29 protein-coding genes and 6 tRNA genes (1 of these 35 cut by a window edge) are annotated in these 46320 nt (G+C 49.6%); 16 read left to right on the top strand and 19 right to left on the bottom strand.

Annotation, left to right across the window (positions count from 1 at the left end):
- From INF28_RS06165 to INF28_RS06185, 5 genes are all read right to left on the bottom strand, one after another.
- Positions 1-6669 carry the 5' portion of an S-layer homology domain-containing protein gene (locus tag INF28_RS06165; RefSeq protein WP_226392623.1) on the bottom strand. 1113 nt of this gene lie to the left of the window's left edge, so 6669 of the gene's 7782 nt are visible here — the first part of the coding sequence; its start codon is at positions 6667-6669; its stop codon lies beyond the left edge, outside the window.
- A 123-nt stretch (positions 6670-6792) separates the two neighbouring features.
- Positions 6793-10470 carry an immunoglobulin-like domain-containing protein gene (locus INF28_RS06170; RefSeq protein ID WP_226392594.1) on the bottom strand — a complete coding sequence of 1226 codons (3678 nt, stop codon included), beginning with the start codon at positions 10468-10470 and terminating at the stop codon, positions 6793-6795.
- Between the two features lie 195 nt (positions 10471-10665).
- Positions 10666-14331, bottom strand: a complete 3666-nt coding sequence (locus tag INF28_RS06175; RefSeq protein ID WP_226392595.1) for a polysaccharide lyase family 8 super-sandwich domain-containing protein — start codon at positions 14329-14331, stop codon at positions 10666-10668.
- A 40-nt stretch (positions 14332-14371) separates the two neighbouring features.
- A complete protein-coding gene (locus INF28_RS06180; RefSeq protein WP_226392596.1) occupies positions 14372-15556 on the bottom strand; it encodes a glycoside hydrolase family 88 protein in 1185 nt (394 codons plus the stop codon).
- Positions 15557-15779: 223 nt separating this feature from the next.
- Entirely contained in the window at positions 15780-18143 is a 2364-nt protein-coding gene (locus INF28_RS06185; protein ID WP_226392597.1) for a helix-turn-helix domain-containing protein, read from the bottom strand.
- A 355-nt stretch (positions 18144-18498) separates the two neighbouring features.
- Between INF28_RS06185 and INF28_RS06190 the strand changes: the two genes are divergently transcribed.
- The 4 genes from INF28_RS06190 to INF28_RS06205 all read left to right on the top strand — a co-directional run bounded on the left by INF28_RS06190 (position 18499) and on the right by INF28_RS06205 (position 23097).
- Positions 18499-20112 carry an extracellular solute-binding protein gene (locus tag INF28_RS06190; RefSeq protein ID WP_226392598.1) on the top strand — a complete coding sequence of 538 codons (1614 nt, stop codon included), beginning with the start codon at positions 18499-18501 and terminating at the stop codon, positions 20110-20112.
- 11 nt (positions 20113-20123) lie between these two features.
- Positions 20124-21050 (top strand): ABC transporter permease, encoded by a 927-nt coding sequence (locus INF28_RS06195; protein WP_226392599.1) that lies wholly within the window; start codon positions 20124-20126, stop codon positions 21048-21050.
- Positions 21051-21066: 16 nt separating this feature from the next.
- A complete protein-coding gene (locus INF28_RS06200) occupies positions 21067-21951 on the top strand; it encodes a carbohydrate ABC transporter permease (protein WP_226392600.1) in 885 nt (294 codons plus the stop codon).
- A gap of 138 nt (positions 21952-22089) precedes the next feature.
- Positions 22090-23097 (top strand): glycoside hydrolase family 130 protein, encoded by a 1008-nt coding sequence (locus INF28_RS06205; protein ID WP_226392601.1) that lies wholly within the window; start codon positions 22090-22092, stop codon positions 23095-23097.
- Positions 23098-23199: 102 nt separating this feature from the next.
- On the opposite strand, the gene INF28_RS06210 is transcribed toward INF28_RS06205, so the two are convergent.
- The 3 genes from INF28_RS06210 to INF28_RS06220 all read right to left on the bottom strand — a co-directional run bounded on the left by INF28_RS06210 (position 23200) and on the right by INF28_RS06220 (position 30620).
- Entirely contained in the window at positions 23200-26322 is a 3123-nt protein-coding gene (locus INF28_RS06210) for an S-layer homology domain-containing protein (RefSeq protein WP_226392602.1), read from the bottom strand.
- 196 nt (positions 26323-26518) lie between these two features.
- A complete protein-coding gene (locus tag INF28_RS06215) occupies positions 26519-27694 on the bottom strand; it encodes an aldo/keto reductase (RefSeq protein ID WP_226392603.1) in 1176 nt (391 codons plus the stop codon).
- Positions 27672-30620, bottom strand: coding sequence for an alpha-mannosidase (locus INF28_RS06220; RefSeq protein ID WP_226392604.1), 2949 nt, complete (start codon positions 30618-30620; stop codon positions 27672-27674). The genes INF28_RS06215 and INF28_RS06220 overlap by 23 nt, the downstream gene beginning before the upstream one ends.
- Positions 30621-30863: 243 nt before the next feature.
- Here INF28_RS06220 and INF28_RS06225 point away from each other — a divergent pair, with 243 nt between their 5' ends.
- The 3 genes from INF28_RS06225 (at position 30864) to INF28_RS06235 (ending at position 34835) form a co-directional block, all read left to right on the top strand.
- Positions 30864-32903: a subtype A tannase gene (locus tag INF28_RS06225; RefSeq protein WP_226392624.1), complete on the top strand. Its 2040-nt coding sequence runs from the start codon at positions 30864-30866 to the stop codon at positions 32901-32903.
- Positions 32904-33080: 177 nt separating this feature from the next.
- Positions 33081-34163, top strand: a complete 1083-nt coding sequence (gene ytvI / locus INF28_RS06230; protein ID WP_226392605.1) for a sporulation integral membrane protein YtvI — start codon at positions 33081-33083, stop codon at positions 34161-34163.
- Positions 34164-34178: 15 nt separating this feature from the next.
- The gene (locus INF28_RS06235) at positions 34179-34835 is read left to right on the top strand and encodes an HAD family hydrolase (RefSeq protein ID WP_226392606.1); all 657 of its coding nucleotides are present in this window, start codon (positions 34179-34181) and stop codon (positions 34833-34835) included.
- Positions 34836-34875: 40 nt separating this feature from the next.
- On the opposite strand, the gene INF28_RS06240 is transcribed toward INF28_RS06235, so the two are convergent.
- From INF28_RS06240 to INF28_RS06285, 10 genes are all read right to left on the bottom strand, one after another.
- The gene (locus tag INF28_RS06240; protein WP_226392607.1) at positions 34876-35388 is read right to left on the bottom strand and encodes an acyl-CoA thioesterase; all 513 of its coding nucleotides are present in this window, start codon (positions 35386-35388) and stop codon (positions 34876-34878) included.
- Complete coding sequence (locus INF28_RS06245; protein WP_226392608.1) at positions 35385-36074, bottom strand: 4Fe-4S double cluster binding domain-containing protein; 690 nt, start codon at positions 36072-36074, stop codon at positions 35385-35387. The genes INF28_RS06240 and INF28_RS06245 overlap by 4 nt, the downstream gene beginning before the upstream one ends.
- 5 nt (positions 36075-36079) lie before the next feature.
- Positions 36080-36841 carry a DNA repair protein RecO gene (recO, locus tag INF28_RS06250; RefSeq protein WP_226392609.1) on the bottom strand — a complete coding sequence of 254 codons (762 nt, stop codon included), beginning with the start codon at positions 36839-36841 and terminating at the stop codon, positions 36080-36082.
- Entirely contained in the window at positions 36798-37025 is a 228-nt protein-coding gene (locus INF28_RS06255; RefSeq protein WP_226392610.1) for a hypothetical protein, read from the bottom strand. Before INF28_RS06255 ends, recO begins: the two co-directional genes overlap by 44 nt.
- Positions 37026-37138: 113 nt before the next feature.
- Positions 37139-38023, bottom strand: a complete 885-nt coding sequence (gene era / locus INF28_RS06260) for a GTPase Era (RefSeq protein WP_226392611.1) — start codon at positions 38021-38023, stop codon at positions 37139-37141.
- Complete coding sequence (locus INF28_RS06265; RefSeq protein WP_226392625.1) at positions 38020-38490, bottom strand: diacylglycerol kinase family protein; 471 nt, start codon at positions 38488-38490, stop codon at positions 38020-38022. The genes era and INF28_RS06265 overlap by 4 nt, the downstream gene beginning before the upstream one ends.
- Entirely contained in the window at positions 38487-38972 is a 486-nt protein-coding gene (gene ybeY / locus INF28_RS06270; RefSeq protein ID WP_226392612.1) for an rRNA maturation RNase YbeY, read from the bottom strand. Before ybeY ends, INF28_RS06265 begins: the two co-directional genes overlap by 4 nt.
- The gene (locus INF28_RS06275; RefSeq protein WP_226392613.1) at positions 38969-39985 is read right to left on the bottom strand and encodes a PhoH family protein; all 1017 of its coding nucleotides are present in this window, start codon (positions 39983-39985) and stop codon (positions 38969-38971) included. Before INF28_RS06275 ends, ybeY begins: the two co-directional genes overlap by 4 nt.
- Before the next feature lie 96 nt (positions 39986-40081).
- The gene (gene yqfD, locus INF28_RS06280; RefSeq protein WP_226392614.1) at positions 40082-41302 is read right to left on the bottom strand and encodes a sporulation protein YqfD; all 1221 of its coding nucleotides are present in this window, start codon (positions 41300-41302) and stop codon (positions 40082-40084) included.
- Between the two features lie 13 nt (positions 41303-41315).
- Positions 41316-41639 carry a YabP/YqfC family sporulation protein gene (locus INF28_RS06285; RefSeq protein WP_226392615.1) on the bottom strand — a complete coding sequence of 108 codons (324 nt, stop codon included), beginning with the start codon at positions 41637-41639 and terminating at the stop codon, positions 41316-41318.
- A 115-nt stretch (positions 41640-41754) separates the two neighbouring features.
- Here INF28_RS06285 and INF28_RS06290 point away from each other — a divergent pair, with 115 nt between their 5' ends.
- Positions 41755-42843, top strand: coding sequence for a sporulation protein (locus tag INF28_RS06290; RefSeq protein WP_226392616.1), 1089 nt, complete (start codon positions 41755-41757; stop codon positions 42841-42843).
- Between the two features lie 108 nt (positions 42844-42951).
- Here INF28_RS06290 and INF28_RS06295 read toward each other — a convergent pair whose 3' ends face one another.
- Positions 42952-43752 carry a gluconate 5-dehydrogenase gene (locus tag INF28_RS06295; protein WP_226392617.1) on the bottom strand — a complete coding sequence of 267 codons (801 nt, stop codon included), beginning with the start codon at positions 43750-43752 and terminating at the stop codon, positions 42952-42954.
- Positions 43753-44004: 252 nt separating this feature from the next.
- Between INF28_RS06295 and INF28_RS06300 the strand changes: the two genes are divergently transcribed.
- From INF28_RS06300 to INF28_RS06335, 8 genes are all read left to right on the top strand, one after another.
- Positions 44005-44208, top strand: coding sequence for a cold-shock protein (locus tag INF28_RS06300; protein WP_226392618.1), 204 nt, complete (start codon positions 44005-44007; stop codon positions 44206-44208).
- A gap of 61 nt (positions 44209-44269) precedes the next feature.
- Positions 44270-45193, top strand: coding sequence for an Hsp33 family molecular chaperone HslO (hslO, locus tag INF28_RS06305; RefSeq protein WP_226392619.1), 924 nt, complete (start codon positions 44270-44272; stop codon positions 45191-45193).
- 114 nt (positions 45194-45307) lie between these two features.
- Positions 45308-45383, top strand: a tRNA-Val gene (locus INF28_RS06310).
- 10 nt (positions 45384-45393) lie between these two features.
- Positions 45394-45469, top strand: a tRNA-Val gene (locus INF28_RS06315).
- Between the two features lie 9 nt (positions 45470-45478).
- Positions 45479-45555: transfer RNA gene (locus INF28_RS06320), tRNA-Asp, on the top strand.
- Positions 45556-45600: 45 nt separating this feature from the next.
- Positions 45601-45676, top strand: a tRNA-Phe gene (locus INF28_RS06325).
- Positions 45677-45701: 25 nt separating this feature from the next.
- Positions 45702-45776: transfer RNA gene (locus tag INF28_RS06330), tRNA-Gly, on the top strand.
- A gap of 56 nt (positions 45777-45832) precedes the next feature.
- Positions 45833-45907, top strand: a tRNA-Cys gene (locus tag INF28_RS06335).
- The last annotated feature ends 413 nt before the right edge of the window (positions 45908-46320 follow it).

Consider the following 46320-nt stretch of genomic DNA (forward strand, 5'->3'; position numbering starts at 1 on the left):
CCCATCTTCAGAAATCATCAGTTGATAAGAAGCTACATTATCGCCTACTTCTCCCAATACCACTGTCATGAATGGATAGACGCCATCCAGCTGATACTGGATATAAGGCTTTTCGTCATCGGCCGCACTGGTCCAATAGGTTCCAAAGCCCGGCTTTTTGACGTTATCCTTGCCGCTTCCGGAAGAAACCGCAATCTTTCCATCGGAAATCGGCGTGCCGTAGCTGGCAATGACATTGATGGGATATTCCCGGTTTTGTACCGCTCCGTCTTTTGACGCTGTCAATACCAGAGTCAGCGGAACATCCTCACCGAATTTCTGCGTAATCAGAAGTTTTCCATCCTCAATTTTTGCATTCTCCGTTGCTTCTTTGATGGACCAGCTGAAACTACTTCCATTTTCCACGCCGGTCGGCAACGGTGTTTCTACATCAACAGCCAAAGCGTTTGCCGGCTGAGGTGCAGTGAATACATTGGGATCCGTAAACTGTGTCAGGTCATAGCTGATAAAGTCATCGCCCGTCCAGCCGTCTGTGTTCTTGTACACCTTCACCGTATAATCCTGGGTGGCTACCGGAGCGGTATCCTCTGGGTTGCGATAAATGGACGCTGTAAAGGTGACCTCTCCGCCGTAATAACCATTGGTGATATTCTCTGTATGGTGCTTGCCATCTGTACCAATCAGGGTTTCGTTGTTGCTGATCCAGTCCACACGATAACCGCCGATTTCGGACGGCAGCTGTACGTCATGGGAAACGCTGTCTATGGTATCGCCGCCGGTCAGCGCCTTGCTGAAATCATAATCCCTGAGGGTGGCCTCTACCTCATCATAGAGCTTGCCGCCAACGCCGACAATCCACTGCCGCCAGGATTTTTTATCGGTATTTGCAACATTGGGAACATAGATCTTGAAGTATCTGGCTCCCGCCGGCAAATGGGTCACCGTGGTTTCAATCAAATTGTTGTCCGTATTTCTCTTGGTACCGTTGTATTCCCCTGTCGTTCCAACAATCTCCATGGAGGAATTATTGTAGTCTACTTCTGTCCAGGTATACATATTCGGGCTGAAGCTTCCCTGGGACGACTGGGCTTTGCCGTCATCCAGCGCGTATTCAATTTTTGGCCGGTTGATTTCTGTGGCACTTTTATCGGTATCATTCATCTGGGTCCGCACCACAATTTCAGAAAGCGCCTCTCCCATATCAAATGCGATATAGGCATCGCCTGCGTTGGTGTTGTCCGACCGGCTGAAACCGCCCCATACAGGCCCCAGCGGGTCCGTACCCTTGGTGGCATCGTCTTTGGTGTATTTCAGTGTGAAGTTAACCTTATTTAAGTGTACTACATTCGGCACCTCTGCCGCAGACCAATAGAAGGTACTCTTTTCCCAATCTTCTGTATCGGCATAGGTCAGATCACTGCCCCGGAAATCTGTATAGAAGGTGGCAACCCGTAAAGTGCTGAACTGCACGGCCAAATCATGGGAAACCACCGCTCCGGCGCCGTCTACCACGGTTATAACCAGATCATAGGTTGTCGCCGGCGTCAGGCCCGTTAAAGGAAACGTGGTTTCTTCTGTCGTCCCTTTGTCCGTCCCGTTGACAGAAATGCTGTATTTGCGTCCTGCCATATTTTCAAAAGCAGGCCAGTGTATCGTTACACCGCTTTCGCTCAAATCGGTAAGACTGATTGATGCCTCCACCGGCCAGGGCTCCAAAGTTGCATCGATTACCGTTCTGGCAAGCAGGAAAGAAGTGTACCGTGTTGTCCCGGACTGATCTACCACTGCCTGTACGGTATAATTGATCTCACTGCCCGTAGCAAGACCCGTGATGGTATATTCATTGCCCTCTGTAATTTCACTGACCACTACGCCCTGTGCATCACGGATAATATATTTTTGCACCGTTGCATTGGGTACTGCCGGCAATACCATGGTGACAGAAGTGTCCGTATAATCTTTAAAGGAAACCGTATTACCGCCCCAGATATCTTCTCTTGCATACGCCTGAAGTTCTTTCTCCAGTACCGAAGAACGAAGGTCATCATCATCCTTATTGACCGCCTGTACCCCAAAGGAATAGGTGCTGCCCGGCGTCAAATCGTCAAACCGATAGCTGTGCTCTGTATCAGAGGACAGCCGTGCCACTTCTGCCCCGTTTCTGGTAATCACCCACTCATAATTTGCAGGGGGATCGATCAGTTCAGGCCATGTAAACGCCGCCGTTGTGTCGGTATGCTCTGTCATGGTCAGTTCAGTTGCTTCCCCTGCCCAGTCATAGGCATAATCAAATTCATAATTAATCCGCACCTGCCGCAGCTTGGTACAGTCCACACGAGAGTTGCCAAATACAATCTTCAAATATTCTGTTCCCTCTGGCAAAGCGCCCGCTGAACTCAGCGTCTGGTCATTATTCTGATATCTGCCCGGTATGGTGATCTCCGCCGGGGAGGTGGTGATCCTGCTGAATACCTTATCCGCACCCGCCACATAAAATTCCGGCGTCAGCGGTTTTTGGTTTTGATCCCCTGTATTGCTTTCCGGATAATAATTTCCTGTCCACAGATAAAGGGTGACATCAAAGGAGATCATGTTCGGCTGATGGTAAACAACCACACCTGCTTGCTCCTGATCCGACCGCATCAAGGTATGTGCTGAAGCCGAATCATAAGTAAACGCATTGCTCCGGCCGCCGGCTTCCTCTTCCATCACGGTCAGATCCATCTTCGAAAGCAGATTGTCCGGGAACTTATACTGATCTACCATCTGTCCGGGCTCTGCGGATGTGACGATCGGAAGCTCTACATAGTTTGCAGTCAGGTCGGCATTTGCATCATCCTGAAGATTGACCGCAACCAAAGAATATCGGTATTCCACGCCACGGTCCAAACCTGTTGCCGAATACGTCGTTTTTTCATTGCCTTTGATCACGTCTACCACGCTGTAATCCTGCAGTAAATAATACGTAATGTTTTCCGCATCCGCTCCGGTCACCGGTGTCCACTGGATGGAAACATCATTTCTGCCCACCGAGGTGGCTTGAATATTTCCTAATCCATACACCTCTGCATTAAAGTTCATCTTTACTTTCTTGATGTTGACCTGATCGTACGCTTTGGCATCGGTTGGCCGTGGGAACTGAATCCGAAGATATTTGGTCCCTTCCGGTATGTTATTGGAGATATAGGTATAAATACCATAGGTGTCTCTATCCTCCGGCACATCTTTTTGAGATGCCACGCCGTTGAGCTTTTCATAAGCAGTCCAGCTAGTATAATCCTCGTTATCAGAAATATAGAAAATAGGATCACCGGGGGTTACACCGTTGTAATTCCCCATGATAAACTCAACCGAGAAAGAGGTCATGCCTTCTACATCATAGATAATATAACCGTCTTTGTTTTTTGCGGTTTCATTCACCCGACCCATACCATTGACCATTTCCGGCTCGTCTGCTGTACCAATATTTAAAGTATGCTGTTCAAAGAAAGCATTGTCACCATCGGTAGGCGCACCCAAGCCAGCATACTGCGGCCGGCCTGCCCAATCCGGACGTTCTTCCGGGACTTCTTTGATTGCATCGCCCCAGCCATATTCTATGGTACCTCCCAGCAGGTTGTCTGCGTTGTCAAACGTGAATACGCTGGAAAAAGCGGTACCGGCATCCGGTGCTTCTGTTTTGAAACTGGTGGTCAGCGGCGCTGAAGAAACCACAGAACCGTCCAAAACAGCCTCGATGGACACATCATATGAGGTCCCCTGCAGCAAATCACTATAAGTAATAGAAGTGGTATCCACAGTCTGCTCGTTTTTGCCGCTGCCGCCGGTACGGATCACACGATACGTAATGCCCTCTGCCGATTCATCGATCACCGGCCAGCTTAAGGTTGCCTCTGTTTTGGTCACATCAGATACCGTAATGCTGGCATCTGCATCCCACGCATAAGATGGACTTTCTGTTTCTTCCGCAATCATGTTAAAGATCGCGCCGGCATAACTGACATACCATTTTTTCCCAATTTGTGGAATGGTAATCTTAAAATATGCTGCATTATCCGGCAGAGAATTGCTTGCTTTCAGTTCATACATCACATAGCCGTCTGCGCCTGTGGGCTGTAGATCTGCTTCTGTAATCACATAGTCCTGATCTGCTGTCAAATCAACAAAATTACTTCCGTTTGTGGAATAAGCCAGTTTTACTTCATTTATATTGCCGCCATTAATGGCAATACGTACCAGGTAATCATAAAACGCCTGATAGTTTTTATTGGCAATACCACTAATCGATGCAGTCGAATAAACAAATTCTACAGGAGATAAATCATTGCTGGATCTATATAGGAAGGAACTGTTGTCTCCCAACGTGGCTCCCTTTACCAAATCCAGATTTTTAGATAAGTTCTGATCCATATAGGTTTTCCAAATGGTTGTATCATCTACTGCAAAGCTGGTATGTTCAAATACTTCGGTCTCCTCTGCGCCGTAAATGTCAATCTGACGAATGGCTCCCTGCCAGAATTTTCCGCCGCCAACGATATTGATCCGGATGTATTTGATCTTCTTTTCCTGCAAAACCGTCTTGCTGTCATCGTTAAGCGTAACCGTATATTCTACCCAGGCGTCTGCGTCAGGGTGCGTATACTTACTCGGATCAACCTTGGTTGCGTCATAGTCCGGCTCCAAAAGTTCACCTTTTGTTACGGTTAAGCCACTGCCCACTTCAAACTTCTGCCAATCGGTCTTGTTTTCTGATACTTCCACATTCAGTTTGGGATTATTTAAAGAGGTACCCTTATTCCCCATTTGTCCCCACATGGAAATCTTAAGATCCGAAACAATCCCGTCTACTGTATATCCAATGCTGTAATTCGCGGTGGTATTTTGGTTGGAGCCAGCAAGCACCTTTCCTAAAACAAGATCCGCCGTAGCGGGAATCTTGGATTTCATCTCCATCTGCGCAAATTTATCCCGGTTTGCAATTAATTCGGCATCCATTTGATCCGTAATATCCGCCCGGTCTTCTGCAAAGGAATCGGTCAGCAAAATTCCAGCGGCAGGCTCTTCCGGTTCCGGCTGCGCCGTTTCCTCCAGCGTCTGGAAGCTTCCGGTCAGCGGTGCGGTGGATTTGATCTCACCGTCTACCACTGCGTCAATAGAAACACTGTATGCCGTATTGGCTGTCAGGTCACTGTAGACAATGGCCGGGTCGGAAACGTTCTGCACATCTTCGCCGCTTCCGCCGGTGCGGGTCACCTTGTAGCTTGCCCCATTGATGGCCGGCCAGCTCAGGGACGCCCCGGCCTGGCTGATGTCAGAAATGCTGATTGCCGCACCGCTCTCCCAGTCATAAGACGGCTCCGGCTCCGGTTCGGGCTCAGTCTGTGCCGCATTATAAATTCTCACTTCACGGAAAATACCGGCCCAGGTTCTTGCCCGATTGGTTTCATATTTCCAGTATCTTAACCCATCCTGGGATGCCAGCTTTTCTTTGCCGGTATCTGTCAAGGCGATCTCTACCTCCAGCATGGCTCCGTCGCCTTTAAAGTCGTCAAACTCCTTGACAATGGTGGTGGTAAAGTCTGTCCCCTTGGTCAGCGTCACCGTATTGGAACCGCTTGCATCGGTGCTGAGGATGAACGATCCATTGAAATTGTCCGTTGTCGCGTTGGAGTTCATGCCACACCATGCCGTAATCTCAAAGTCTTTAATATCCGCTGCTGTCTCATACCCAAAGGCAAAGGAACCGCTGTAAGCATCCTGCGAACCTCTCATTGCTTTTCCAATCACATAAGACGGCTTGGTCTCCGATCCTGCCGAGACCACATCCCACATTTTCAGCGGACCGCCCACCGTAAAGGGCGCATATACTTTGGCATCCACCGCTTCGGTCCGGTCTTCTGTGAAGGTATCCTGGATCAAAAGGGAACTGTCCTCCGGCTGCTCTGGTTCTGTCTGTGCCGCTCCGTAAATATCGATCTTGCGGATGGCGCCCTTCCACAGTTTGCCGCCCTTGATAAACTTCACCCGCACGTATTTGGCGTCGCCGTCCAGCGCCGCTATCGCCGCTTTTCCATCATCGCTCAAAGACAGGGTATACTCCACCCAGGCCTCAGATTTCTGATGGGTATAAGTATCTTTGCCCAGTCCGGCCTCTTTCAGCGCCAAAGCGTCATAGTTCGGGTCCATAAACATGGTCGCCTCATCGGTGGAAAGGTACAGTCCGCTTCCCACTTTAAGGTCATTGGTCCAGGTCTGGCCGTCTGCCGAGAACTGCACCGCCGTCACACTGTTACCAAAGGTGGTACCGTTTGTCCCCATCTGCCCGGTCATCAGTATCCTGATGTCGCTGATCGCCTGATCCAGCTTATATCCAAAGCTGATGTTCTCATCCGCCGTATTGGTCCCTGCCAGAACCTGGCACAACACCTTATCCGGTGTATTGATCAAGTCTTTTGACACAAGATCATGCAGTGTCAATTTCTCCGCGCTCTCTAAAAGTGAAGAATCCATTTTTGCGGTGATCGCTTCTGTGCGTTCTGCCCCAAAATCATCGGTCAGCAAAAGTGTTCCTTCTGCAGCACCGACAGTAAATGTCACTCCGGACATCAGTGAAAGAACCATTATGACTGCCACTGCCAATGATACTGTTCGTGAAAAAATTCCTTTCATCACGTTTTCCCTACCTTCCTTATATTGATATATTATATTTTGAAAAGCTATAAGGCTTTAAACTTTTCGTTGTTTTCCGCCCTGTTCGGGCATCTGGTTTTTTTGTTTCTCTTTTTCAGTTCTTTACAGCGTTGGATCCTCAACCAACGCACCGGCTTTAAAATAGGAATACGGCTCGATTTTCTTCTCTTCCAGCAAATCATAGATAAACCGCACCAAAAGCCGTGCGCCGCTGTCACTGAAATGCGTTTTGTCCCGCTCAAAATAGCCGGCAAAGACTGCATCGGATCCCTGGGCCTCTACCAGATCTGCAAACTTCTGTACTGAAGTCATATACAAGTCAATATACGGCACATCCTGCTCCTGCGCAATCTCAATCATAGCTCTGGAGCGCTGATAAAGTGCCAGGTTGTTCCCGGTCAACGTTGCCGCAAGGCTGGACTCGTCAATCACAGCCGTGCCGGCCATCTCTTCCGCAGCGCCCAGCTCACAAACCGGAGTGACAAAAATCATATTCGCACCCTTGCTGCGGGCAAAAGCCACCGCACTGCGCATATTGTCCTTATATTCTTCCATGGTGGTTCCCTTGCTGCTGCTCAGCCGATCATTGTGCCCCAGCTGATAAAAGAGGAAATCGCCTTCTTGAATCTCATCAGCAATCGCATTCAGTCTTCCCGTTTGGATATAGGTCTTGGAACTGATCCCATCTCTTCCATAATTATATAGCGTTGTGTTATCTTTGAGATAGTCCGCCATGATCTCTCCCCAGCCGACCAAAGCCGGCTGACCGGTATAGTTGACGGTGGAATCGCCAATCAGGAAGATATTCCGCTCGGTGCGGGTATCGTCCGGATCACCAATATAACCGCCCTTTTTCAGAAGCGGAACCATCTCCCCTGCACCTGTCCAGGCAAACATTTCTAAATTGGTATCTGATGAGGCCGGCGTGACCTCTATGTCAAAATTCTGCCATGCACTGTCGTTTGCAAGCTGTACCGTCTGTGTCGACACCGCACTGTTGATACCGTCTTGGCTTTGGGTGACCAGCAGATCCAGTGTTTCCGCTTTCTCTCCCGCATTCAGCGCCTGCAGGCGCAGGGTAACGCTCTGATTGGGGGTCAGCTTGCTGACCGCTTTTCCGGCACTGTCCACAGCCGTCATGGGTTTTAGGTACAAACCGTGATAGCCCTCTGTTACCTTCATATTCCGAACGCTGATGTCCGGGGCAGTTGTACTTGCCGCTGTGATGGACAAAGACTGAAAATCCGGCGCCCCTTCGTTTGTAAAGATAATATCGTCAGCGGCGAGTACGCCGTCAATATACAATTCACATTGGAGCAGTTCAAAATCCACATACAGCTTGATGTTCTGCCAGGTATTTAGCTTCAGTTTGGGCAGAAAAACATAATTGTGACTGCTTTTGTTCTTATCCCCTTCCTGGTCGTATGCCCTGTCATACCGAAACTGCATGTTATTGTTATGGCTTAAATTAAAGGTTGCAAGACGTACACCGCTCAGCTGGGAATAGAGATTCACATTCAAATCTCCGCTATTTTCGCTGTTTACCTTGACATCCATCTCAAAGGTAAAATTCTTTGACAATGTGGGGGCTGGCGCTGATTCGTCCAGTGCCGCCGTAAAACTGTCTGTAATGGTTTGCTCTGCCTCCTGGGCCAGCCAGGTTCCAGCTCTTGGCACCCGATATACCTCCAAGGTTCCCCAGGAAACGGTCCCCGCTGTCAAGCCTTGTATCTTTAATTCAATTTGCGCCTGCTCGCCTGTAACGCGATGATCCTCTGTGACAAACAGACGACTCATATTGCTAAGCGCGCTGTTACGGGCCGCCGACATGACAAGGACCCCGTTTTTGTAATACTCCGTTTTATATGCCGTCCATTTTACATAGGTATCTTCAAACCCTGCACTTACAAAACCGTCTTCTAAGAACACGGCGTCCGGGCTGATGACCACTTCCCCCGAAAGGCTGACCGAATCGTTATCCTGAAGGCCCGAAACCGTCTGTCTTTGCGCTTCGGTCAAAGAAACCGCTAACTTTTCGCCCCGCTGTGAAACCGACCGGGGCAGAATCATCTCGTCTGCTGTCAGCAGTTTGGAGACCGCTTCCGAATTCTGCGTTCCAACCGCGCGGACCGCAAAAACATACCGGCCTCCTGCCTCTAAGTTCTCCGCACGATAGGACGTTTCCGCCTGCTGTGCGATTTTTTCGTTGTTCTGATAGATCTCATATTCTACCTGGTTATCACCGGAAACCGCCGGCCAGGTCAGCTCTATGGCATCCGCCGTACTTTTTGCCTGCACCGACGCGTCCTCCGGCCACGCATATGTATAGGCTGTGCTGTCATAGGCGATCCGAATCTCATCAAAGCCAAAGGCCCAGTACTTTCCATTGTCTACTTGCTGACCAAAATAGATTTTGACATACTTAATATCCGGCGGGAGGGTCTCTGAAGTGTACACCGCATGTTTCCAGTTTGGATCTTTAATTCCATCGTATTCAAATTCCTCTCGGGAAAACCTCGTAAACTCCGTATACACATTGCCATCCACAGAAATTTCAATTCTTGGTCTCTTCTCGCCGCCTCTGGCGGTATGTTCCACTGTGTCAAAGGAGAGCGACACCGCCTGCCCCTTTACTTCGTACAGCAGATACTGGGATCCGTCCAGATGGTTGTCATCGCTTACCAACACTACGTTTTCTTTTCCCGCATCATTCATGGTGGTGGTAGTGAGATATTGGCTGTGCTCTGCCATCATATCAAAGTTCTCACACGGATCAATCAATATCCCGGTGATGCCCTGACGCAGAACGGTAACTGCAAACGACTTTTGAAAAGTGGCACTGCCGTCATAGCCGTCGTCATACTCCACATAAGCAGTCAGCGTCACCGCTTGATCCACACTGCCCCGAGTGACCTCGCCCGTCTCGGAAATAACCGACGGATCGCTGGTTTCCCAGCGGATCGGCTTTCCATTTGTTTCTGCTGCCACGGGCAAATGCAGGTTTTGGGTGACCGCATAAACCGGCTCATCCGTAAAGGCAGAAAAAACCAGTTCTTCGTTCAGCTTTTCGCCTTCGGTCAACTCCCCTTTTTCTTCACTGGTAATCCGAATCTCCGCAAAGGCGTTTCTCCACGACTTTCCCTTTCCCACTGCAATCCTAAAATAGTGCATATTGGAAAATTCGACATCACTTACCAGCTTTTCTTTCAAACCGTCGCTCAGTGTAATGGTATAGCGGATCACCGTATCTTTTCCGTCATTGGCTTTTGCGTGGGCATCGTCCACATATCCGCTGGTTTGAAAAATATAATCTGTGTCAGACAGCGTTTTCCACTGCTGACCGTCTGATGAAAGTTCCAAGGTTGTATTGGAGCTTGCGTAGTTAAGTAAGGAGGGATTTTCATAGGTATTCTTGGTGCTGTTTTGCGTTTTAGTAAATCCCTTTACTTGCAAATCCATCATCTTTCCTTCCGTTTGATAGACAATGGCATACGACGGATCACTGCTTTGGTTTGAGACGGTCAGCATGTAATCCAGCACGCCGCCGTCTGTCCCGGTAATCTCCGCCATGGCCGGCACCGCAGTAGTTAGATCGGCATCCATGTTTGCTTTCAGCTGCTCGGCGCTCTGTCCAAAACGCGTCTCGTCAAAAGTATCGGTGAGAACCGTTTGCTCAGCTTCTGCCGCGGCCGCTGTCCGCCCTGCCGATGCCGGCACACCAGCAAACAGCATCACTGCCGCCGCAGCCAGGGCAATCCTTTTTAAAACATTTCTTTTCATGTTTTCTCTGCCTTTCTTGCCTCGGTTTTTTTAGCATTCATCGCTGATCCTATTGTAAACCGCAAATACGCTAAGTGCAATGCACCTTTGTTAATGTTGTTTGCAACGGCTCATCAGTTTAACAAAAGTCAATCACCTTAACAAAAGTCAATTCTTCTAAAAATCTGTTTATTTATGAAAAACTTTCCGATTTTCCTATCTTACCCAAAGCGGCGCCGAAATCGGTCTGATGTCCCTGCCGCCCGACCAAAACAGCACCTGAAACCGGGCATTTTCTAACGCACATTGCGCTGGGACGGTTAGTTCCAGCAGAAATGTTTGACTGGTGCCTGGTAAAACGGTTGTTTCTTCCCCGGTCTGTGCCGAAAGCAACATATCCTCTTCTGTCAGCGCCCCCAGTGCCATGACCGTCTGATCCTCTGTCGTGCGGTTATGATATATCACGCTGACCCGGAAGGTCTGTCCCGGCTGCAAACTGCCGATTTCCACCGGCCTGCCTTCCTCGTCCATAATCTCTATGGTATTGGCCGTGACAATCAGATTGTCCATATAAAATCCGCCGATTTGCTCTCCGATGCCACAGCTATAGTTGTCGATATAGGAAACCCTGGTTCGGGCAGGGATCTCGTTCAGCACGATCTCCTCTCCCTGCTCGCCAGCAATGGTAGCCCGGCGAAAGGTCAGCAAAACACCGTCTGCATACACCTTAAAATAATTTTCCTTGATGTGATATTCCACTTTGATATGGTAGATTTTGTCCGGATCAAACACAAAATCATCAAAGGCGCCCTTGTGGTTCCAGACCGGACCGTTATAGGTCCAAAGCTTGCTGCTGTTTGCGTACACCTGCACAGCAACGGTGCTTCCGGCTTTCAGCACAATCAGATTTTTCCAGCCGGTATCGGGAATCTGAAAGTCCCCTTCCGCAATCACCACATCCTGAAGCGGAATCAGCTTTTTGCTGACCTCCGCACAGGGCACGGTATCCGCTTTTTTCTTATCCACCGTCAAATAAAACCGGCGGCCGTTTTCGTCCTCCACCACATCCGCAAAGCAATCCTCCGGCGGGTCGGTGGTGACCTGCCAGTCGTTCTGATACATCAGCGGGCCGGGGAGATAACTTTCAAAATTATCCGCGATCTCCGCCACGGCCTTTGCTTCCGGCGGTGCAGGGAGGGTAACGGCTATTGCCTGGCTGTATGTCCCGACGCCGTTTTCCGTTCCCGCCGCTACCTTATAATAATACGTCTGCTCCGGCGTTAAAGAGCGGTGCATATACGTATTGTCCGCTCCGTCAAAGCCGGGCACCGGGAGATAGGCCCCGTCCTCCTGGGTGGAATAGACAAGATAATATTTTTCCGCATCACTTTCTCTGTCCCAGCGCACCTGTACCGCAGTGGGCGATAATGCCTGGGCGGACAGTCCCTTTGGCGGATCGGGCGGGTTTTGCGCCGCCTCCCTGCTCAGCACAAGGTGAAAGGTTTTCCCCAAAGCTTCTGCGGTGTCCACCGCAATGGTTGTTTTGCCGCCTTCCTGCATGACGCAGACACCGGGATCCGCCTGCAATACCCCCGCAAACACGCTGTCCAGTGTGAAACGGATAACACCGCCGGTCTGCGCCGGGTCGCTGACGGACAGCCGCAGAAGCAATCCCTCCTCCTGCATCATGACCATGGAGGGGTCATGGCAGGTCAAATTGTCTATCTGCTGGTCGCCGCTCCATATGACAGACGCAAGAATGCCGCTTTCCTTATCCCGCACGGTCTGCTGATATGCGCTGTTTTCCAGAATTTCAAAATCCGGATCCTGGGCATAGGCCGCTGTTTCTGCCGCAGTCTTTCCGGGCAGAATGGCATAGGCATACCCTGCGCCGTCCGGCTGGGCGCCGTGCTCGAAAGCCAGAGAGGCATAATGCCTTGTTTCCTTAATATCCCCATTGCCGGACTGAATGGTCTTCCAGGAATCCGTCCTGGTTTCCTTCCTGGCGGTCAGCGTTCCGCCCTGAGGAAAATAATACCCAATATCTGTGCTGTGGGTCACCGCCGTATCGGCACTGTTTCCCTGCAAATGCGCCCAGGATGGATCGTTATAGGTCTGGCTCCAGCCGGCGCTCTGGCCTGCCGTCTGTCCGTCAACGGTCAGGGTTTTGGCAAGGGAATCCACCTTGCGGTTTTCTACAATGGTTTCTGTCTCGCCGCCTTTTTCCGAAGAAATATCCGCACCCAGACAGAGTATCTCATCATCAAACATAAAATAGGCCTTTTTGGCCCGCAGGTCATAGGCCGCACCGGAATCGGACTGGTACTGCATGGCATTGACGCCGTACATGCCGTCAAATTCTACGCCGCCGGCATAGGGTGCGCCAAAAAGGGCGCTGTCTGCCTGAGTATTTTTGACCACCGTGGTCCCTGCCAGCCGGTATCGGTCCACCGTTGGCCAATAGGCGTCGTTATACGCCTCTAAGTCATCATTATAAAGATAGGTCGCCCCGTCCGCCGTATGCCAGCCCTGCAGGTTTGCCCCGTTAATGCTTTCATAGTTGCGGATCCGGTCAGAAAACATACTTACGCCAAAGGCGTATCCGTCCCGATAGACCACTCCTCGGTCCATGGCGCCAAAATTTTGATACAGATTGGGCGTCTCTCTCCACTGTACCGAATCATCATTTAAAATTTCATACAGGCAGTTGACGGTATAGACAGAGCTCATGCTGTCATAGGGTTTCACCACCGTATTGTTCTCGCACATTCTTTTGACCATGGCCTTATAATTTGCCGCATCCTCTGCCGGCGCAAACTGCACAAGAATTACCAGGCTTTCCAAAAGCCCATAGCCGGTATTGCTTCTGCCGGTAATGTCCCTGCCCCGCACGCCGTCCATCATTCTTCCTTCGTACTGCAGCGGCTCGAAGGATTGGTACACCCAGTCATAAATATGGCTCCAGTTTGGATTGCCGCTGGCAAAAGAACTGTTGCCCACCAGCAAACCAATATCGGCAACGCTGGCAAGGGCTGAGGTTCCGTAACCGCCGTTATACGGATATTGATGATGCTGGATAAACGACCCGTCTTCATAAAAACCGTCATCAGAGACAGAGTATGTAAGCTCTGTATCCATGGCCTTGACCCCTGCTTCCACCAATGCGGTGTCTTTGTCCAATATGCCCGCAATGATATAGGCGGCGCAGTTGTTCAGCCTGTTCGCCCCGGTTGCCGCAGATCCGATCTCCGGCACCTGTTTTTTGAGCGCCTCGATCAGCCCGTGCCGCATTTCTTCCGGCACTTCATCGTACATCAAGGTCAGGGTGTTCACCAGAGTTTTGGGCGCACGAATTTCCCATTCATACCAGTTTTCGCTGGGATTGGCGGGACTCAGGTTCCGGTTGGTGCGGGGAATGTCCTTGTTGTATTTGTATTTCCACATAAAGGCAAGGGAATCCAGGATTTTTTGCTTCAGCTCCGGATCCCCCTGCAAAGCACTGCCCTTGACCCGATACGCCATGGCCATTTTCTCGATCTGCTCCAGCGTCTTGGAGGTTCCCCGGGCAATGCGGGTGTATTCGTCATATGCGTCTCCCATACTTAAATCCGTTCCGTTCCACAGCCTGTCGCTGTTTTGGGAAAGATTTTCGGTCAGCAGACTGTCGGCAATCTGTTTGCCGTCCTTTTCAATATCCGCCACCTTAGCGGTTATGGCATCCCCGCTTTCTTCATAATCACCGCCTGTCAGCCGCTCCAGCCAGCATTGGCGGAGGGTATCCAGTTCATCCGCAGCCGCAGCAGGTCTTGCCGCCGGAAAAATACCCAGAAAAACCACTGCCGCCAAGATCGCCGCCCATATTCTTTTTCTTTGCGAAACCACCAAACCGCCTCCTGCATCTTTATTTTTAAAACGCCGTCTTTTACCAGAACCGGCAGTAATTGCCGTGCAGCCGCCAAAGCGCCTCTATGTAAAAATAATCGCCCCAGATGGTGGGCTGATTCCAGCCCTTGGACGCCTGATAAACGCCCGCCTCCAGCAGACCCATGTTATCCTGCCCTTCTTTGGTTCGGTAGTTTGCGGACAGGGAATCTAAAATTTTGAAAGCTGCCCTTTGGTAGATCTCCTTATCCGGGTCGGTGATGGGTAGTTGTTTTGCCAGCTCCAAAAGCCCGCATACCGCAATGGCGGCAGCGGAGGTATCCCGCTGCGCATCATCTTCGGTATAATAAAAATCCCAGTTGGGCACGTCATCCGAGCACAAATGATTCAAAAAGTAATTGCTCACCGCCTTGGCCGCATCCAGAAAAGCAGGATCCTTGGTATAGCTGTAAGCCAGGGGGAATCCATACACCGCCCAGGCCTGTCCCCGGCTCCAAACGCCGTCCTCGCCGCCTTTGCCCTGAGACTGGAAGGGGTCTGGGACAATGGTCCCATGGATCACATCCGCCACCCCGGTATGCACCACTGCGCCGTTTGGGCGGATGATCGAGTTTACGGTATTTTTGGCGTGGCAGTATGCCGCATCAAACAGCGTTTTGTCCCCGGTCTGCTCTGCCGCCCAAAACAGCAGCGGTATATTGAGCATGCAGTCCACAATAAAAACGCCGGTGAACCGGTCGGTTAAGTCCTCCAGATTGCCGCCTCTTTGAAAAATGCCCGGCACCTTGCGGTACATTTTCATCAGCCGGTACGCCGCCCGGATACCCAGCTGCCGTGCCTCTTCACTGCCGGTCATCTTATAGTCCGCCACGCAGGACAGGATATACAAAAAACCGATGTCGTGATGCTGCAATACATAATCCTTCTCCAGACGTTCCCGAAACAGATCGGTCTGCAGTTTGCCGGCATGGTAAAACACAGCGTCCCTGGCCGTCCCATAAGCCGCCCAAAGCATGCCCGGCCAAAACCCGGTTGTCCACGCCCGGTTATCCACCACCTGATACCTTCCCTCCGGTGCCGTCTCCGACGGGCAGGCATAGGCAAAGGTCCCCATGTTCTCTTTGATCTTTCCGATGCAGTATCTTAACGATGCTTCTGACAGCCCTTTATCCGCCTGATACGGCTGCCGCCATTTTTCTTTGAGTTCCTGCAAAACGATCTTCATTCTATCTTTCTTCCTTTCTGCGACATTTTGACTTTTACAATTATATCGGCCTGTTTTATAAAACGCAATGCACCTTTATTCACGTTGTCTCTGTCTGTTAAACAAAATAAAAAAAGTATATAAAATTAACATTTGTGTATTTTCCCTTTTTTCGGCAGATAAATGGAAAGGAAAAGCAGGCAATGAAAAAAATACCGCACGGCAAGAGCCGTGCGGTCAAAAATCAACCTTCCCCGCCGTATTTATGCCGGTTTCTGTAGTCAATCGGGGTCATAAAATAATATTTTTTGAAAATACGGATAAAACTGGACGCATTGGGATAGCCAACCATCTCAGAAATTTCGTTGACCTTTTTATTGGTACTGACCAAAAGTTCCGCCGCCTTTTTGATCCGAATCTCGATCAGATAATCGGTAAAGGTCTTTTGAGTGTACGCCTTGAAGATCTTGCTCAAATACGGAATACTCAAACCAAAAGTATCAGCAAGCAGGTTGAGCGACATATTGTATTCCGCATAATTGCGGTCCACATATTTCACTATCTTATCAATCAGATCCTCTGAACCGTGCACCTGCTTCTTTTCTGACATCTCCTGGATCATCTCATCCAAAAGCTGTTGGACAAAGTCCTCCATCTCTTCCACCGTGTCCAGCTGGTTGAGTGACAGATGAATGCTTTGGTAGTGGCTGTTGCTCAGCTCGGTTTCCTGTCCGCTGTAGATCAGCATACAGCCCTGCACAATCCGCATACACACCTGCACAATGGCATCAGAGGGGAACTTTTCCGCCTTCATCGTTTGAAATACCTGGTCAAGCAAGCCGTGTATTTTTTCCTGATTCAAGGATTCAAAGGCCCGCAAAAGAGTTTCCACCTCAGGATCCGCCTTCTGCACATTTGCTTCGGTATGACTTTTGATATCCTCCACCGTAATGATACAGTTATTTCCCATAATGGGCTTATATTTCATCAAACTGTCCGCTTCTTTATAGGACTTGACAATATCCTGAAAATTCTGGTAATGATCACCCACTGCCACCGTAATGGTAATCCCATAACAGCGCTGCATAAAACTATTCAAATATTCGGCAAGCTCCAGCGCCCGCAGGGTATTTCCCTGCACATTGCCGGTCTCAAAACTCAGTAAAACAAAGCACATCTGATTGGGAAGCTGGACCGCAAAGCCCTGCCCCTCCTGGTTGGCCAGTTCCTCCGCTTTGTTATACAGCCCCGCCATATACACGTCATAGGGCTCCCAATGGGATTTCACATCCAGAATATCCTTATCATCCAAATCAATCAGCATAACAATGTAATTTTCCGGATACAAATTCACCTTGATCATGCTCAGCTGGGTCTCAAACTTTTTATAGTCCGTGGCCCTGCCGGAAATCAGTTCCGTTACCAGCTGGTATTTGATGAACGGAATACTGCCGTTGATCTGTTTTCGCAGATCCTTTTGCTGTTCCATAGCGTACAAAAATACCCGGCCAAGCTCGTCAAAATCCCGCAGCCTTTTTTTGTCATCGCCGTTTTCTGCATTTTTTACCACAATGTGCATAAACCGATCCACCGGTGCGTACATCCATTTACTGGAAAGCAAAAAGGTCAGAATCATAAACAAACTGACCGCAATTCCAAGAAAAATGTTATAGCCTCGAAATGCCCGCACCGTCCCCACCATATCCGTATACGGCATCACGGAAACCAGTTTCCAATCGGTAGAGGGAAGGGTCACATCCTGCATCAGCATATTCTGTCCGTCTTCCGCCGTAAAAAAGGTGCTGCTTCCCGTTTTTTCTGCCAGCAAATGAATTACGGTCTCTTCGTCATAGGTAAAATAATTTTGGCTGCGAAACAGCACCTTATTGTCCAAATTGATAATCATAAAACTGGATTCCGTCCCGGTCAACGCCTCCTGCACGATCTGATTGAGCAGCATGGTGTTAATATTGACCACAAAATATCCCTGTATCTTGTCCGGTGTAGTGATAAGGGGATAGGTCCGCACCAGAGAAACCACCTCTGCCCTGCTGGTTGGCTGGCTGGGATTTGTGACCATCCTCGCCGAAGTCCATACTTCCCGCTTTTTTTGCAATTGGTCTACCGACTCCATCCATTTGGTATCATAAAAAGTATCGATGCCGAAAACGCCAGATTCGGTCACCACCGTTCTATTCTGGATGGAATACAGATACGCAGAATCGATATTTTTATCGCTCTCCGCCAAAAGGCCAATGGTGTCACTCAACTGCCGTATGGTGTTTTCATCTGCCGCCGCATTGCTGAAATACTGTTCTGTCTCCTGCCGATCCGCAGCCGCGGTAATCATCTTTTCTATATACTCAAGGCGCAGATCTATATTTTGCGACATCTGCGCAAGCAAACCTTTCTGGCTTTCCCGCACCTCCGCCGCAAAATTTTCTTCTTTTATATCAAATGAAAAAAAGATTATCGAAAAAATAATAACCACAAGCAAAACTACATAAAAACCAAGAATCCATTTCTTTCTGACGTTCCAAGGGACTTTTCTCATCTTTGCATCTTTTGATGCCGTTCTTTTTAAGTGCCGCTGTTTTAAAAGCTTCATCCCATCGCCCTTTCCTCATAGGTATCGTTTTCTTCTATATATTATGCCATAAAATGCAAAAAAAAGCGATATGCCTTTGTTATTCTGGATATACTTTTTTTATCTTTCTTATGATTGAAGCATGATTTTATCAAAAGTAAATTGATTTTTTCAAAAATTTATATAAAATATACTTATCAGCCGAAGATCGGAAGGGAATTTTCTTTTTGTGCCCCTAACGCTTTTTTGACTGATCCCTGCGAAACAGAAAATGGATTGACAGGAAGCGGCGCTCCTGTCCGGTGACCATTTCGAGTCGCCGGCATTTCTTTTGCGCCCCCTGTGCGTTTTTATTTTAATTTCAGGAGGAATGATTATGAACAAAAAACATTTGGCAGGCGCATGTACTGCAGCGTTGGCATTGACTTTGGCTTTGTCCGGCTGCGGCAGTCAGCAGGCAAACACCAACACCACCATTACAAAAACCACGGCGGATTCCTATCCCCTTGAGACAGACAGCGACGTTACCCTGAAATACTGGGTAGCCCTCAGTGGCCATGTATCCGCCCTTTCCCAGAGTCTGAACGATACCCCGCTGGCACAGGATCTGATCAAAAAAACCGGCATCAATGTGGAGTTTGTTCATCCGGCCAGTGGCCAGGAAAAAGAACAGTTTAACCTGATGCTGGCATCAAAGGATGTGCCCGACATCATTGAATATGACTGGAAGAACTATTCGGGCGGGCCGGAGAGCGCCATTGAAAAAGGAACCATTATTGATTTGAACAAGGTGATGGAAGCCGGCATCTCCCCCAATCTGCAAAAGCTGTATGAGGAGCATCCCGACTATGCCAAAGCCTCTCAGACCGAAACCGGCAAGAGCTATGTCTATCCGTTTGTGATCGGGGACGACATTCTGCAGACCTATATGGGCCCCATGGTGCGCCAGGATCTGCTGGAAAAATACAATCTGGATCTGCCCGAAACCATTGAGGACTGGGAGCACATGCTGACCGTATTTAAAGAAAACGGCGTCAAATCCCCGCTGACCCTGCGGATGGATACCACCAAATTCGGTGATATGTCCCCCTTCCTGGGTGCAATGGGCGTTGCCGGCACCTTCTATGTTGAAAACGGCGAGGTCAAATTCGGACCGTATACCGAAGAATACCGGGATTTTCTGACACTGATGGCGGACTGGTACAGCAAGGGTTTGCTTGACCCGAACTTTACCGATACGGATACCAAGCGTCTGACCTCTGTCATTGCCACCGGCGAGGCCGCAGCGGCTTTTGGAAGCGCAGGCGGCGACTTTGGACAGTGGATCCCCGCCACACAGGCACAGGACCCCAACGCCCGCTTTGTTCCGGTAAAATATCCGGCGGCCAACAAGGGCGAAACTCCCAAGTTCGGACAGAAGAACTGGCCAAACGGCAGCTATGGTGCGGCCATCTCCGGCAAATCGAAAAATGTCGAACTGGCAGCCAGATTTCTTGACTATGGCTACAGCGAGGAAGGGCATATGACCTATAACTTTGGGCAGGAAGGCGTTTCCTATACCATGCAGGACGGCATTCCTGCCTATACCGACATCATCACCGACGACAGCAAAAACGGCGGAATGGGCATCGGCCCGGCTATGGGACAGTATATCCGTGCCTGCTATAACGGCCCGTTTGTACAGGACAAAAACTATCTGACCCAGTTTTATACCATGCCGGAACAGCTGAAGGCAGTTGAGGTTTGGTCCGACACCGACACTTTGGACTATAAGATGCCCAACGCTCCCATGACCCAGGAAGAGAACAAGGAATATAACGATATTATGAGCGACATTGATTCCTACCGTGAAGAAGTGATGTATAAAACCATCACCGGCAAATCTTCTCTGGATGATTTGGATACCTACTATGCGGAAATGAAAAACCGCGGCATCGAACGTGCGATCGAACTCCAGCAGATCGCATATGACAGATATATGGAAAAATAGGAGGCGTTTTCATGTACGCAGCGAAAAAATACACAAAAAAGGCCATTCGGCAGGACTGGCACCGCAATTGGGCTCTGTATCTGCTGATGATCCCTGTCCTTTTATTCTATCTTTGCTTCTGCTATAAACCAATGTACGGGGCCATCATTGCCTTTAAAGATTATGATCCGGTTATGGGCATCCTGGGCAGTGACTGGGTTGGTCTGAAAAATTTCACTGACTTTTTCCAAAGTTCAGACTTTGTCCGGGTTTTCCGTAACACCATCAAAATCAGCGTACTGAATATTCTATTTGGTTTTCCGGCGCCGATCATTCTGGCGCTTCTCATCAACGAGCTGGAACAAAAAAAGTTTGCCAAAACCGTACAGACCATTACCTATATGCCGCACTTTATCTCCCTGGTCGTTGTATGCGGACTGATCAAGGACTTTGTATCAGACAGCGGTGTCATCACCTCCATTCTGGGCATGTTTGGCTTTCCGCAGGTCAACATGCTTCAGGAACCCGGCATGTTTGTCCCCATCTATATCATCAGCGGTATCTGGCAGGAAATTGGCTGGGGATCCATCATCTATCTGGCGGCGCTGGCCGGCGTAGACCAGCAGCTGTATGAAGCCGCCAGCATTGACGGGGCCGGCCGCCTGCGGCAGACCTTCAGCGTGACCCTTCCCGGGATCATGCCCACCATCGTCACCATGTTTATTTTGAAACTGGGCACCATCATGAATGTGGGCTTTGAAAAAATCATTTTGCTCTATGACCCCATTACATACGAAACAGCGGACGTCATTTCCTCCTATGTGTACCGCAAAGGTATCGTGGACAGTGACTATGGCTTTTCAACAGCGGTCGGTCTTTTTAACTCGGTGATCAACTTTGCACTGATCATTATTTCCAACACCATCAGCCGCAGAGTCAACGACACCAGCTTGTGGTAAGAACGGAGGAATCAATATGGTAATCAAAAAAACACCCCAGCGCAGAATCTTTGAGATTTGCAATATTATTATCATGCTGGCACTGGTTGTGGTAACGCTGTATCCCATGATCTATATCATCTTTGCATCATTCAGCGTTCCCATTGAATTTCTGGCCCATCGAGGACTGCTGTTCCGTCCGCTGGGCTTTGACACCATTGCCTATGAAAAGGCATTTACCCATCCTTTGCTGCTTTCCGGATACGGAAACACCCTGTTTGTGGTGATCGTGGGCGTCTGCGTCAACATTCTGCTGACCTCCATCGCCGCCTATTTCCTCTCCCGGGAAAACGTGCTGTGGCAAAGACCCATTGCCTTTTTTATCATCTTTACCATGTATTTTTCCGGCGGTATCATTCCCATGTACCTGACCGTGACCCAGGACTTCAATTTGCAGGACAGCCTCTGGTCGCTGATCCTTCCGGTGGCCATCAACACCTTTAACTTGATGATCATGCGGACCGGCCTGGCCGCTGTGCCTGCCAGCCTGGAAGAATCCGCCCGGATTGACGGGGCGGGACACTTTACCATTTTGTTCCGCATTGTCCTGCCGCTGGCTATGCCCACCGTGGCGGTCATGATCCTGTATTACGGCGTGTTCCACTGGAATTCCTGGTTCAACGCTTCGCTGTTTATCCTCAGCCCTGACAAGTACCCGCTTCAGCTGGTACTGCGTCAAATCCTGCTGTCCAACGACACCGCCTCCATGACCGGCGGCGTGGACGCAGGCTCCCAGCTGGCGGTCAGCGAAACACTGAAGTATGCGATTATTATTATCGCCACCGTGCCGATCTTATGCGTCTATCCCTTCCTGCAAAGATACTTTGTCAAAGGGGTCATGATCGGCGCAGTCAAGGGCTGATTATCACCCAGTATGAAATGCCGCACAAAACGTTTAAGATACAGTGCGTGCCAAAGATCTTTTGATCCTTGCGTCCCATTGTACACAGCGCTTTGTGCGGCAGTTTTTATTTTGAAAAGCAAAAAGGAGAAAAAAACAATGTATGAACCCATGAAACCCCTTTTGACCAGCAATTCTGCGGTCAAACGCTATGAAAAAAATCCTGTCCTGTCCTCCAAAGACGTCCCCTATCCGTCAGACCTGACCTTTAACGCCGGCGTAGCCAAATGGCAGGACAAGTATATCATGATTTTCCGCAATGATTTTGACTATGTCAGCGGTTCCCTCTTTCGTGGCTGCAATCTTGGCATAGCCTTTAGCCAAGATGGAATGAAGTGGGAAGTATGCGAAAAACCCTTCTTTTCCCTTGATAGGATTAAGGATCCCGAGGTAACCCGGGTCTATGACCCACGCTTGACTGTCATTGGAAATCAGCTTTTTGTCTGCTTTGCCATGGATACCCATCATGGGATCCGGGGTGGCATTGGCAAGATCCGTCCGGATTTCAGCGGTATGGATATCATCAGCCTGAGCGCCCCGGATAACCGCAACATGGTTCTTTTTCCAGAGAAGATAAACGGAATGTATGTCCGGCTGGAACGCCCTTTTACCGTTTATAGCCGGGGCGGGAAGGATCGGTTTGACATTTGGATCTCCAAATCTCCGGATCTGAAGTTTTGGGGAGAAAGCACCCTGCTACTGGGGGTAGAAAATGTTCCCTATTCAAACGACAAAATCGGCCCCGCCGCACCGCCCATTAAAACACCCAAAGGCTGGCTTACGCTGTTTCACGCAGTCGATATTGATACCACCCGCGGTAAACACGGCTGGGAAGACAAATGGCAAAAGCGTTATACTGCTGGCATTATGCTGCTTGACCTTGAAGATCCATCCAAAGTCATTGGTATGTCCAAACAACCCCTGCTTGCCCCGGAGGCAAGCTATGAAGCTCTGGAAGGCTTCCGGGCCAGCGTGATCTTCCCCGGAGGATTTTTGCAGGAAGACGACGGCAGTATAAAAATCTATTATGGCGCCGCGGATACGGTAGAATGTCTGGCGACCGCAAAAATAGAAGATCTGATTGCCCTCTGTACCGAAGCCAAATAAAATTACATAGTCATGACCACCGGCGGTGCCGGTGGTTTTCTCCATATAAAAGTAAGCCGGACGGCCAGAAGGCCGCCCGGCTTGTTTATCATAAAACCCGTTTTAAATCAGGTCTCTTAACCGATAGCACATGACTGCAATCTCCGCACGGGTCGCCGTTGCTTCCGGATTAACCCGATTTTGCTCGTTGCCGATAATGATACCCTTGTCTGTCATGGTCATCATGGCTTCCAGCGCATAATCTGCAATCTGGCTCCGGTCTTCATATTTTTCCAGCGCCGCCTGGTTATATGAAGTGCTGATGATGCCCATCTTCAAGAAGGCACGGTATGCCATGGTAATGATGTCCTGTCGGCTAATGGGATCTTCCGGTCCAAAATGGTTGTAGTCATAGCCGTTGATGATCCCCAGATACCGGGCACGGCCAATGGCTGAAGCGTAATAGGAATCCTCCGGTACATCCTCAAACAGATAGTTGCTGGAGGTGTTAAAGCCCAGCATACGGTCAAGCATCAACACAAAGTCACCGCGCTTGATAGAATCCGCCGGACTGAAGGTATAGGCAGAAGTACCTTTGATAACGCCTGCCGCACTCAGGGCGTCTACCGCTGCCGCAGCCCAATCATAACCCTGCATATCATGGAAATTAATGGGATCACCATCTTCACTGGAGCTTCCCGGAACGAAAACTCCGCCCCAGAAGCCGTTGTTATTGTTGTTATTGCCGTAAATGGGTCCCGCCGTTGATACACGGTCAGTCCAGACAGAGGACGCTCCACTGGCTTTTGATGCCTTGTATACCCCTTCTGCGGCATATCTCGTATAGAAATAATACTGGGTATTGGATTTCAGGCTGGTAAACCGTGTGCTTCTCTGCCATTCAATCTGGCCATCCGCACGCTCAATACCATATTCTACCACAGCGTCGTCATAATCGCTTTTTACCGTCCGAAGCGTTACGCTGGTGGTTGTCACCGTGTCTGCCCGGGGGGCGTCCGGCGCCTGCGTATATTTACTGTCAAGCCCTTCTACAACCGTAATCCCCTGGCTGTATTTCATGGCGCCAGCTTTGACGGCCTGTACCTTAAGCACTTTGTTTTCATCTGCTTCTACAGGCTGATATGATGCCTGATTCGCTCCTTCAATGGGTTCAAATCCAGCATCCGTACTGCGATACCATTGGTATTCCACTTCAACAGTAGTCTCCTGTGCTTCCTGGGTTTCTTCTACCGTGGTAACCACTGATACTGTCTCAGACTCCGTCTCGGGTTCTGGCGTTACTGTTGGCTCTGTCTCAGTTGTTGCCTCCGATTCCGGAAGTTTTAAAGAAGCCGTTAACTTCTTGCCAATGACTGCATAGTCCCCCTCAACGCCGTCTGCCTTGCCCTGATAAGTACCTTCCAATACAATTTCCTCATCAAAGGCAGGCAGTGTTTCACCCGCAAGAATAAATTTACCAAATTTTTGCGTCTTAAAGCGCAATGTGCGCTCTGCGGCTGTCACGGTCACTTCCGCCGGTGCAGCGCCCGCACCATCGTCATAAAACAGCTTGAGTCCATCTGTCACAAAGTTTTCAGATACCGTAAGTTGTACTTCCAGCTCTTTTTCCGGAGTCAAAATCTCGGTTTCAGCAGTACCTACCTTCTTTTCGATATGCAGATCAAACGCCTGCATAAGGGCGTTCTCCTGGTCTGCCGGCGGGTTCTCCGCCGCATCAGCCTGGGCAAGAACCACACTGTATGTCACATTTTTGCCCTCATCTTCAGGGTCGTTTTCATAAATCTCGCTCAAATTGGGAACAGACACCTTGATTTCCGCCGGGTTGCCCTGACTGTCCGCAAGATAAGCCGATGCCTCACTGACAAAGTCTACGGTGGTATCCTCGGTCAATGTCACATTGCCGTCTTTGATTTCAATGTTCCAAATCTGATCCTGGGTATCCTTCACGTCACCGGTCAGTTCTCCCATATTCTCCGCTAGAACCTTGCCCTCTTCATAGGTCTTGGGAACCAGGGTCACATTGCTTGCCTTCATTTTTTCTGCCTCGGCGGTATTCTTCAAAATCACACCGTCTGCCTGCAGCTGGCCGCCCGCAATGGTGGTCTGACCCGCATTTTCAATACAGGTATCCTTTGCGGTTACATCCACATCCTTCAGATTCAAAACACCGGCTTCCTTCACCGAGAATGCAGTTCCATCCGCATATTCCACAGCCGCACCGTCTTCTGCACCCGCAATGGTCAAAGCAGAAGCTACTTCAATTGTCTTGGCCAATTTCGCTGTACCATAAAGCACAAAATTCTGGTCAAAACTTTCCTGCCCAATCATTGAGGTCAACGGGGCAAACACTGTTTTTCCACCTGCGGATGTGCTGGCAAAACCATCCGGAACTTCTCCGGTAATCTGCCCACAGTCCTTTTGTTCCTCACCAGTTCCGGTCCGCTCAATGTACAAACTGTTTTCTCCAAACTGATTTCCTGCGCCCAGCTCTACCGAAGATGCCGGTCTGGTTTGGGTAATCGCCGGAATTTCCATAATCCCTACCGATCCCCAAGCGCTTCCGCTGGTGCTGACTTTTTCTATCTTGCCGCCGGTGCCGCTTGTGATACTGATGCCCACCTTAGCCGAATCTTTAATCGTAACATTTTTAATGGAAAAACCATCCACACTGTTAATGTCTATGCCGGCAGATTTTTTATCACAAATCAAACTCACATTTTCCAACGCAAAGTTTTGGATTCGTTCTGGATCCGTTTCTGCCGATGCTGCAATTTTTCCCGCTTTGATCAAAGCCTTATTACCGGTAAAAGCCGTGGTTGTTTTTATGGTAACATCCTTGATAGACACATTTGATGCTTCCACTAAGACTCCAGCGTTGCCACTTACCAACTTTCCGCCACAGTCAATAATGGTTTTGTCTTCTCCTGCACCTTCAATGGTAAATCCTGTTTTTGTAATCCGTGCCAGGTTATCTGCCGAAAGCGTATATGTTCCCTCTTTTAAGATAACACCTGTCACATCATTCTGTGTCTGCAGCTCTTGAAGCCGCTGTCCAAAATTTTCTTCCGTTGAAATCTCTACTTTGTTCTCCGCCAGGGTAACAGCAGCCTGCTCTTCCTGCACGGACACCCCGGTTTCCTGTGCCAATACCGGCATGGCTGCCCATGACGCCGCAATGACCGCCGGCACCATAACTCCTGACAACCTCCTCTTCCATTCTTTCATAAATAACGCTCCTTTCTTTCATCCTTTTTTGAAAAATCGTTTATTTGGGAAAGAGCAAAAGCACATTGGCACTGTGTTTTTGGCCTTGCCCATACTGCGTTACAATCTATTAGACGAAAATTTTTCCCATTTTGTTCCTAATTTTAAAAAAAATTATGCGCCAGCAGTATTTTTTTTGCCAACGCATGATTGATTCTTAAAATTTGACGATCTTTGCAACTTTTCTGGCTATTTTATAAGGCAAGCGCTCCATAGTTTTTGCCACATTTTTCAATTCCTTCCGAATCGGAATGGATTGCGGACAATGTTTTTCACATCTGCCGCAACCCACACATTTTGAAGCATTGGTCTGGTTATTCCTTAAGGTGGTACACATGAAATACTCTCGTATCCCGTTAAACCAGCCGTCCGAAAACCGAACATTGTAGCACCGGAAGCATACCGGGATATCCACTCCCGCAGGACAGGGCATACAATACCCGCAGCCGGTGCAGGGCACCTTGGTCACCTCTGCGATCTTCTCCCGCACCTTGCTGATCACCGCCTGCTCCTCCTGGCTCATACAGCCGGGCTGGGCTTCCTCCGCGATCCGAACGTTTTCCTCGATCTGCTCCATGGCGTTCATGCCAGAAAGCACCACGCTGACCTCTGGATGATCAAAAATCCAGCGCAGACCCCACTCCGCCGGACTGCGGTCATAGCCCGATTCCTGAAAAATCTCCGCCGCAGGCTTTGGAAGGCCGCCTGCCAGCCGGCCTCCCCGCAGGGGTTCCATAATAATTACCGGCATCCCCATTTCCGCCGCAGCCTTGAGCCCGGTCAGTCCCGCCTGGCTGTGCTCGTCCATATAGTTAAACTGGATTTGGCAAAACTCCCAGTCATAGGCCTTTAAAATCTGCAAAAAGCCCTGGGTGCCCCCATGATAGGAAAAACCGATCTGCCGGATCTGTCCCGACGCCTTCTTCTCCGCGATCCACTCCCGGATTCCCATGGCACACATCCGCTCCCAGCCACCGATATCGGTCAGCATGTGCATCAAATAATAGTCAATATGATCGGTCTGAAGCCGCCGCAGTTCCTCACGGAACATCTTCTCGGCGCCCTCTATGTTTTTCACCAGATAGTGGGGCAGTTTGGTGGCAAGATAGACCTTGTCACGATAGCCCTTGGCCAGAAATTTTCCCACCGCCGTTTCGTTTCCCGGATAAATATAGGCGGTGTCAAAATAATTGACGCCCTGCTCGATGGCATAGGCCATCTCCTTTTCCGCCTTGGCCTGGTCGATCATCCCGCCCCGCCGGGTAAACCGCATACAGCCGTATCCCAGCACCGAAAGCCGATTGCCGCTTTTAGGGTCTGTGCGATACTGCATTTTCCGGCTCCTTTCTTTCTTTCAGTTTTACTTTGATTGTCTGGATCTCAAATCCGCCAAAAGACACTGCCGATAAATCCACCGGCCGTTCCTTCTCTTCCATCAGGTCGGTCAGCACCGCTTTTTCCACCGGCCGGCCAAACCGCAAACTTGCCGCCGCCGGCACGCCCCGGCTTTCGTAAAGCCGCAGAACCAGCTCATCGCTGTCCTCTGCCAGCTTGACGCTCTCAATGATTACATTAGGATTATCCACCGTTACCAGCTGTTCCACCTTTCCGCCAAACTGTAGGGGAATATTGTATTCATAGCTCTTTTGCCGCACATCACTGTGAGCCAAATCCCCCGCATGGGGATACAATGCATAAGAGAAGGTATGCACCGCGATATCCGCCTGTTCGCCGGGATAATTGGGAGAACGCAGAAGGTTCATATCAATCATGCCGTTTTCCACGCAGTAGCCATACTTGCAGTCATTGAGCAAAGCCACGCCGTGACAGCAATCGGACAAATCTACATATTTATGAGCGCAGATTTCAAACTTGGCCATATCCCAACTGGTATTTCGCCGGGCAGGACGTTTGATGGAGCCAAACTGTATGTCACAGGATACCTCATCCGTTTCGATATTGGTATAAAATGCTGTTCTCAGCATTTTTTGGCTTTCTTTCCAGTCAACCTCGGTGTCAAAACGCACCTGTCCGCTGCCGTCCGTGATAGAAATGGTCTGGGTCAGAACACTGCTGCCAAAGGCATACTGCTGAATCACCTTTTTCATGGGCCCGTCCACATACGCCTTGGCATCAGTCAGTGCAAAATACCGTGGCGCACGTTCACGGTAGGTCTCGGTCATATCCCAGCAATCCCCATCGTCATAGTATACCGCAAACCGGTTAGAAGGCGCACTTAAAACCTCACAGTCCTGCGTCTTGTCATACACCGACAAAATGGAGCCGTCCGCGTCAAAGCTTACCCGTACCTGATCGTTCTCCAACACCGACGGATCTTCTGCCGCAGTTTCTGCCGCTGCCGTGCCATCTTTGAGCAGGGCACTGCCCATGGCCGGCACAGTAACCTGATACCACTTTCCGTCTTTCTTCAGCCAGCCGCTGCGATCCCAGGACAGGGAGTTGATGGCATAGTCCCCCTGGCCGTATGCGCTTTGCACCATGGCTTCGGTCTCCTCATACAGCGCCGCATACCGCTCCAGGGATTCGTCATAGACCCGCTTGATGGAAGAACCGGGCAGAATATCGTGAAACTGGTACAAAAGCACCTCTTTCCAGATTCTTTCAAAGGCCGTCCGGTCATAGACCCCGCCTGTGGCAGCCGCCGCAAACTCCGCCTCCCGGAGCAAAATCTCCATCTTCCGGTTGTATTTCTTGTTCCGTGCCTGGGTGGTATAGGTTCCCTGATGCCGCTCCAGATACAGCTCACCCTTAAAGGTGCAGTACCGATCTTTTCCTTTTTCCAGACGGTGGAAGAAATCCACCGCCTGCCCCTGGGTCACCGGAAGAAGCCCCTTTAAATCCTTCTCCCGCTTGAGCACCTCCAGATGGCTCTCGCCGGGGCCGCCGCCACCGTCACCAATGCCAAACAGCATCACCGCTTCATCGCAGACGCCCTTATCCAGATAGATACGCTCTGCCTTCTTGATGGCCCAAGGGGTGGCCATGGAGTTATACTCCCCTTCCGGCGGCATATGTACCAAAACCTCACTGCCATCGATCCCCTGCCACAAAAATGTGTGATGGGGGTGCTGGTTATGCCGACTCCATGACAGCTTGATGGTCAGGAAATAGGGCACGCCGCTCTTCTTTAAAATCTGAGGCAACGCACCGCTGTAACCAAACACGTCCGGCAGCCACAATACCTCCATATCTTTTTGAAATTCCTGACGGAAAAACCGCTTGCCGTATAAAATCTGCCGCACCAGCGCTTCACCGCCGGAAACGTTGGTATCCGCCTCTACCCACATGGCGCCCTGGGCTTCCCAGCGGCCTTCCTTGATCCGATCCTTCACCTGGGCATACAGCGCCGGATGTTCCTCCTTCACCCAGGCATACAGCTGGGGCTGGCTGGCGCCGAACACATAATCCGGGTCCTTTTCCATATTCCGCAGGGCAGTGGCAAAGGTTCTAGCCCCCTTACGCTTGGTCTCCCGGATGGGCCATAGCCACGCAAGATCGATATGGGCGTGCCCGGTGGCAGAAAAACGAAGATCCGCGTCCCCGCCTTTTTTATTCAACTCCACCGCCAGCACTGCTCTTGCCTTTTCCACTTCTTCATCCGTATAATCCCAAAGCTGGCAGGAAGCCTCAAACAGCGCCCGCAATAGCTTCTGATGCTTTGCCGAATCCTCCGGGGTCTCCTTCATCAAATCAAACAGGACATAGGCATCATAATACAGCGCTTTCACGTTGTCCCGGCAGATGCTGATTTGGGCAAATTCCACCATACCCACATCCGGACGAACCCCGAACAAATCATTGCAACCTGCATCTGCCCACAGGTCGATCTTCTCGCCGCCCGCGGCGCATTCTGTAATCACATATTCCCGTTTTTTTGGGCTTCCGCACAGGGGGTTCATGGACGAACTGCCGCTGGTCAGTCCCTGTACGGGTACGCCATTTTCATCAAACACGCAAAGCTCTCCGTGTACGTCAATATAAAGGATTACTTTTTTCCCCTTAGCAGATTCTGGCACCGTACCTGTAAAATGGAACCAGGCACAGTCCCATACCTTGCCCCAAAGCTCTCCTTCTTTTACAATTTTCCGTTCCCCGGATGTTCTTTCCGTAAAGGGTACCGGTTCCGGCGTAACATAAACCTCCATAGTAAGCGGACAAAGATGCTGATATATTTCCTCTTCTGTCCGCCGAAGCATGGCTTCTGTCACCTCTTTTTGGTTTCGCAAATTATATGGCATGATTTTATCCTCCCATCCATATTTTTAAAGTAAAATAATCGGTGTTTTTTTCCGCCTTCCTGTTCTAACAGGAAAAAATTTTTTCTCATGCCTATTCTACCGAAAACAAATTGAAAAGTCAATCCGTTTCTTTAAAAACCGCAACAATACACACTATTTTAAGAAAACATCTAAAATTTAAGAGTTATTTAAGGTTTTTCTTTTATACTAAAAAACAAAAAGGAGGAAATAAAATTGAAACGAATGGAATTCTATGCTGCTGCAGCAAGCGCAATTTTACTTTTTAGCACATTGTTTCCTGCTGAAATTTTTGCAGAAAACCCTGAAATTAATGTCAGTCTTAACGGCAATCTTGTGTCCTTTTCTCAGACTCCCATACTAGTCAATGACCGAACGCTGGTTCCGGTTCGAAGCATATTTGAAGATCTCGGCGCCGAGGTACTCTGGGAAGAAGGCAGCAACAGCGTTACCATTACCAAAAACAATCAAACCATTTCTCTCAGCATAAATTGTCCAGAGATGCAGATCACTAACGATGGTGAAACCCAAACTATAACGCTTGACACCCCGCCTCAGCTGATTGCAGACTGCACCATGCTGCCGTTGCGTGCCATTTGTGAGGCACTGGGCGCAGAAGTTACCTGGGATGAAAGCACGCAAACCGCAAATATTATAACAGATACCGCACTGCCCGCCTTGATTGATAATACCAAGTGGAATTATCAATCAGAAAATGACGTTTATTGGCAGACAGGAATTTCCTACTGCGCCAATCCGGCGGACAGCAGCTATGAAACGCTTGGCATTTTTATTCCAGGTACCTATGTCAATGCACAGGATAACGGAGACGGCACCTTTACCTTAACACTAGATTCCGACGGGACTTTAGGCGGATACACGGCCGAAACCGCTCCGATTGTCATTCCGGTCAATACACCGGGGTACTCCGCCATGAAACCCCCGTCCGGTTATGATTCCAGCACAGCACCTTATACTTCAGCAGGCTTTGTTTGCGTCAGTGCAGGCTGCCGGGGTCGGGATGCCGGTGCGCCGGCCGGCGTTACTGACCTCAAAGCCGCAGTACGTTATCTGCAATATGCACAAAACAGTCTGCCCGGCAGTACCGACCGTATTTTTACCTTCGGTATGAGCGGGGGCGGCGCACAAAGTGCCCTGATGGGCGCAACCGGTGACAGTGCGCTTTATACACCCTATCTTGAAGCCATCGGCGCGGTCAGCGGTGTCAGCGATGCCGTAGCCGGTTCTATGTGCTGGTGCCCCATTACCAGCCTGGACTATGCAAACGAAGCCTATGAATGGAATATGGGCCTGACCCGTACCAATCTGGATTCTCAGACGCAGGCTCTTTCAGACGGCATGGCGGAAGCCTTTGCCCATTATCTTAACGCTCTTGAACTGAAAGATGAAAATGGCAATGTACTATCTTTGACAGAATCAGAAACTGGCATCTATATGTCGGGCAGCTATTATGATTACTTGAAAAACCAGATCGAACAGTCTTTAAATAATTTCCTATCTGATACTGAATTCCCCTATACGCCGCAAAGCCGCGGTATGGGAGGACCTGGCGGTATGACCCATGACGGACAGGATATGCCGCGCATTGAAGATATTGATGGCATTGTCCGGGACGAAACGGAGGATAAAGAACAGGTTTCTGTTACCTATCAGACCGCCCAGGAGTACATTGACAGTCTGAATCAGGACATCACATGGATTAGCTATGACCCGGACTCTAACACCGCCACCATTAGCAGTGTGGAGGATTTTGTAAAAACCTGCAAAAAAGCTGGCAAAAGCGTTGGCGCCTTTGATGACTTAAACGCAACACAAGGAGAAAATATCTTGTTTGGTTACGGCGATGGACAGGGAACCCACTTTGATCCCGTTATGGCTCAGCTGCTAACTGGAACCGAATATGCAGAAGCATATCAAAGCGATCTTCTGCGGACCGATTTTTTAGGCAACACGGTACAATACCGCATGAATATGTATAATCCCATGTATTATCTTGTCCCCTATTATGATGGTTTTCAAACTTCTAACGTTGCGAAATACTGGCGCATCCGCACCGGAATTAATCAAAGCGATACTGCGTTGACCACCGAGGTAAACTTGGCACTGGCGCTTGAAAACTACAGTGATCTACAGGTTGATTTTGCAACTGTATGGGGGCAGGGCCATACCCAGGCAGAACGCTCCGGAGATTCCGATTCCAACTTTATTGCATGGGTTAACAGTTGTCTTGCCAGTGAAGAATAGTTTTCCGCATTTTATTTAAATATTATAGGGCTGTCATCTAAGACAGCTCTGTTTTTTTCTTCTTTTTTTAAATTTGTGTCTTTCTCTTGCTATTTTGGAAAAGATATTATATAATGGAACTTATCCATTATGCTGATTTGCCATATGGAAATGTCACGTTGTAAAGGATCGTGAACTATGGACTTGAATCAAACTGAAAAACGCAGAAAATTTATTATTGACATTGTGTATTTTGCCATTATCCTGTGTCTGGTGTTCCTGTTTTTGAAATACGCAGTAAGCTGGATCATGCCGTTTTTGCTGGGATTTTTAATTGCCCTGATGTTCCGGCCCTTGATCAAGGCTGTTTCCGGCGCCACCCGAATGAATAAAAAATTCTGTGCCTTTGTCATTGTGTTATTGGGCTATACTCTTCTGGGCTTCCTGTTGTGGCTTTTGGGCAACGCCCTGTTTCAGAGCCTGAAAGACTTCTGTCTGAACCTCCCTTCTCTTTATACCAATGAAATTGGTCCAGCGCTGGGCACTGCCAATCAAAATATCCTGGATTTTGCCAAGCGATTCTCACCTGATATCGCCGACCAAGTAGGCAAAACACTCAGTGATATGCTGGATGGGATTCAGTCCTCGCTGGGAGAGCTGTCTGCCAAAGGCCTCTCTGCTCTGGCAGGTGCCTCCACTAAACTGCCGCTGATGCTGATTTCCTTAATTTTTACCATTTTATCTTCTCTGTTTATCAGCATTGATTATGATAATGTTTTAAGCTTTATCAAACGACAGATTCCGGAAAAACGGATGGCCATTTTAACAGATGTAAGAGACTATCTTGGTAAAACCCTGGCCAGCTATGCCCGCGCTTATCTGATTTTGATGGGAATTACTTTTATTGAATTGTCCGTTGGGCTTCTGGCGCTTCGGGTCAATAATGCCCTGGGAATTGCCGCTGGTATCGCCGTTGCTGACGCCCTGCCCGTTTTGGGGACCGGGACGATTTTGATTCCTTGGACCCTCATTGCCCTGTTGCAGCAACGGTACTATCTGGCCTTGGGCTTGATTCTGCTCTATCTGATCGTCACTGTCATCCGCCATTTTATCGAACCAAAGGTGGTTGGCGACCAGTTGGGTCTGCCCCCCATTGTGACCATCATCTGTATCTATTTGGGATTTGTATGGTTTGGTGTCCTGGGCGCTATTTTGTTCCCAGTGACCATGAATATTATTATCTGCCTGCACCGTGCCGGCAAAATTCACATCTGGAAATAACCGGGAGGAAAACCATTGAAAATACAAGGTCTTGTTTTTGACATGGACGGCACCATGTTTGATACTGAAATCATTTCCGCCGCCGCCATGCGGCATTCCCTAGACACGCTGGGGCTCTCCCTTACACAGGAGGAAATTTTTCAATGCATGGGCTTGCCTGGACGGGTGATCCGGGACAGGCTTTTTTCCCGGTTCGGACCGGACTTTGCTTTTGACACCTATTTAGAGCGCAAGATTGCCTATCAAAATGCGGTGATTGACCAAAACGGGGTCCCTCTAAAAAAGGGTCTGCTTCCACTTTTACAATATGCAAAAGAAGCAGGCATCACCTGTGCGGTGGCCACTTCCACCAGCCGAGGGCGGGCTTTGCCTTTGATTCGGCGCTCCGGCACAGAAGGTTATTTTATTTCTATTATTTGCGGTGAGGATACCGCCATCGGTAAGCCTGCCCCAGATATTTATCTTCTGGCCGCAAAACGGCTGGGCCTTAAACCGGAGCACTGTGCTGGTATCGAAGATTCCAAAAACGGCATATTGTCTGTGCGCCGGGCGGGAATGTTTTCGGTTTTGGTACCTGACATGATTGTCCCCGATGCGGAAATGCAAAACGCTGCCGACCTGATGTGCGATTCTCTTCTTGATGTCCTCACTTTTTTCAAACAACGTACATAAAGAAAGCTCCGGGCCTTTCAGAGCCCCGGAGCTTTTTCTTTTAAAACCGTTCCTGCCGCCGCTGTTTCCGCAATGCACGGCGTTTCTCCCCTGCTTCCCATTCCATTCGTTCTTCCAGGGTTTCCAAAATGAGTCCCGGTACCGGTGCGGGTTTTTCCTCCGCATCAAGCGCTACCAGTAGAACATATGCTGTATTAATCAAGTTCCGCCTGCCGCTGAGCTGTTCCACATAGGTTTTGACACACACCTCCATAGAGGTATGCCCTACATAGGTCAGTTTACCGGTCAGCAAAATACTGTCGTTAGCATAAGCCGGTCCCAAAAACTGCAAATTATCTATGGCCGCTGTAGTCACATTACAGCCCGAATGCCGCCTTGCCACAATGGCCGCCACCACGTCAATCCACTCCATCAACTGACCCCCAAACAATCGGTGATAGCCGTTCATGCTGGACTGGTTAAGGATTTGGATCTGTTCCGTATAAGAATCACTGGTACGCTTGGCATTCTCCGGTGCGGGTACGCCCAAACTCGCATTATCATCGTATTTCATAGCACTCCTCCGTCCTTTCTTCCTGCAGGACACACCCGCATACAGATACCGCAGACCGCACCCCGGCCAATCTGCTGAAAATTTTGTTTCATATACTGACTGCACGCTAGCGCATCTATGATTTCCTCGCGGGGCGCGCCTGGTTCCCATTCCATACCGGTAATAGCCATGGCAGGACAGGCATTGACGCACCGCATACAGTTTTTACAGGGAGACGCCATCGGCGCCGACACTGGATTTTCAAAGGGACAATCGGTCAACACGGTGCCCAGCCGCACCCGAGGACCGTTTTCTTTTGAAAGAAACAACCCGCTTTTACCTACGGTTCCAAGTCCTGCCGATACCGCCGCATATTTATGGGAAAAGATTCCCTGCAATCCATTGACCGACTGGGATGCCGGCACAGGCACGTAATGATACCCCATCCTTTCCAGCATTCGTCCACACTGCAGGGACAACCGGTCAATCAATGCATTCACGCTTCGGTAATGATGGAAATAAGTATGGGTAGGCGCCGTTTCAATCTGGTCAATAATCACATCTGATAAAGGAATCGTATAAGACACCGCATATGTAAGATGAAAAGGGTTGTCCGCCGCAAGATGGCAGAACCCCACCTGTCCCGCGCCGTTCTCAATTAAAAAATCTGTGATCTTTTTTCGATGCAGTCTTTCGTTTTCCGTCATATCACCTATCCCTCCAGTGCCTTGATCTGCTTTAGATAATCCAAAGTCTGAAATTTGTGTTCCAGCCAATGCTCGATACAACAATCCCCCAACTCACTCAAATACAAAAGGGTATGCTCGGGCAGCTGAAAAGAAAAAATCCGCTTGGGTTCTGCCAGCGAAATATAAGCCGCCGCCTGCAAAACCGCCTCGCCCGTATGTACCGCACCGCTTTGCTTTTTCTCCCCGCACGCACTGCACAAAGCACAGCCACTCCTCAAATCCAGATAAGAAATTTCTTCCTTCCTGCCGCAAATGCCACAGATAGAAAGCTCCGGCAGCAAACCGGCAATGGCAAGCGTCCGGAAAGTAAATACCGCCTTAATCTGTTCGTACGGCGCCTTATCCTGACTAAGCATAAACAAACTGTTGAGCAAAAGAGAAAGTTGTTCCGGTTCGGGCGCTTCTTCCTGCACCACATAATTTGCAATATCGCAAAAATAAGCGGCATAGGCCATCCGCTCCAGCGACTCCCGAATGGGGGAAAAGGCCTCTAGAATCTCACCGCTGTTAATTTTATAAAGACTTTTACTCCGCCCCTGAAACAGCTGCAGAGATACATACGAAAAGAGCTGGGTGGCCGCCAAAAGACCAGACTTATTGGTTCTGACTCCGCCGGCCAGCACCGATATCTTCCCCAGCTCCTGTGTGAGTACGGTCAGGATTCGGGAGGTATCCCCATACTTAACCTCCCGGGTGATAATCCCCCGGGCTTCTGTGATTCCCAAGCCCCATTCTCCTCTCTTCCGCGGCGCCTCGAAGGCCGCTCTGCGCCGCTTCCTGCGGTGTGTTTTCCTTTTTTTCTGTTGCATCATTTCCACCGCTTGCCGCTTTTGCGGCGCTGCGATATTTCATATATGCTCCGATTGTGCCGGTACGCTCAAATTCCTTCCATGCATCCTCTTTTCCCATAGCAATCTCCTCCTGTGCCGAAAACCATGCTGTAAGTTTTCTTTAGTATATGATACGGAGATTTTTCTATGCGGTGCACAATCGGTCAATGATTTCCAATTAAGACAAAAAAATCATTCAAAACCAATATCGGTCATAAAGTTTTCCTTATTTCTCCAGTCTTCTTTCACGCGAACCCAAAGCTCCAGATAAACCTTTGCACCCAAAAACCGCTCAATATCCTCCCGAGCCTGACGGCCAATCTGTTTGAGCTTTTCACCGCCTTTTCCAATAATAATCCCTTTATGACTCTGTTTTTCGCAGTAAATGGCTGCTAAAATTTCATATGTCCCATTTTCTCTCTGTTTCATTCGCTCAATTTCTACCGCAATGCCATGAGGAACTTCCTTATTCAGCAGACGCAAAGCCTTTTCCCGAATAAACTCCGAAACAATCTGCCGTTCCGGCTGATCGGTGATCACATCGTCCGGAAAGAATTTTGGCCCCTCTTTTAAGCATTCCTTAATTTTTTTAAACAATTCCGGCAGATTTTCCCCGGTTTTGGCCGAAATGGGCACAATATCAGAAAAATCATACATGTCCTTCAGCCGATCCAGCACCGGAAGAAGCTGCAGCCGCTCTTTGGTGTCAATCTTGTTTACAGCCAAGATGACTGGTATACCCGAAGTTTTCAACCCGGCAAGAGCCTTCTTTTCCACCTCGGTCTCCTCAGGACGAATGCCGCAATCCACCACATAAATCAGTGCGTCAATGTCCTGCGTGGCGGTGTAAATGTACTTTTCCATTCTTTTTCCCAACTTATTATGGGGCTTGTGAATGCCCGGCGTATCAATCAGCACCGCCTGTAAATCCTTTTCCGTATAAACTCCCAATATCTTGGTACGAGTGGTCTGAGGCTTATTAGACACAATGGCCACCTTTTCCCCCACAATCCGGTTGAGCAAAGTTGACTTGCCGGCATTGGGCCGGCCGGTAATGGCTATAAATCCCGATTTCATTTTTTTGTTCCTTTCTCTTTGGTATGGCGGCCAAAACCGAAAATAAACCAAAGGCCTGCCGCCGCATAAACAATAAATCCTGCCAGTACTCCGGCAGAGCGAAGCCGAAGCAAGGCCGCCAGAAGCTTGTCCGTATCCGAAAAAGTAAAAAACGCCACAGCCACAGCCGCAACCGCCCCGATAAGCACTGCCGCTGCCGCGGCGTCCTTTGCTGCCTTGGCAAGGGGTCGGCTGTCTGACGTTTCCAAATCCACTGCACGTTCCACCCCAGTATTGACCGCCTCCAGTGCCATGACCAGTGCAATGGTCAAGATCAATGGCGGATATCCTGTGTTTTCCAGTCCGTAAAGAACTGAAAAAAGCAAAACCCCCACAGCGGCAGTCAAATGTACTCGAAAGTTCCGTTCCGTCCGGATACAATAAAAAATTCCGCCAAAGGCATAACAAAAACTTCTGACCAGCTTCATCGGCACAGCCCCATTTCCTCCAGTATTTTTTCCTGATAGGAAAACATCTCTGTCTCCTCCTCCGGTGTCATATGGTCATAACCTAGCAGATGTAGCATAGAATGCACAGTAAGAAATCCCACTTCCCGCTCAAAGGAGTGGCCGTATTCCTCTGCCTGTTCCGCCGCCCGCTCCAGAGAAATGACAATATCTCCCAGGCAAAGGGGCTCCGTCTCGTCCTCGTCTGCAAAATCTTCCACAATTTCCCCATTTTCGTCATATTCAAACATAGGAAAGGACAGCACATCCGTCGCCCGGTCAATCCCCCGGTGCATGGCATTCAGCACCCGGATCTCTTCGTTGTCAGTAAGCACTACACTGATCTCCGTTTCCCGGTCAAAGCCCATATAGGAAAGAGAAGTTTCTGCCGCCTGGCGTATCAGCGCTTTCAATGCCGCCGTTACCTTATACTTCTTTTGCTGATTCAAAAAACTGATTTTCATTGTCGTCCATCCTTTTCCGACCGGGCATTTTCCCGGCGCTGCCGGTTCTTCTGCGCCCGTTCCCGCTCGGTTTCCCGACGCTCATAGGCCTTGACAATTCGCTGTACCAGCGGGTGCCGCACCACATCCCGCTCATCCAGATACACAAAGGCAATGCCCTCCACATTCTTCAGAACAATTTCCGCATCCTTCAGTCCGGAACGCTTGTCCCGCGGCAGGTCGATCTGGGTAATATCCCCGGTAACCGCAATCCGGGAAGAAAACCCCATCCGGGTCAAAAACATTTTCATCTGCTCCGGTGTAGTATTCTGGGCTTCGTCCAAAATTATAAAGGCATTGTCCAGCGTTCTTCCCCGCATATAGGCAAGAGGAGCCACCTCAATCAGTCCCCGTTCCAGATTTTTCTGAAACACTTCAAAACCCAGCATTTCACCCAAAGCATCGTACAGCGGCCGCAGATACGGATCCACCTTCTCCTGCATATCTCCCGGCAGAAAGCCAAGGCTTTCACCTGCCTCAATAGCAGGCCGGGTCAGAATAATCCGGTCAACCTCCCGGCGCTTAAATGCCGCCACTGCTGCCGCCACTGCCAAATAGGTCTTTCCCGTTCCCGCAGGACCAATACCGAACACAATGCTGTTTTCCTCTATTTTCTGCACATACTGCTTCTGTCCCAGCGTCTTTGCCTTGACTGGAACACCCCGGGCTGTAATACAGATGACGTCCTTGCCCAACTCCTCTAGCTGATCCTGGTTGCCTGCCTCCACTTGAGACAGGACATACCGCACCTCTTGCTCGCCGATGTTTTCCCCTCGCCTTGCCATGGATATTAGGCTGTTCATAGCAGAAATGGCCTTTTCTGCCTGGTTCGGCTCACCGGTCACCTTGATCTCCGTACCCCGGTTGATAATCGACACCTGAAGCTCTTTCTCTATCAATTTCACATTGGCATCAAAACTTCCAAACAGGTTCATCACCAGTTCCATGCTTTCTGTTTCTATCATTCGTTCCATGCAAATACCTCAAATTATCTTTTGATTTCTAACGCTTCTATCATAATCCACCAGCGTGATTTTGTCAATCGCAAAACCAATAAATCTTTATCTTTTTCACTCGGTTTCCTTGGTATTTTCCTCCTCCGGCGGGTCAATTGGCACCTCGCGGGCAATATTTTCCCTGCAAACCAATGTAACGGTAACCGCAAGGGTTCCACGTTCTGTCAAGGTATCGCTGACCTCCCGCTCCAGCACTTCGGTATCGCCGGTAATCATACCACTTAGCTCTTTGTCAAGTTCCTCCACTGCGGTTTCCCGTGCTTCAGCAGGGGTGCGGCTTCTGCTTTCTTTGGTCTGCTCCCGCCACACCTCCTTTTCTACAAACAGCGACGGCAAAAACTCTAACGGTGTTCGGTACTCCTGCTCCGAACGGTCACAGGCGCTCAGCGCATAAGGCTGTTTGCGGCTCAAAAACAACGGAAAAGTCTTATCCAAAATCCGCAGCGTATACCGAGTGGTCTGCCGGCCTGTGTCTACCGCCTCCTCGTAGGAAAGAGGATATTCCCGGCTCAGGCTGTACCGGGTTTTGGCATACACCTCGCCATAGGCATGTACATATCGAAATCCCTGGGTTTCATTATCCATAATCCCGCTGACCAGCACATCTCCTTCCCGAACACCATCCCCGGGTTTGACCATATTCTGCCCGTTTCTCGCCTCGACCGAATCAATTTCCCCGTCTTTTGTGGCCACCAGGCTGCTGGGCTGATCCATCTCAACCCCCTGTTCCTGTTCCAGCCTCTCTACCACCTCCACATACACACGGGAACCGCTGACATTGATCCCGATCCACGCCAGATCATCAAGATCGGTCATCATCCGGTTCCGGATTCGGGACGAGTCAAGTCCGTGGGTTGATTCCCCCAGTTCCACTCCCGACCGTGCCAAATGCTCCAAAATGGTTTCCGTGGATATCCGGCTGTTTCCAAAAACTGTAATCCCCATAATATGTCCCGATGTATACCAAAGCAGAATGAAAACTGCCGCCAGTCCAATGAGTGCAAACCGCCGGCGCCGATAACGCCGAAACAGAAACGGCATTCCACACCGGCTGAGAATCCGAACCTTTGTGCGAGTTCTGCGGCAGACCGGCCGGATCTGCCGGAACGATGCAAGGCTCATATCCGCCGTCAGCCGTTCTGCCCCACGTCGCTGCAAATTCCAAATATTCAGTTCCCGCCGGGTACAGATATTCAAGAACCGTTCCAGAAAATAGCCGTCTGCTTGTATTGTCACATACCCTTCCAGATAAGCAAACATATCAGTAAATTTCATGGCATTTCCTCCATCAGGAACGGCAAAAGCCAATTTCACTGATTTTCCCAGTAATATAAAGCAGCTCTCGGCTGATGTTTCTAAGCTCCAAATTTTCTCCCGTCACCCGCACCGCATTGGGCTTGGCCTTCACCCGGATGCAGGTATCAGTATATTCGATAATTCCCTTATAATTTTCAAGCGTCATTTCCCGATTCCCGATACAAGTAATCAACACCGTATCCAGCAATACTTCCTTGGATATATCAAGGGCATCCGCCGCCCTCTCCCGCAAGGTAGGCCGCTCCGGCTTCTGTATTTCCTGCTGATCCTGATTCCTTTGTTCTCTTTCCCGCATAAGTTTTTCCTCCTTAGCCGCTGATTATCCATATTTTATGCTTAAAATTGATCATTCATGAATAGATTTAAAAAAGAGGACAAAAAACCATACTAAAAAGGACGGTGTCTATCCCATGGAACGATTCTGGAAAACCACCCTGCTGCTCTGTTTACTCTATCTGGCATCCGCCATGATCATCAATCCCATTGGCTGTACTGCCGCCGCCAAAGATGCCGTGCGCCTTTGCCTTGAGGTGGTCATTCCCTCTCTGTTCCCTTTTTTTGTCTGCAGCAGCCTGTTTATCTCTCTGGGAGCCGCAAATGTACTCAGCCGCCGGTTGTCCCGGCTGATGCGTCCTCTATTTGGCGTACCCGGCTGCGGTGCGCTGGCAGTTGTTCTGGGTGTCATCAGCGGCTATCCCGTGGGCGCCGCCTGTGCAGCTGATTTGTATACCTCGGGTCACTGCACCAAAACAGAAGCCCACCGTCTACTTGCTTTCTGCAATAATTCAGGACCACTCTTTGTGTTGGGAGCAGTGGGTATTGGTATGCTGGGCAATCAATATCTGGGCACGATTCTTTATCTCTCCCACATCACTGCCGCCTTGATGACCGGCCTTCTTTTTTCCCGCCTTGGTAAAAACGTTTCCATACCCGCACTTCCTCCAGCATCCGCCTCTGCTCCTTCTGTTAAAAATGCAGCGGCTGCTCTGGGCACTGCAGTGGGAAATGCTGCAGATACCATGCTGAAGGTCTGCGGCTTTGTAGTTTTGTTTGCCGTTTTTGCCGCTGCTTTGCCCTCTTATCCCGGCAGCCAGTTCGTCTATGCCTGCCTTGAAATTACCGGCGGCCTCCGCTCCTTGCTCTCCACGCCTTTGCCCGTACTCTTGTTGTTGCCCCTTTGTGCCATGTTTCTATCATTCTCAGGTGTATCCGTTCTGATGCAAACCGCTGGCATTGTCCTGCCCGCCGGCCTTTCTCTGCGGCCTTATCTGCTGGGAAAGTTGGTCCATGGCATTCTCAGTTTTATTCTGACCTTTCTGCTGCTGTATTTCTTTCCTGCTCCCCAACCCACTTTTGCCTTAACTGCCGTTCCCGTTCCTGTTCCCGGCACCAAAGAACTTTTCGTTTTTGCCCTTGTCAGCATTGCCTGGTACGCTATTGCGATAGGCATTCTGGCTCTTGCCGCCTGGCTTTTTGACCGATTTGACAAGCACAAATAACCCCCTGCCTTCTCCTCCATCCTAAGACAGTCAGAACAGGAATTTCCCCACAAAAAAAGCGCCCCGCAGGGCGCATTTTCTTCCTTATATCCGTTTGATCCGTTCCTATTACGGCTGTTTGCCGATATAAGCCAGGATTCCGCCGTCCACATACAGAATGTGGCCATTGACAAAATCCGATGCCTCCGATGCCAAAAATACCGCTGGACCTGCCAGATCCGACGCTTCTCCCCAACGGGCTGCCGGCGTCTTGGAAATGATAAACTGGTCAAAGGGATGTCTGCTGCCATCCGGCTGGATCTCTCTCAGCGGCGCGGTCTGCGGCGTTGCAATATACCCAGGCCCTATTCCGTTGCATTGAATATTATACTCTCCGTACTCGGAGCAGATATTCCTTGTCAGCATCTTTAAGCCACCCTTTGCGGCTGCATATGCAGATACTGTCTCTCTGCCAAGCTCGCTCATCATAGAGCAGATGTTTATGATTTTTCCATGACCCTTCTTGATCATGCTGGGAATCACTGCCTTAGAAACAATGAACGGTGCATTCAGGTCTACATCTACCACCTGTCTAAATTCCTCTGCTGTCATGTCGCACATGGGAATCCGCTTGATAATGCCCGCATTGTTTACCAGAATATCGATCACGCCTACCTCGGCCTCGATTTTCTTCACCAGTTCCTGAACCATTTGCTCATTGGTCACGTCACAAACATAACCCTTGGCATCAATCCCGTCCTGCTCATAGGAGGCAAGACCTCTATCCACAAATTCCTGTTTGATGTCACAGAAAACAATCTTCGCCCCTGCCTCGTGCATCCCTTTGGCAATGGCATACCCTATCCCATATGACGCACCGGTAATCAGGGCAATTTTTCCTGTCAGATCAAACTTCTCTAATATACCCATTTCAAAAACCTCCTGTCATTCGTTCTCATTTATAGTATAGCACAGTAAAATTAGAAAGTCAAATCTTTCCTTAGGGGATTTTACAACAAGATTTCTATTTTCTGCTGCAAAAATAGCCATTTTTTGCTGTGTACTGTGCAGAATGCACAAAAGAGCATTGACAAAACTGTTTCATTGTGCTATACTTTGAACGTTAGCGGCGATTGCCGCACAAGGCCTTACAACACAGGCAAATCAGGAGGTACGGTTTATATGCAAGGAAAAGTAAAATGGTTTAACGCAGAAAAAGGCTTCGGCTTTATTGAACAGGAAGACGGACCGGATGTATTTGTACATTACTCCGCCATTGCCATGGACGGCTATAAGACACTGAAAGAAGGTGCAGCCGTTGAATTTGATGTGGTGGACGGCGCCAAAGGTCCACAGGCTGTAGATGTGAAACCGGTAGAAGCATAAAAAAACCGGCTCATCCGAGCCGGTTTTCTTTATGTCATAAACGAAACGGAGGATTTCCCTTATGAGCGATATTTTAACCAAAGCAATTACCCGAGACGGCTTTCTAAAAGCCTCCGCTGTCGTTTCTACCGACACGGTCAATCAGGCACATCTTTTTCATCAGACCTCGCCGGTAGCCTCTGCGGCTCTTGGCCGGCTGCTAACCGCCGCCCTTTTGATGGCAGATCCCCTGAAGGAAAAGGATGCCACTTTGACCCTGCAGGTGCGCGGCGACGGGCCTTTAGGCATGATTGCTGCCGTTGCGGATTCTTCCGGCGGAGTCAAGGGCTATGCCGCCAATCCTGCCGTCGATCTGCCCTTAAAACCCAACGGCAAACTGGATGTAGGTACCGCCGTGGGACGCGGCACCCTCAGCGTGATTCGAGACCTTCGGCTTAAAGAACCCTATATCGGCCAAACCCCCTTGCAAACCGGAGAAATTGGGGACGACCTGGCCTATTACTTTATGCAATCAGAGCAAATTCCCACCGCCGCTGCCCTGGGTGTGCTGGTGGATCGGGATTTTTCCATCGCCTGTGCCGGCGGGTTTTTGATTCAGGTCATGCCAGGCTGTGATGAAAAAACGCTTTCGAAACTGGAAAACAGCATTAAGGGCCTAAACGGTGTCACCGATCTGCTCCAAAAAGGCATGGACAGCCGGGAGCTTCTTTCTTATGTGATGCTGGGCTTTGATATGGAATTTCTGGATAGTTATCCGGTGGCTTACCGTTGTGGCTGCAGCAGGGAACGCATGGAGCGCGCCATCTTTTCCTTAGGCGAACAGGAGATCCGCAGTATGATCGAGGAACAAGGCCAAGCAGAAATTACCTGTCAATTTTGCGGGACTTCTTATCTTTTTAACCGGACTGAATTAGAGACACTTTATGAAAAAGCCCGCAAACATAAAATTGAAAGAAAAATAAAGTATACTGGAGAAAAAGGTTGAAATCCGATATATAATTCTATATAATCAAGTATAATCTTGAATTCTCGTTTTGACTTTTTAACATTTCGGGAGTATAATAGTTAGCGTTGTCGCTTCACTTGGCGGCAAAAGTGGGGGCGCTTAGCTCAGCTGGGAGAGCATCTGCCTTACAAGCAGAGGGTCATAGGTTCGAGCCCTATAGTGCCCACCACACAAAATTTGGGCGCTTAGCTCAGCTGGGAGAGCATCTGCCTTACAAGCAGAGGGTCATAGGTTCGAGCCCTATAGTGCCCACCAGTTCGTTGTGGTCCGGTAGTTCAGTTGGTTAGAATGCCAGCCTGTCACGCTGGAGGTCGTGGGTTCGAACCCCATCCGGATCGCCATTTTTACGAAGGGGTACCGCTTTGATGTGCGCTCCTTTGTAGCTTGCCTCTGTAGCTCAGTCGGTAGAGCAGGGGACTGAAAATCCCCGTGTCGGTGGTTCGATTCCGCCCGGAGGCACCACGCTTCTCTTTTGGAGAAGCACTGTGCGGGAGTGGCTCAGTGGTAGAGCGTCACCTTGCCAAGGTGAACGTCGCGAGTTCGAATCTCGTCTTCCGCTCCAAAAAATATGATAAAAGACGCATATGTTTGCGTCTTTTATCATACAATTAAATATACGGCGCCATAGCCAAGTGGTAAGGCAGAGCTCTGCAAAAGCTTTATTCCCCAGTTCAAATCTGGGTGGCGCCTCCACCACGTCGGAACGGACTTTGCTCCGTTCCGATTTTTGTTTACACAAAAATCAGTCACACGCGCCGTCGTTCCTCCTTTTTCCCAAAAAGTGCGGCCACCGGCCGTCACTTTTCAGGAGCCCTGCGCCCGAAGATCCCGGGAGCTGTTTTTTCTTCGCTTTATCGCCTGCTGCTCCTCCTCTTTCCCACAAAGCCAACGGCTTTGCGGGAGCCTTGCGCCCAAAGAATCCGGGCGCTTTTTTTCTCCGTTCCGATTTTTGTTTACACAAAAATCAGTCACACGCGCCGTCGTTCCTCCTTTTTCCCAAAAAGTGCGGCCACCGGCCGTCACTTTTCAGGAGCCCTGCGCCCGAAGATCCCGGGAGCTGTTTTTTCTTCGCTTTATCGCCTGCTGCTCCTCCTCTTTCCCACAAA

The sequence above is a fragment of the Ructibacterium gallinarum genome, from assembly GCF_014982785.1.
Lineage (GTDB): Bacteria > Bacillota > Clostridia > Monoglobales > Monoglobaceae > Ructibacterium > Ructibacterium gallinarum.

Excerpts from the sequence above, each read along its gene's own strand:
- INF28_RS06170 (WP_226392594.1), bottom strand. The coding sequence starts at position 10,470 with ATGAAAAGAAATGTTTTAAAAAGGATTGCCCTGGCTGCGGCGGCAGTG.
- INF28_RS06180 (WP_226392596.1), bottom strand. The coding sequence starts at position 15,556 with ATGAAGATCGTTTTGCAGGAACTCAAAGAAAAATGGCGGCAGCCGTAT.
- INF28_RS06185 (WP_226392597.1), bottom strand. The coding sequence starts at position 18,143 with ATGAAGCTTTTAAAACAGCGGCACTTAAAAAGAACGGCATCAAAAGAT.
- INF28_RS06190 (WP_226392598.1), top strand. The coding sequence starts at position 18,499 with ATGAACAAAAAACATTTGGCAGGCGCATGTACTGCAGCGTTGGCATTG.
- INF28_RS06195 (WP_226392599.1), top strand. The coding sequence starts at position 20,124 with ATGTACGCAGCGAAAAAATACACAAAAAAGGCCATTCGGCAGGACTGG.
- INF28_RS06200 (WP_226392600.1), top strand. The coding sequence starts at position 21,067 with ATGGTAATCAAAAAAACACCCCAGCGCAGAATCTTTGAGATTTGCAAT.
- INF28_RS06205 (WP_226392601.1), top strand. The coding sequence starts at position 22,090 with ATGTATGAACCCATGAAACCCCTTTTGACCAGCAATTCTGCGGTCAAA.
- INF28_RS06210 (WP_226392602.1), bottom strand. The coding sequence starts at position 26,322 with ATGAAAGAATGGAAGAGGAGGTTGTCAGGAGTTATGGTGCCGGCGGTC.
- INF28_RS06215 (WP_226392603.1), bottom strand. The coding sequence starts at position 27,694 with ATGCAGTATCGCACAGACCCTAAAAGCGGCAATCGGCTTTCGGTGCTG.
- INF28_RS06220 (WP_226392604.1), bottom strand. The coding sequence starts at position 30,620 with ATGCCATATAATTTGCGAAACCAAAAAGAGGTGACAGAAGCCATGCTT.
- INF28_RS06225 (WP_226392624.1), top strand. The coding sequence starts at position 30,864 with ATGGAATTCTATGCTGCTGCAGCAAGCGCAATTTTACTTTTTAGCACA.
- ytvI (WP_226392605.1), top strand. The coding sequence starts at position 33,081 with ATGGACTTGAATCAAACTGAAAAACGCAGAAAATTTATTATTGACATT.
- INF28_RS06240 (WP_226392607.1), bottom strand. The coding sequence starts at position 35,388 with ATGAAATACGATGATAATGCGAGTTTGGGCGTACCCGCACCGGAGAAT.
- INF28_RS06245 (WP_226392608.1), bottom strand. The coding sequence starts at position 36,074 with ATGACGGAAAACGAAAGACTGCATCGAAAAAAGATCACAGATTTTTTA.
- INF28_RS06255 (WP_226392610.1), bottom strand. The coding sequence starts at position 37,025 with ATGGGAAAAGAGGATGCATGGAAGGAATTTGAGCGTACCGGCACAATC.
- era (WP_226392611.1), bottom strand. The coding sequence starts at position 38,023 with ATGAAATCGGGATTTATAGCCATTACCGGCCGGCCCAATGCCGGCAAG.
- INF28_RS06265 (WP_226392625.1), bottom strand. The coding sequence starts at position 38,490 with ATGAAGCTGGTCAGAAGTTTTTGTTATGCCTTTGGCGGAATTTTTTAT.
- ybeY (WP_226392612.1), bottom strand. The coding sequence starts at position 38,972 with ATGAAAATCAGTTTTTTGAATCAGCAAAAGAAGTATAAGGTAACGGCG.
- INF28_RS06275 (WP_226392613.1), bottom strand. The coding sequence starts at position 39,985 with ATGGAACGAATGATAGAAACAGAAAGCATGGAACTGGTGATGAACCTG.
- yqfD (WP_226392614.1), bottom strand. The coding sequence starts at position 41,302 with ATGAAATTTACTGATATGTTTGCTTATCTGGAAGGGTATGTGACAATA.
- INF28_RS06285 (WP_226392615.1), bottom strand. The coding sequence starts at position 41,639 with ATGCGGGAAAGAGAACAAAGGAATCAGGATCAGCAGGAAATACAGAAG.
- INF28_RS06290 (WP_226392616.1), top strand. The coding sequence starts at position 41,755 with ATGGAACGATTCTGGAAAACCACCCTGCTGCTCTGTTTACTCTATCTG.
- INF28_RS06295 (WP_226392617.1), bottom strand. The coding sequence starts at position 43,752 with ATGGGTATATTAGAGAAGTTTGATCTGACAGGAAAAATTGCCCTGATT.
- INF28_RS06300 (WP_226392618.1), top strand. The coding sequence starts at position 44,005 with ATGCAAGGAAAAGTAAAATGGTTTAACGCAGAAAAAGGCTTCGGCTTT.
- hslO (WP_226392619.1), top strand. The coding sequence starts at position 44,270 with ATGAGCGATATTTTAACCAAAGCAATTACCCGAGACGGCTTTCTAAAA.